The organism is Psychroserpens jangbogonensis (assembly GCF_000797465.1).
Lineage (GTDB): Bacteria > Bacteroidota > Bacteroidia > Flavobacteriales > Flavobacteriaceae > Psychroserpens > Psychroserpens jangbogonensis.
Genome location: NZ_JSWG01000001.1, coordinates 346,027 through 403,538 on the forward strand (window position 1 = coordinate 346,027; position 57,512 = coordinate 403,538).

Annotated in this window: 56 protein-coding genes and 2 tRNA genes (1 of these 58 running past the window's edge); 32 read left to right on the forward strand and 26 right to left on the reverse strand. The window is 32.3% G+C overall.

Annotation, left to right across the window (positions count from 1 at the left end; genetic code table 11):
* The 4 genes from RH81_RS01650 to RH81_RS01660 all read right to left on the reverse strand — a co-directional run.
* Positions 1-689 carry the 5' portion of an AIR synthase related protein gene (locus RH81_RS01650; protein WP_033956644.1) on the reverse strand. The gene continues 490 nt to the left of window position 1, outside the view, so only the first 689 of its 1,179 coding nucleotides appear in the window; its start codon is at positions 687-689; its stop codon lies beyond the left edge, outside the window.
* Positions 690-725: 36 nt separating this feature from the next.
* Entirely contained in the window at positions 726-1,439 is a 714-nt protein-coding gene (locus tag RH81_RS01655; protein ID WP_241478945.1) for a porin family protein, read from the reverse strand.
* A gap of 230 nt (positions 1,440-1,669) precedes the next feature.
* Complete coding sequence (locus RH81_RS16970) at positions 1,670-1,810, reverse strand: hypothetical protein (protein ID WP_161791964.1); 141 nt, start codon at positions 1,808-1,810, stop codon at positions 1,670-1,672.
* A 298-nt stretch (positions 1,811-2,108) separates the two neighbouring features.
* A complete protein-coding gene (locus tag RH81_RS01660; protein ID WP_033956647.1) occupies positions 2,109-4,295 on the reverse strand; it encodes a glutamine synthetase III family protein in 2,187 nt (728 codons plus the stop codon).
* A 183-nt stretch (positions 4,296-4,478) separates the two neighbouring features.
* Here RH81_RS01660 and RH81_RS01665 point away from each other — a divergent pair, with 183 nt between their 5' ends.
* Positions 4,479-5,492: a glutamine synthetase beta-grasp domain-containing protein gene (locus RH81_RS01665; protein WP_033956654.1), complete on the forward strand. Its 1,014-nt coding sequence runs from the start codon at positions 4,479-4,481 to the stop codon at positions 5,490-5,492.
* 63 nt (positions 5,493-5,555) lie between these two features.
* Here the strand turns inward: RH81_RS01665 and RH81_RS01670 are convergent, their stop codons facing one another.
* Positions 5,556-6,497 carry a calcium/sodium antiporter gene (locus RH81_RS01670; RefSeq protein WP_033956655.1) on the reverse strand — a complete coding sequence of 314 codons (942 nt, stop codon included), beginning with the start codon at positions 6,495-6,497 and terminating at the stop codon, positions 5,556-5,558.
* 153 nt (positions 6,498-6,650) lie between these two features.
* Between RH81_RS01670 and RH81_RS01675 the strand changes: the two genes are divergently transcribed.
* Both RH81_RS01675 and RH81_RS01680 read left to right on the forward strand, forming a co-directional pair.
* Positions 6,651-7,010, forward strand: a complete 360-nt coding sequence (locus tag RH81_RS01675) for a BlaI/MecI/CopY family transcriptional regulator (protein WP_033956656.1) — start codon at positions 6,651-6,653, stop codon at positions 7,008-7,010.
* 2 nt (positions 7,011-7,012) lie between these two features.
* A complete protein-coding gene (locus RH81_RS01680; RefSeq protein ID WP_081988160.1) occupies positions 7,013-9,529 on the forward strand; it encodes a M56 family metallopeptidase in 2,517 nt (838 codons plus the stop codon).
* A 40-nt stretch (positions 9,530-9,569) separates the two neighbouring features.
* On the opposite strand, the gene RH81_RS01685 is transcribed toward RH81_RS01680, so the two are convergent.
* Complete coding sequence (locus RH81_RS01685) at positions 9,570-11,549, reverse strand: endonuclease (protein ID WP_033956661.1); 1,980 nt, start codon at positions 11,547-11,549, stop codon at positions 9,570-9,572.
* 644 nt (positions 11,550-12,193) lie between these two features.
* Between RH81_RS01685 and RH81_RS01690 the strand changes: the two genes are divergently transcribed.
* The 10 genes from RH81_RS01690 to RH81_RS01740 all read left to right on the forward strand — a co-directional run bounded on the left by RH81_RS01690 (position 12,194) and on the right by RH81_RS01740 (position 19,542).
* Entirely contained in the window at positions 12,194-12,346 is a 153-nt protein-coding gene (locus RH81_RS01690) for a hypothetical protein (RefSeq protein ID WP_033956662.1), read from the forward strand.
* A gap of 274 nt (positions 12,347-12,620) precedes the next feature.
* Positions 12,621-13,466, forward strand: coding sequence for a helix-turn-helix domain-containing protein (locus RH81_RS01695; protein WP_033956663.1), 846 nt, complete (start codon positions 12,621-12,623; stop codon positions 13,464-13,466).
* Between the two features lie 102 nt (positions 13,467-13,568).
* Entirely contained in the window at positions 13,569-14,381 is an 813-nt protein-coding gene (locus RH81_RS16270) for a helix-turn-helix domain-containing protein (protein ID WP_052172367.1), read from the forward strand.
* Between the two features lie 69 nt (positions 14,382-14,450).
* Positions 14,451-14,834, forward strand: a complete 384-nt coding sequence (locus RH81_RS01705; RefSeq protein WP_033956664.1) for a hypothetical protein — start codon at positions 14,451-14,453, stop codon at positions 14,832-14,834.
* Between the two features lie 15 nt (positions 14,835-14,849).
* Positions 14,850-15,968: a cytochrome P460 family protein gene (locus tag RH81_RS16975; RefSeq protein ID WP_081988161.1), complete on the forward strand. Its 1,119-nt coding sequence runs from the start codon at positions 14,850-14,852 to the stop codon at positions 15,966-15,968.
* Between the two features lie 27 nt (positions 15,969-15,995).
* A complete protein-coding gene (locus tag RH81_RS01715) occupies positions 15,996-16,607 on the forward strand; it encodes a cytochrome P460 family protein (RefSeq protein ID WP_033956665.1) in 612 nt (203 codons plus the stop codon).
* A gap of 97 nt (positions 16,608-16,704) precedes the next feature.
* The gene (locus tag RH81_RS01720) at positions 16,705-17,172 is read left to right on the forward strand and encodes a hypothetical protein (RefSeq protein WP_033956666.1); all 468 of its coding nucleotides are present in this window, start codon (positions 16,705-16,707) and stop codon (positions 17,170-17,172) included.
* A gap of 86 nt (positions 17,173-17,258) precedes the next feature.
* Positions 17,259-18,665: an FAD-dependent oxidoreductase gene (locus RH81_RS16275; RefSeq protein WP_052172368.1), complete on the forward strand. Its 1,407-nt coding sequence runs from the start codon at positions 17,259-17,261 to the stop codon at positions 18,663-18,665.
* 6 nt (positions 18,666-18,671) lie between these two features.
* Positions 18,672-19,121 (forward strand): heme-binding domain-containing protein, encoded by a 450-nt coding sequence (locus tag RH81_RS01735; protein ID WP_033956667.1) that lies wholly within the window; start codon positions 18,672-18,674, stop codon positions 19,119-19,121.
* A 28-nt stretch (positions 19,122-19,149) separates the two neighbouring features.
* Positions 19,150-19,542 carry a hypothetical protein gene (locus RH81_RS01740; protein ID WP_033956668.1) on the forward strand — a complete coding sequence of 131 codons (393 nt, stop codon included), beginning with the start codon at positions 19,150-19,152 and terminating at the stop codon, positions 19,540-19,542.
* A 117-nt stretch (positions 19,543-19,659) separates the two neighbouring features.
* On the opposite strand, the gene RH81_RS01745 is transcribed toward RH81_RS01740, so the two are convergent.
* Positions 19,660-19,733 (reverse strand) — tRNA-Arg (locus tag RH81_RS01745).
* Between the two features lie 154 nt (positions 19,734-19,887).
* Between RH81_RS01745 and RH81_RS01750 the strand changes: the two genes are divergently transcribed.
* The 9 genes from RH81_RS01750 (at position 19,888) to RH81_RS01790 (ending at position 28,397) form a co-directional block, all read left to right on the forward strand.
* Entirely contained in the window at positions 19,888-20,448 is a 561-nt protein-coding gene (locus RH81_RS01750) for a YeeE/YedE family protein (RefSeq protein ID WP_033956669.1), read from the forward strand.
* A 1-nt stretch (position 20,449) separates the two neighbouring features.
* The gene (locus RH81_RS01755) at positions 20,450-20,863 is read left to right on the forward strand and encodes a DUF6691 family protein (protein ID WP_033956670.1); all 414 of its coding nucleotides are present in this window, start codon (positions 20,450-20,452) and stop codon (positions 20,861-20,863) included.
* Between the two features lie 79 nt (positions 20,864-20,942).
* A complete protein-coding gene (locus RH81_RS01760) occupies positions 20,943-22,349 on the forward strand; it encodes an MBL fold metallo-hydrolase (protein ID WP_033956672.1) in 1,407 nt (468 codons plus the stop codon).
* 2 nt (positions 22,350-22,351) lie between these two features.
* On the forward strand, positions 22,352-22,621 hold the full coding sequence (locus RH81_RS01765) for a heavy-metal-associated domain-containing protein (RefSeq protein WP_033956675.1): 270 nt from the start codon (positions 22,352-22,354) through the stop codon (positions 22,619-22,621).
* 121 nt (positions 22,622-22,742) lie between these two features.
* Positions 22,743-23,339 carry a TetR/AcrR family transcriptional regulator gene (locus tag RH81_RS16280; protein ID WP_052172369.1) on the forward strand — a complete coding sequence of 199 codons (597 nt, stop codon included), beginning with the start codon at positions 22,743-22,745 and terminating at the stop codon, positions 23,337-23,339.
* A gap of 145 nt (positions 23,340-23,484) precedes the next feature.
* A complete protein-coding gene (locus tag RH81_RS01775) occupies positions 23,485-25,863 on the forward strand; it encodes an efflux RND transporter permease subunit (RefSeq protein WP_033956677.1) in 2,379 nt (792 codons plus the stop codon).
* A gap of 20 nt (positions 25,864-25,883) precedes the next feature.
* Positions 25,884-26,654 (forward strand): outer membrane lipoprotein-sorting protein, encoded by a 771-nt coding sequence (locus tag RH81_RS01780; RefSeq protein ID WP_033956679.1) that lies wholly within the window; start codon positions 25,884-25,886, stop codon positions 26,652-26,654.
* Between the two features lie 11 nt (positions 26,655-26,665).
* The gene (locus tag RH81_RS01785; RefSeq protein ID WP_033956681.1) at positions 26,666-27,085 is read left to right on the forward strand and encodes a hypothetical protein; all 420 of its coding nucleotides are present in this window, start codon (positions 26,666-26,668) and stop codon (positions 27,083-27,085) included.
* Positions 27,086-27,191: 106 nt separating this feature from the next.
* Positions 27,192-28,397 (forward strand): hypothetical protein, encoded by a 1,206-nt coding sequence (locus tag RH81_RS01790; protein WP_052172370.1) that lies wholly within the window; start codon positions 27,192-27,194, stop codon positions 28,395-28,397.
* Here RH81_RS01790 and RH81_RS01795 read toward each other — a convergent pair.
* The 12 genes from RH81_RS01795 to RH81_RS01850 form a co-directional block, all read right to left on the reverse strand.
* On the reverse strand, positions 28,394-28,669 hold the full coding sequence (locus tag RH81_RS01795) for an ATP-dependent Clp protease adaptor ClpS (RefSeq protein ID WP_033956684.1): 276 nt from the start codon (positions 28,667-28,669) through the stop codon (positions 28,394-28,396). The two genes, RH81_RS01790 and RH81_RS01795, sit on opposite strands and share 4 nt — an antisense overlap.
* Positions 28,670-28,732: 63 nt before the next feature.
* A complete protein-coding gene (gene prmA / locus RH81_RS01800; protein ID WP_033956685.1) occupies positions 28,733-29,569 on the reverse strand; it encodes a 50S ribosomal protein L11 methyltransferase in 837 nt (278 codons plus the stop codon).
* A 37-nt stretch (positions 29,570-29,606) separates the two neighbouring features.
* Positions 29,607-30,245, reverse strand: a complete 639-nt coding sequence (locus RH81_RS01805; protein WP_033956686.1) for a response regulator — start codon at positions 30,243-30,245, stop codon at positions 29,607-29,609.
* Positions 30,232-32,181 carry a tetratricopeptide repeat protein gene (locus RH81_RS01810; protein WP_033956687.1) on the reverse strand — a complete coding sequence of 650 codons (1,950 nt, stop codon included), beginning with the start codon at positions 32,179-32,181 and terminating at the stop codon, positions 30,232-30,234. The genes RH81_RS01805 and RH81_RS01810 overlap by 14 nt, the downstream gene beginning before the upstream one ends.
* A gap of 37 nt (positions 32,182-32,218) precedes the next feature.
* Positions 32,219-35,356 carry a tail fiber domain-containing protein gene (locus RH81_RS01815; RefSeq protein ID WP_033956694.1) on the reverse strand — a complete coding sequence of 1,046 codons (3,138 nt, stop codon included), beginning with the start codon at positions 35,354-35,356 and terminating at the stop codon, positions 32,219-32,221.
* Positions 35,356-36,387 (reverse strand): LamG-like jellyroll fold domain-containing protein, encoded by a 1,032-nt coding sequence (locus RH81_RS01820; RefSeq protein ID WP_033956696.1) that lies wholly within the window; start codon positions 36,385-36,387, stop codon positions 35,356-35,358. The genes RH81_RS01815 and RH81_RS01820 overlap by 1 nt, the downstream gene beginning before the upstream one ends.
* A gap of 122 nt (positions 36,388-36,509) precedes the next feature.
* Complete coding sequence (locus RH81_RS01825; RefSeq protein WP_033956697.1) at positions 36,510-37,118, reverse strand: outer membrane beta-barrel protein; 609 nt, start codon at positions 37,116-37,118, stop codon at positions 36,510-36,512.
* Between the two features lie 126 nt (positions 37,119-37,244).
* Positions 37,245-37,994, reverse strand: coding sequence for a triose-phosphate isomerase (gene tpiA / locus RH81_RS01830; protein WP_033956698.1), 750 nt, complete (start codon positions 37,992-37,994; stop codon positions 37,245-37,247).
* A gap of 38 nt (positions 37,995-38,032) precedes the next feature.
* Positions 38,033-38,521: a TlpA family protein disulfide reductase gene (locus RH81_RS01835; protein WP_033956699.1), complete on the reverse strand. Its 489-nt coding sequence runs from the start codon at positions 38,519-38,521 to the stop codon at positions 38,033-38,035.
* 5 nt (positions 38,522-38,526) lie between these two features.
* Positions 38,527-39,603 (reverse strand): ABC transporter permease, encoded by a 1,077-nt coding sequence (locus tag RH81_RS01840; RefSeq protein ID WP_033956702.1) that lies wholly within the window; start codon positions 39,601-39,603, stop codon positions 38,527-38,529.
* Between the two features lie 17 nt (positions 39,604-39,620).
* Positions 39,621-40,715 (reverse strand): BT_3928 family protein, encoded by a 1,095-nt coding sequence (locus tag RH81_RS01845; RefSeq protein ID WP_033956704.1) that lies wholly within the window; start codon positions 40,713-40,715, stop codon positions 39,621-39,623.
* A gap of 17 nt (positions 40,716-40,732) precedes the next feature.
* The gene (locus RH81_RS01850; protein WP_033956705.1) at positions 40,733-41,269 is read right to left on the reverse strand and encodes a DUF1599 domain-containing protein; all 537 of its coding nucleotides are present in this window, start codon (positions 41,267-41,269) and stop codon (positions 40,733-40,735) included.
* Between the two features lie 130 nt (positions 41,270-41,399).
* Here RH81_RS01850 and folP point away from each other — a divergent pair, with 130 nt between their 5' ends.
* From folP to RH81_RS01875, 5 genes are read left to right on the forward strand one after another with little or no spacing between them, the layout of a single operon-like run.
* Positions 41,400-42,170: a dihydropteroate synthase gene (folP, locus tag RH81_RS01855; RefSeq protein WP_052172371.1), complete on the forward strand. Its 771-nt coding sequence runs from the start codon at positions 41,400-41,402 to the stop codon at positions 42,168-42,170.
* A complete protein-coding gene (locus tag RH81_RS16285) occupies positions 42,170-42,859 on the forward strand; it encodes a hypothetical protein (protein ID WP_152604762.1) in 690 nt (229 codons plus the stop codon). The genes folP and RH81_RS16285 overlap by 1 nt, the downstream gene beginning before the upstream one ends.
* Before the next feature lie 35 nt (positions 42,860-42,894).
* A complete protein-coding gene (gene cdaA / locus RH81_RS01865; RefSeq protein ID WP_033956707.1) occupies positions 42,895-43,677 on the forward strand; it encodes a diadenylate cyclase CdaA in 783 nt (260 codons plus the stop codon).
* Between the two features lies 1 nt (position 43,678).
* Positions 43,679-44,467: a DUF3667 domain-containing protein gene (locus tag RH81_RS01870; protein ID WP_033956710.1), complete on the forward strand. Its 789-nt coding sequence runs from the start codon at positions 43,679-43,681 to the stop codon at positions 44,465-44,467.
* A 20-nt stretch (positions 44,468-44,487) separates the two neighbouring features.
* A complete protein-coding gene (locus RH81_RS01875; RefSeq protein ID WP_033956713.1) occupies positions 44,488-45,288 on the forward strand; it encodes a DUF3667 domain-containing protein in 801 nt (266 codons plus the stop codon).
* Position 45,289: 1 nt separating this feature from the next.
* Here RH81_RS01875 and RH81_RS01880 read toward each other — a convergent pair whose 3' ends face one another.
* Together RH81_RS01880 and truA are read right to left on the reverse strand one after the other, a co-directional pair.
* On the reverse strand, positions 45,290-47,056 hold the full coding sequence (locus RH81_RS01880) for an ABC transporter ATP-binding protein (protein ID WP_033956715.1): 1,767 nt from the start codon (positions 47,054-47,056) through the stop codon (positions 45,290-45,292).
* Positions 47,057-47,797 carry a tRNA pseudouridine(38-40) synthase TruA gene (truA, locus tag RH81_RS01885; protein WP_033956718.1) on the reverse strand — a complete coding sequence of 247 codons (741 nt, stop codon included), beginning with the start codon at positions 47,795-47,797 and terminating at the stop codon, positions 47,057-47,059. It abuts the gene before it with no gap.
* Positions 47,798-47,900: 103 nt separating this feature from the next.
* Between truA and RH81_RS01890 the strand changes: the two genes are divergently transcribed.
* Positions 47,901-48,398, forward strand: a complete 498-nt coding sequence (locus RH81_RS01890; RefSeq protein ID WP_033956723.1) for a metallophosphoesterase family protein — start codon at positions 47,901-47,903, stop codon at positions 48,396-48,398.
* Between the two features lie 66 nt (positions 48,399-48,464).
* Here the strand turns inward: RH81_RS01890 and RH81_RS01895 are convergent, their stop codons facing one another.
* Positions 48,465-48,875 carry a DUF4293 domain-containing protein gene (locus RH81_RS01895; protein ID WP_033956725.1) on the reverse strand — a complete coding sequence of 137 codons (411 nt, stop codon included), beginning with the start codon at positions 48,873-48,875 and terminating at the stop codon, positions 48,465-48,467.
* Positions 48,876-49,093: 218 nt separating this feature from the next.
* Between RH81_RS01895 and rho the strand changes: the two genes are divergently transcribed.
* Entirely contained in the window at positions 49,094-50,827 is a 1,734-nt protein-coding gene (gene rho, locus RH81_RS01900) for a transcription termination factor Rho (RefSeq protein ID WP_033956727.1), read from the forward strand.
* Positions 50,828-50,964: 137 nt separating this feature from the next.
* On the opposite strand, the gene rpsT is transcribed toward rho, so the two are convergent.
* The 3 genes from rpsT to proS all read right to left on the reverse strand — a co-directional run bounded on the left by rpsT (position 50,965) and on the right by proS (position 52,940).
* A complete protein-coding gene (gene rpsT / locus RH81_RS01905) occupies positions 50,965-51,219 on the reverse strand; it encodes a 30S ribosomal protein S20 (RefSeq protein ID WP_033956729.1) in 255 nt (84 codons plus the stop codon).
* A gap of 25 nt (positions 51,220-51,244) precedes the next feature.
* Positions 51,245-51,316: transfer RNA gene (locus RH81_RS01910), tRNA-Glu, on the reverse strand.
* A 145-nt stretch (positions 51,317-51,461) separates the two neighbouring features.
* Entirely contained in the window at positions 51,462-52,940 is a 1,479-nt protein-coding gene (gene proS, locus RH81_RS01915; protein ID WP_033956731.1) for a proline--tRNA ligase, read from the reverse strand.
* A gap of 100 nt (positions 52,941-53,040) precedes the next feature.
* Between proS and RH81_RS01920 the strand changes: the two genes are divergently transcribed.
* From RH81_RS01920 to RH81_RS01930, 3 genes are all read left to right on the forward strand, one after another.
* The gene (locus RH81_RS01920; RefSeq protein ID WP_152604763.1) at positions 53,041-53,976 is read left to right on the forward strand and encodes a hypothetical protein; all 936 of its coding nucleotides are present in this window, start codon (positions 53,041-53,043) and stop codon (positions 53,974-53,976) included.
* A 269-nt stretch (positions 53,977-54,245) separates the two neighbouring features.
* A complete protein-coding gene (locus RH81_RS16880) occupies positions 54,246-55,307 on the forward strand; it encodes a hypothetical protein (protein WP_033956735.1) in 1,062 nt (353 codons plus the stop codon).
* 35 nt (positions 55,308-55,342) lie between these two features.
* Positions 55,343-56,860, forward strand: a complete 1,518-nt coding sequence (locus RH81_RS01930; RefSeq protein WP_033956737.1) for an OmpP1/FadL family transporter — start codon at positions 55,343-55,345, stop codon at positions 56,858-56,860.
* 189 nt (positions 56,861-57,049) lie between these two features.
* Here RH81_RS01930 and RH81_RS01935 read toward each other — a convergent pair.
* Positions 57,050-57,512, reverse strand: a 463-nt coding sequence (locus RH81_RS01935; RefSeq protein WP_033956740.1) for a T9SS type B sorting domain-containing protein, incomplete at its 5' end; no start/stop codon positions are given.

Genomic DNA, 57,512 nt, shown 5'->3' on the forward strand with positions numbered 1-57,512 from the left:
CTTTCAGGATACTTTTCAGCTAAATATTTATGAAACACGTCATGACGAGCAGATGTTAAGCCGTTACTTCCCATTCCTCCATTATATTCAGTTTCGTAAGTTGCTTGTCCGAAACTTTCTAATCCTACTATAACATCACCAGGTTTAATATTAGCATTATCAATTACATCACTTCGTTTCATTCGAGCAGTAACTGTAGAATCTACGATTATAGTTCTTACTAAATCTCCAACATCTGCAGTTTCGCCTCCTGTAGAATGAATAGTAACACCAAAGGATTTTAAATCTTGGATAAGTTCTTCAGTTCCATTAATAATAGCAGAAAGTACATCACCTGTAATTAGGTTTTTATTACGACCAATAGTAGAAGACAGCATGATATTATCTGTTGCACCAACACATAACAAATCGTCAATATTCATAATGAGTGCATCTTGCGCAATACCTTTCCAAACTGAAATATCTCCAGTTTCTTTCCAATACATGTATGCCAAAGACGATTTTGTTCCAGCACCATCAGCGTGCATGATAAGACAGTAGTCTTCATCATTAGTTAAATAATCTGGTACAATTTTACAGAATGCCTTAGGAAATAATCCTTTATCGATATTTTTAATGGCATTGTGAACATCTTCTTTTGATGCAGAAACACCACGTTGTGCGTAGCGTTTACTTATGTCTTGACTCATAACCTAAAATTAGACCACAAAAGTAACAATTGTTATCTATTTTTTAATGTAATATTCATCATTTAAAAGATTAGAATCAATTACAGTAGCTTGTTCTTTTAGTTTTTTAGATCTCATTTTTGAACCACCAAAATAGAAATTAACACCTAAAGCCATTCTGAAATAAGTATCATCAGAATCTCCAGCTTCAAGACCATCTAACTCATCACTTAAAACATAGTTATAGTCTGTGTAAAGTTTAATACCGATTGTATCAGATGCGATATACTCAACTCCACCTCCACCTTGAAACTTATTCGCCGTTTCTCTAAAGTGGTTAGACGCATTTAAACCAGCTCCTGCAAAAACAAAAGGCGAAAATCTATTATGAGGTAGAACGGTCAATTCAAGATTGATGTCGAATGACATAAAACCTTCATTATAAACATCGATATACGCCAAATTAAATTTATGATATCCAATATCGATTCCAAAATGCGGAGTGATATGTCTTTTGTAACCCAAATGAGTATAAATCTCAAACATAGGATCTACAAAATCTCCATTAATAACTGAAGTCCCAATGGCCACGTCAAATACGTTTGCGCCTCTTAAGTCATAAAATTCGGTTCTGAAATTGTCCTTAATCTTAGTTTCACTAGTCTCTTCTGAAGATGTTTCTGAAGTTGTCTCTTGAGCTAACGCCTTTAAGGGCATAAGAATTAAACATAGCAATGCTATTGTTTTAATATAAAATGGTTGTGCTATCATCAATTTTAATATTAATTAAACATATTAATCAATAACAAAATAGAATTTAAGTTCACGATTTAGGGGAAAATCGGATTGTAATATAAAAAATTAATTATCAATAGGTTAGCTTTTTTCAAATTTCACCTATGCGCATAAAAAAAAGACAAACGAAATATTTATATTCCGCTTGTCTTTCAAGTCGATAAATTAAATTTATCTGACTGTTTCTTTTGTAACTGATAAAGTGTTTACGATTCTGCCTGCAAACTTAATTCAGTCTTAACGACCTCATCTTGTGTAAGACTCTCATTGACATCCGAAGAATCATCTTGAGAGAATAGCAGCGTAGCAAACATTAAAGCAGCTACACTAAGTAGTAACTTCTTCATTTTTACAAAAATTGATTAATAGCATGACAAACTTAATGAATTATGTAGCTAGGTTTGAGTTGTTAACAATTTTTTCGATTAGTTGTGAAAATAAGTCGTTGAACTACCACTTTTTTCCTACAATTAGGGTAGAAATACGTACATAATCCAATAATTTTAACATGAAAAAACCTTCAAAACAATGGTTATGCATTGTCTTAAAGGTTATTTTTAACAGTTGTTTATTCTAATTAATCAATTGATTTCCATTGAATTTGAATCAATAATACTTGCATTATTTTCGCACCAAAGCTGATTTTTATTTTGTAAAAAGAAGTTCTCTATACTTCGTTAATGGCCAAAGTTCGTCATCGACTAACAGCTCTAATTTATCACAATGATACCTGATATCTTCAAATAGTGGTTTTACTATTTCGCAATAAGCACTGGCTTTATTTTCTATATTATCAATGGCATTTGCTTTTTTTCGTTCTTCAGTCATTTTAGTAACTTTAGAATTGATACCTTCAATATGACTAGAAATTTCCTCAATAAGCTTGAGTTGCTCTTTAGCTAATTTTTTAAATGACGCTCCGTAAATCTCTTTAAGTCCTTTTACATTATCAATTAAAACATTCTGATAACGGACTGCTGTTGGCACTACATGGTTTCTAGCAATATCGCCTAAGACGCGTCCTTCTATTTGAATTCTCAATACGTATTCTTCAACCTCAATTTCATAACGAGCTTCAGATTCAATTTTGTTCATAACGTTCATCTCTTCAAACAGACGAATTGCTTTCTTAGATACTTTAGCTTTTAATGCTTCAGGTGTTGTTTTATTATTACTTAAACCTCTCTTTTTAGCTTCTTTTTCCCAAGCTTCAGAATACCCGTTTCCTTCAAAAAGAATGTGCTTCGATTTTTTAATATATTCTCTAAGCACATTAAATATCGCATCATCTTTCTTCATGTCTTTTTTAGAGATTAAGCCTTCAACTTCTTCTTTAAAATCAACTAATTGTTTTGCAACAATTGTATTTAGAACTGTCATTGGATATGCACAATTTGCAGTCGAACCTACAGCTCTAAATTCAAATTTATTTCCTGTAAATGCAAAAGGAGAAGTTCGATTTCTGTCAGTATTATCTAATAACACATCTGGTATTTTACCAACAACATTTAGTTTTAAATCTGTTTTTTCTTGAGGCGACAGTTTACCAGTCGTAACATTTTCTAACTCATTTAAGGTATGAGTTAGTTGGGCTCCTATAAACACAGAAATAATTGCTGGAGGCGCTTCATTTGCACCTAATCGATGATCATTACTTGCTGAAGCAATCGCAGCTCTTAATAATTCCTCGTTATCATAAACCGCTTTTATTGTGTTTATGAAAAAGGTTAAAAACTGAAGATTACTCATTGGTGTTTTTCCTGGACTCAACAAATTAACTCCAGTATCTGTACTCAAACTCCAGTTATTATGTTTCCCAGAACCGTTTACACCTGCAAATGGCTTTTCGTGAAATAAGACTTTAAAGCTATGACGCTCGGCAACTTTATCCATCACATCCATCAAAAGTGAATTATGATCCACGGCCAAATTGGCTTCCTCATAAATTGGAGCTAATTCAAATTGATTTGGAGCAACTTCATTATGTCTTGTTTTTACGGGAATTCCTAATAACATACATTCGGTTTCCAAATCACGCATGTAAGCCATTGCTCTATTCGGAATGGTTCCAAAATAATGATCGTCTAATTGCTGTCCTTTAGCTGGAGAATGTCCGAGAAGAGTTCTACCTGTTAATGTAATATCTGGTCTTGACATTGCCAATCCACTATCTATTAAAAAATATTCTTGTTCCCAACCTAATGAAGCATTTACTTTTTTTACATTCTTATCAAAATATTTACAAACAGATACAGCAGCATTATCTACCGCATGAAGCGCTCTCAACAAAGGTGTTTTATAATCTAAGGCCTCACCAGTATAAGACACAAATACTGTTGGAATACATAAAGTCGTTCCATATACAAAAGCTGGAGATGTAGGATCCCAAGCTGTATATCCTCTCGCTTCAAATGTATTTCTTATTCCACCATTTGGGAAACTTGAAGCATCAGGTTCTTGCTGAACTAATTGTCCGCCTTCAAATTTTTCGATAGCCAAACCATTTCCAATAGTTTCAAAAAAGGCATCATGTTTTTCAGCAGTTGCTCCTGTTAATGGCTGAAACCAATGCGTATAATGAGTAGCTCCTTTAGAAATTGCCCATTCTTTCATACCACTAGATATATGGTCTGCAACAGTTCTATCAATTTTAGAACCTTTACTAACGGCATTCATAACGCTTTCGAAAGCCTCATTTGTCAAATACTGACGCATTGTTGATTCATTAAAAACATTAGCTCCAAAAATTTCTGAACGTCTAACATTCTCTTCAATCTTAACTGGCTTATGGTTAAACACCTCTTTTAAAGCATGGAATCTTAAAGTGGACATATCAAGTATATTATAAATTATAGGGCAAAAATAGCTAATATTTAAAATAATAAAGAACAAACCCCTAAAAAAATAGGGGTTAATCAGTTGTTAATAACATTTTACCTAAAAATACCCCTATTTTTTTTGACCTAAGTATAAAATATTTACATTTGTCCTTTAAATTTTTAAAATAAATTAAGCATGAGCAAATCTAAGTTAGAGTACATTTGGTTAGATGGACATAAGCCAACTCAAAATATGAGAAGCAAAACTAAAGTAGAACAAGACTTTAGTGGTAAATTAGAAGATTGTCCTATTTGGTCTTTTGATGGATCATCAACTGAACAAGCATCTGGAGGAGCTTCTGACTGTTTATTAAAACCAGTAGCAATTTATCCAGATCCTGTAAGAAAGGATGGGTTTTTAATAATGGCAGAAGTTTTAAGCGCAGACGGAACTCCACATTCATCAAACGCTAGAGCAGCTATTGATGATGATGATAACGATTTTTGGTTTGGCTTTGAACAAGAATACTTCTTAATGGATGCTAAAACAGATTTACCTCTAGGGTTTCCAAGAGGTGGGTTTCCTGGACCACAAGGAAAATACTATTGCTCAGTTGGTGGACGCTATACTTGGGGAAGAGATTTTGTTGAGGAACATGCCGATTTGTGCATTGCTGCTGGATTGAACTTTGAAGGTATTAACCAAGAGGTTGCTCCTGGACAATGGGAATATCAATTATTCGCTCAAGGCGCAAAAATAGCAGGAGACGAAATTTGGATCTCTCGCTATTTATTAGATCGTTTGACTGAGAAATATGGCTACTATATTGAATATCACCCAAAACCTGTAAAAGGAGATTGGAACGGTTCAGGTATGCATGCAAATTTTTCAAATACAACTTTAAGAACTTGTGGTTCTCAAGAAACTTATGAGAAAATATGTGAAGCCTTCAGACCTGTAGTAGAAGAACACATGGATATATATGGTGAGTTTAATGATGAACGCTTAACAGGTTTACACGAAACTGCCCATGTATCAGATTTCTCTTATGGTATTTCAGATAGAGGCGCTTCTATTAGAATTCCTATTATTACTGTAGAGAAAGGCTGGAAAGGTTGGTTAGAAGACCGTCGTCCAGCTTCAAATGCTGATCCATATAAAATTGCTGGTCGAATTATTAAGACAGTGAAATCAGCTAATATTAGCTAAATCATACAATACATTTTATTCAAAAACGTCTTCTTAATTTACAAGAAGGCGTTTTTTTTTAGTTTAAGATTTAAAAGCAAAAAAGATAAACAATCCATAAGCAATGATTAATAGCAAGCCTTTATACCTTGATATATTAAATCGCTTTGGTATAATTATTAATGGAATTAATACTGCAGAAAAAGCTAACATCCAAAAAATATCACGAGATAAGATAGAGGAATCCGTTACTTCGATAGTTTTTATAATTGAAGTTAAACCCAATACAGAGCCGATATTAAAAATATTGGATCCAATTAAATTCCCAAGAGACAAGGCTTTTTCTTTTTTTACAGCTGCAATAATGGAAGCTGCTAATTCTGGTACACTAGTACCAATAGCAATAACCGTCGCAGCAATTACAGCGTCGCTAACTCCGAGAGCAGTAGCCAATTCTTTTGCACCATCAACCAACCATACTGAACCAAAGTACAATGCAACACCACCAATAAGCAACCAAATAAAAATTTTAAAATTTGAAACTATTGCCAGACTATCATCAACTTGTTCTAATATTTTTTCTTTTTTGGCAACCTTTATTAATACTATCAAAAACAAGATTAACGAGCCAAACAAAATGCCTCCTTCAATTTTCGAGAGCTTATTGTCGTTACTCAAAAAGTAATATAATGCAATTGAAAACAGCATCATTACTGGCCAATTGAGTTTATAGAAACTTTTATCTACAGCTATAGAACTTACAAAAGCTGTAATACCTAAAACTAGTCCTATATTGGCAATGTTTGAACCTATTACATTATTTAAAGCAATAGCTGGAGAACCAGTTAATGCAGCATTTAAGCTTACTAAAAGTTCTGGAGCAGACGTTGCAAAACTCACAACTGTCATACCTATAACCATTTTAGAAATGTTTAACTTAAAAGATAAAGCGACTGAAGACCGAACTAAAAACTCACCTCCTACAACCAAAAGCATCAATCCTAAGATGATCCAAAGTAAACTCATGTAATCACATTTTTTGCGAAGATACTACTTCATCTGAATAATAATAAAATTAGTTTTTAAAACTTAAAATTTAGTTAAATAACTACATTAATAGTTGTATAACTATAAAAATAGTTATAGATTTGTTTCACTACTAATTAAAATACTTTTAACGTGCAACAACTCACTAACAAAGAAGAAGAAATTATGCATATCTTATGGAAGCTTGAAAAGGCTTTTGTAAAAGATGTTCTTGCAGAAATAAATGAAGATAAGCCACATTATAACACGCTATCTACTATAATAAGGAATTTAGAAGAGAAAGGCTATGTGAGTTATAATGCCTACGGAAAAACACATCAGTACTTTCCTGTGGTTAGCAAAGAAGCATACAAAGAACGCTTCATGAATACTGCCATTGAAAGTTATTTTAATAATTCATATAAAAATGTCGTTTCCTTTTTTGCCAAAGAGGAAAAGATTAGCGTCGATGAACTAAAAGAAATCATTGCTTTAATTGAAAAAAAGAAATAATTATGGAGTATCTTTTAAAATCATCAACTGTAATCATTTTATTCTATTTGTGTTTCCATTTGTTTTTAAGGAAGGAAACATTTTTCCAACACAACAGAGGGTTTCTATTAATAGGAATGGTGATTGCACTCGTCTTTCCGTTAATTGTTATTCCTGTATATATTCCTTTGGAAACAGTAATCGTACCTGAATTTCAATATTTGAGTACTGCTGCTTCTCAGGCGGAATTGCCTTCAGCAACTTCAACTTTTCAATGGACTGATCTTATACCAATTGTTTATGGTATTGGGCTTATAATATTTCTAATTCAATTCTTGTTTCAATTTGGCTCCTTGCTCCTATTGGTGCTAAAGAACCCCAAAAACAGAGAAGGTATTTATACATATGTTACGGTAAAATATGATATTTCTCCATTCTCTTTCTTTAAATGGATTGTTTTTAATCCGAATGCTTTTAAGGATGATGAATTAGAATTAATCCTCACTCATGAAAAAGTTCATGCAAGTCAATTACATTCTATTGATATTCTATTAACACAATTAGCTTGTTCTGTCTTTTGGTTCAACCCATTAATGTGGCTATATCGTAAAGATGTAAGACAAAATTTAGAATACATAGCTGACTTTAAAACACAAACAACATCTAATAAGGATAGAACATACCAACATTTATTATTAAAAACCAGTGTTACGAATCATCAAATTCCATTATCAAATAATTTTTATAATTCATTAATCAAAGAACGAATCGTTATGTTAAAAAAATCAAGATCAAACAAAAGAAAACAATGGCGCTATTTACTAATACTTCCTTTACTATCAGGCTTATTAATGAGCGTGAGTACAAAAGAAGTTTATGTTGAGGCGAATTCAACTTTTGAAAAACCTGACAACACGTTTGAGTTTGTTGTTACTAAAAAAACGACTGACTCAGACCTCAAATCTATGTCTAAATCTATAGAACAAAAAGAAGGCAGTTTAGTCTTTAGTGACATAAAAAGAAATGAAAATGATGAACTAACTAGTGTTTTTGTAAAACTATATAATCACAGTTATGGTGGTGGAAATTCAATTAAACCTATAGAGGATTTTATAATTTACAAAGAGCTCTCAGGACTTAAAGGTGGCTATGTAGGTCGTTTAGGAAATGGCACAACACATTTTGGAAGCAGTGATCTTAATGCTATTTATTCCAAAGAAAATGAAGGTCAGCGAAAAGCATTCGAAAAAAGAGTACAGTCTGCTGTTATTAAAAATGGTCTTTTTAGTGAAGAGGACAAAAAGAGAGCTGACAACAGCGAAATAATTGAAATTATCATAACCAAGATCACAAGTGACTCTGACCTTAATAACATAAAAAAAGAACTACAAAGTAAAGGCATCACCTTTAATTATAGCAATTTAAAACGAAATGCTAAAGGAGAAATTACTGCCATAAAAACAAAGTTTAAAAATGATAAAAATTCTACTAATTACAATGTTTCTGGTGACGAAGGCATAAAATCATTCCAATTCAAAAGTAGTGATGACACGTTTAGTGTAGGGACCGTTGACAGTAACACATTCATTTACAAATCTGATAACAATAGTAATGTAAACGTACAATCTTCTGGAAACAACAGAAAAGTAATAGTTATAGATGAAGAAGAGGAGAGCGGTACTACTTCAGTAAACATGAAGACTTTAAAGAATAAAGACACTGTTTATTTTGTTCAGAGGAATAACAAATTTACGTTATCAACAGGTGATGAAGACTCTAATATTTTTATCAACGAATCTGACGAACCAATATTCATTATAAATGGTAAAAAAGTTGAAAAATCATTTTTTGAAGATGTAGATTCTGATGACATACAATCTGTATTTATATTAAAGGGAGAAAAAGCGTTGGAGAAATATGGTGATGAAGGCAAGAATGGTGTTATCTTAATGACAAAGAAAGGCTCTAATAATCTATTTATAGAATCAAAGAAGGATGTTAATGGCAATGTTTTTATTGAATCAAAAAATGAGTTCATAATTGAAACTGATGGTGATGAACCACTTTACATATTGGATGGAAACGTTATCAATAAAAACAAAATGAAGGACATAAATCCTAATGAAATTGAAAATGTCGAAATACTCAAAGACAAATCTGCAGTGACATTATATGGAGAAAAAGGAGAACATGGTGTAATAGTAATTAATACCAAAAAGAATATAGGGAAATCAGTTTCTAATGTTGTTACAACCTTTTATGTAGAAGATCATGAAGAACGCGTTGATGTACTGACTAAAAATGCAACAAAAGCAGATTTAGACAAAATCAAAAAAGATCTTAAAGCACAAGGTATTGATGCTAAATTCTCAAAAGTAAAACGCAATAAAGCTGGTGAGATTACTACGATTAAAATTTCTTTAAATGATAATAATGGCAGACAATCAAGCGCTAGTTTTAAAGAAAAGAATCAAGCTATCCCAAAAATTGTAATGGGTAAAAAGGGGAATAAACTTTTTATAAATTCGATAGAAAACTAAAATCAAAAAAGCCCAAATTTAAATTTGGGCTTTTTTGATTCTAATTAATAATTATCTTTTTGACAACCTGTTTATTATTTGAATACAGATTAAGCAAGTAAATACCACTTGACAATTCTAAATCTATATAATCATCGTTTCGTAAACTGAAAGTTTTGATCTTTCGTCCTTCTATTGAAAGGATTTCAATTTTGGCTTCGTTTTGTAATCCTCTAATGAAGATACGATTTGATGTAGGATTAGGAAACACTTGAATTTGAGTTGTATTAAATTCAGAAATACTTAATTCTTGATCCCAAACATCACCTACATTATCTCCCCAAATATATTCGACTAAATCAGGCTGATCAATAAAAGGATTCCTATTGATTTGCCACGTAAATACTACATTATTACGATTCATCTCATAATCATCAGGAGGATCATTTCTATGCCAATCTAATAAGGTTGCTAAATCTCCTAATTCTCCTGTTGTACCTTCTGGAAATCCATTAACTACTTGAAGTCCGTTAAATCTTATTTCCATATATAAAACACTTCTAGCTACATCACCATAAAAACTAGCTTGATTAGCACTTGGCCCTGTATATTCACCATAATGCTGATTTCCTCTAGAACTATTTTCTGGTCCATCAACAGCTCTTAAAGCATGTGCATCTGAGTTTCCATGGCGCAATGAATCTGCAGTAGTATTCCAAAACACATTTCTACCATCTGCAATATCATCTTCGTCTATATCAAAATATCCACCACGAGAACGAGGATACGTATGTTCTCTATTCCATTTTCCAGTACTCACAGAACCTGTTTGAAAATCTAATTTAGGACGACCTTGTTCAGTATACACTAACCACATTTGATTACTATTCTCTGGATTTTGATCAGCTTCTTTTAATATGTCAATAACATCAGCATAGGTTTGCGCTCTTACAACACCTTCTTCAGCGATTATATCTTGTAAGGCTTGACGCAATTGAGCATCAGCTAAACCATCTAAGCTATCATAATAATCATTTGGTTGTGTACCTGCCACTGTTTCAAACGTTGGATTTAAAGGCGTCCCAAATGATGCCGTCGTAAAGTCGTTATCTACAATTCGTATTTCAATATTATCATTAAGTTGGATGTATGGTAATGCCAAACTTACAAATCGAATTCTAGTCACTTCATCGCCTTCATCATCACTGTCATCCACAAGAGTAATTGTTGTCGATGCTGTATTTTGTCCCATCGGAATAGTGATAGAAGTATTACCAGTAAAATCAGAAGTATTAAAACCTTGATTATTTAGTAGAATATCAAAATCTAAGTTATCTGTTACATTAGATTCCGAAGTAAATGTAATATCAAAACTGTCGTCTTCATTATATTGTGTTTGAGCTACACTAATACTAATACCATTAAATATAATTCCGCTTCCATCATTAAGTTGTCTAGGTGTAGGCACTGTTGACATATAAGAAACGTTTCCATCCATATCTTCAAAACGCTGAATGGAATTAGTATTGTTACTAGAACCTTCATTAATTTGCTCGATATCCACAAAATTTGGATCGTCATTAAAAATATCGATTAAGTCTAAATCGTCACTATCTGAAGTATCATAGATTAAGACATCTATTAAATCTGTTATAGTTGCAACGGTGCCTTCCAGAAAATCAAAATTATTAGCTTGATAAATTGCTACAGCATCTGCTCCATTTTGAATTACATTTTCAGAAATTAGAAATTGAGGCACTGGTGATACTGAATTACTACCAATTAGTAAAAGTCCGTTAACATCTGTAACCAAACCATCCAAATCAACAGTAAAGTAGCTTGAATTCATACCAGAGGTAGAACCGTTAAAAAACACCAACACATAACCATCTAACGCAAAGTTAGGTGTTTCTGAAAGTAGCTCCACAAATTCCATGTTATCGATTCCTGGAGTATCACAATCTAACTCATTGATTACAACCTGAGAGAATAGTGGATTCGCTATTAAAGCTAAAAAAATAAAGAGTAATAAAGATTTCATTTATAGTCTGTTTTGCACAAATGTAATCATCAATTTGAGTATAATCGATTTATAGGTTTATTAAATGAATAATTTTAACATTAAAACGGCTAAAACTAACTGATTTAAAAACGAGTATCAAGTGACATTTTTAATTTTTAAAAAGATGAAATTGCCGAAATACGTAGTTTTAAAGACAAATTCCCCCTTGGTTTTAAAAAAAACATCAAAAAACCTCCTTGAATTATTACAATACCAAACAATTTACTTACAATAAGATTACAATTTGAAACTTCTTTCAAGACGGTCACATTAATACCGAAACATAAATCATCTTTTTAGTTATAATATTATATTCAATTTCACGAATTTTGCTAAAAACGTTTGGTTATAGGATTTCCAAGGTTATATATTGAAAACTCAAACGAAAAAATAATAAATAATTAACCTTTAAAACACTAAGAATTATGATGACACTTGCAAAACTAGTAATTGATTTAATTTTCTCAATATAAAAAAACTAAAAATCAGTTAATCAATCAAAAAACAATCAACCAACACAATGTAAAACTTATAAAAGCATAAGTTTTACATTTTCTTTTAAGGCCCCATTTGGCAACCATATTCAAAAACTGTACTTTTAAATATCATATGACAACCTCTTAATGAAGAAAGGAATATTTAAAGCACTAGCCAAAATCAACAAAGCAGTCTTACCAAGTTATACAAAACGTAACTTAGACCTTAGCAAAGCCACTAATATTCAATTAGGAATTATTGGATGGCGAGTCTATGTGACCAAGCGTGCTTTGGAGTAAAAAAACAAAATTTCAACTTCAGTAACCGAGGCAACAATTACCACGTAATTCCAAAAATTTTAATCTTCCCTACTCTTCTCGTACCATTTAAATAATCTTAATTTCCAACCGTTTAGTCCTTTAATTAGCAATTTTAGCTGCATTTAAATTGTGACATCAAGCTTATGCCAACATACTAGAACAATACCATAATCCTAAATCGTATAAATCGTTTTATTATAAATTGCATAGTTTTGCAAAGCCACAAAAGTTTCAATTTAAAATTAGATTTATAATGAATTTAAGGTATGCTAAACATCCAGAACAAGGAAACCTTGTTCTAACAGATTTTAATTGTGCTTCTTTTGAAAAAAGATTGGGTGTTGGCGATTATTACAAAGTAATTTGGGCAAAAGAGAATCCTATTACAATTGGCATCGATGGATACTTGGTGAATTTGGAAAAGGATCAAGTTTTGTTTTGTACGCCATTTAATATGATCCAAATAGAACCTTTTTTAAAAGGAGCTAGTTCAATAATTTTTGATCGCGAGTTTTACTGTATTAGAGATCATGATCATGAAGTATCGTGTAATGGTTTTTTATTTCTTGGGTCTTCAGCACCAACAATTGTAGATTTAACAAAAAAAGAAAGAAAGAGTTTTGAATTACATTTTATGTTTTTTGAAGAAGAGTTTGAAACCCAAGACCACATTCAAGGTGAAATGTTAAGAGTGCTACTTAAGAGATTACTTATAAAATCGGTAAGACTTTTAAAGAAAACTATTATTGACCCAACAATGGAGCAATCAAAAATTGATATTATTAGACAATTTAATTTGTTGGTAGAAGCAAATTTTAGAGAAAAACATAAAGTATCCGATTATGCAGAACTCTTAAATAAATCACCAAAAACTATTTCCAACCTATTTACTAAGTATAATAACAAGACACCTTTACAAGTTATTAATGATCGTATTATACTTGAAGCGAAAAAATTATTATTGCTTTCAGAAAAATCTTCAAAAGAAATCGCCTTTGATTTAGGGTTTAACGAAGCTTCTCACTTTTCTAAATTTTTCAAAAACTACGCAGATATATCACCAATTCATTTTAAAAAGAATACTTTAAACATCTATTAATCTTTTTTTTAATTCTAGGAAAATAGACATCTAATCAGGTCAAATGTTTATCAACTAAAGCTACAACCACTTCTAACTTTGTGTATCTAAAAAAAAAGATACATGCAACCTGAAATTGGATCGTTATATAATTATCCTTACATAAATTACAAAAATTGCAAAACGAAAGCTTTTCATATTGAAAGCGTTTCTTCGGCTAGCTTAATTTGGATTGCTAAGGGTAGTTTAAAATGCAGTATAAATAACCAAGTTACGGTTATACCATCTAACACTATTATCTTATTAGATAAAGGAAATGTATTTAGCTATAAAAGTAATAGTAGGTCTCAAATAAAGATACTTGAGTTTAATACTGAAATTTTCCTAAACTCTGTAACATTTATATGTGGCTTCATTAACAACAACACTAAAAAAGATTTAAAAAATCACATTATGCTCTTTTTTAAAAATGAGCAATCACCTTTACTAACAGATACTTTTTCAATTGTTGAAGAATTAATCACGGGCAACCATTTAGTAGATATCGAAAAATTGAGTTTTACAATTTGTAACCTATTGCAGAACGCTCTTATAGAGAAATCTGTTCAAGACTCCAAATACATTAATCGTTTTGGAGAACTTTTAAACTCACAGTATAACATATTTCATAATGTTTCTGATTACGCATCCCAACTCATTATGAAACCAAAAAATTTATTGCGTTTGTTTCAAAAAAACGAACTTAAAAACCCAAGTGAGATTATTAAAGAAAAATTGTTGCTTGAAAGCAAAAAAAGGCTTGTCTATACGGATGAAAGTATTAGAGAAATCTGTTTTGAAATTGGATTTTCTGATCCTGCTTACTTTTCTAGATTTTTTAAAAAGCACACAAGTCTAACTCCTCAACATTTCAGAAAGGAGTACGCACAAAACTGATGTATAGCAGAATAAGGAAAAAAGTGCAAGTTAATAGGATTCTAATAAACTAATTTTAACATAATTTTTATGGAAATAATAGAAACCATCAATAAAAAACATAAAAGTATTAATCAAGATATTTTTTTCATGCTTCTCAAAAATCAAAAAATTGAAGAAGCCATTGAGAAGTTTATGGATGAGGATATTGAAATAGAATATAATAGTAAACAACGTTTCATTTCAAAAAAGATCTGGATCAAATATCTAAAGAAAACCATTTTAAATACATCTACAGAAGTTGTTCAATTTAAGGTAGAAGAAACTATAAATCCAGAAGAAAAATTCAAATTTAGAATTTTTATGATTTGTAAAAAATTAAAAGGCACCTTCGATTTAACAGAAATAAGAGTATGCAATATTTGGAAGAATAACCAGATCAATAAAATGGAATACAAACTAATAAATCACTAACCTAAAACAAATAAAATGAAGCTTAAAAAAATCTATAAAGTAATTGTACTTGTCTCAATCGTGACATGTTTCATTACTTCATGTAAAAACGAAGGAGAAGGATATCAAGACATTTCCTATTTCAAAATGAATACTGAAGGTGATTTAGAACGTCCACAGGATTATAGATCTTGGGTATATGTTGGAACACCTGTTACTCCAAATGACATGAATGATGGAAAAGCTGCATTTCCAGAACTCCATAATGTTTATATGGATCCAATGAGCTATGATCACTGGAAAAAAACAGGGACTTGGCGAGATGGCACTATTCTAGTTAAAGAACTCGTTAGTGTTGGCACTAAAGCTGCTGTAAGTGGTAATGGTTATTTTATGGGAGAATTCATTGGATTAGAGGCAACAATTAAAAGTTCAAAACATTTCCCAGACGAACCAGGAAATTGGGCATATTTCAGTTTTACCAACCCAAAAGGTGGTGATTTAGCAGATACAGGTAAAGCCTTTGAAACGCAAATGTGTAATTCTTGTCATAATGCTAGCGCAGCAGATGATTTTGTGTTTACCCAATATTATCCTGTATTATCAGCAGCAAAAGGCGTTGGAGAAAACATTACTCCAGAAAATGCAGCGAGAAGAACAGCTGCTCAAGCAAAGGCCTTTAGTGACGCTGGAGTATGGGATGCAATGGCACCAACACCAGAAGGTTTAACGCTTGAAATTCCACTAGGAAAAGAACAGTTGTTTGCCTATCTAAAATCCGGAAAATATAAAAGCTATTCCAATAAAGAAGCAACTGCTCACCCATCTTTAGGACCACATCAAAAATTAGGACTTCCAGTACGTGTATTTATGAATGATATTATTGCGAAATCATTAGAAGAAGGAAATAATGAACATCCTTTGGGATCAGTAATAGTAAAAGAAATGTTTACAGCAGATAACCAGCCTAATGGTTGGGCTATAATGGCTAAAACCCATGATAAATCAGATGGTGGAAATGGTTGGTTTTGGTACGAAGTAACCGATGATAATGATGCAGACAAAATTGCTGCTATTGGAAATGGTGTTGAAGGCTGTGTAAGTTGCCATACCATTGGAAGAGACATGGTTAGAACTTCCTTCCCTTTAAAATAAAAAATAACTAAAAACAAAATATAAAAAATGAATAAATTAAAATACATACTCGTAATGATGATAACTATGGTAATAGTGACATCATGTAATGAAAATAGCAATTATATTGAAGCTACATATTTTACCATGGATTCAAATGGAGAGTTAATTCGTCCTGTAGATTATAGAACATGGATTTATGTTGGAACACCTTTAACGCCTAACGACATGAATAACGGAAAAGCTGCTTTTCCGGAATTTCACAATGTATATATTGACCCAATAAGTTATAAACAATATAAAAAAACTGGCACTTGGAGAGAAGGCACAATTCTTATAAAAGAATTAGTAAATGTAGGAAGTAAAGCTGCCGTTAGTGGCAATGGTTACTTTATGGGTGAATTTATTGGATTAGAAGCTACAATAAAAAGTAAAGAGCACTTTCCAGATGAGCCAGGAAATTGGGCATATTTTAGTTTTACTAACCCAACAGGAGGAACTTTAGCAGCAACTGGCAAGGCTTTTGAAACTGCTCAATGTAATTCGTGTCATAATTCAAGTGCAGGTGATGATTTTGTATTTACACAACATTATCCAGTACTTAGAGCAGCCAAAGGTGTTGGCGAAGAAGTAACACCAGAAAACACTGCAAAACGATAAACACAAATTGGTTTTAAACTATTCTCGTAATAGTTTTAGTGTGGCCCAAAAGGATTTTTTATTTATACTTTTGGGCTTTTTTTTTTAAAATTAAAAAATGATAAAAACAATTGTTTTATTATTATTTGTTGTCCAAATAAGTCAAACAACAATAGCTCAAGAGCATATTGATAAAGAACCAGGCTTTGAGTTAGTTTTTTCAGGATTATCTATCTATAATACAGAAACTGAAATAAGTGATTTTGCTACTGAAATCCACCTCACTTACTGGACGACACATAAATGGGCTTTTGGTGTAGGTTACACCCTTGTGTTTGAGGAAGACAATAAAATTGGCCATGAGGTCGCAGCATTGGTAAGCCATAAACCTTGGTCATTTTTAACTGTAAATACTGGACCAAGTATTTCATTACCAAATTCTCATAAAGACACTGAAATATCCACTTATTTAGAATCTGAATTTGCATTTAAAATAGGAAACATTCATACAGGACCAACTGCTGGAATTTTAGTCGGTGAAGATTTTAGATATTTTGGTGGCTTGCACATTAGTTATGAATTTTAAGGAAAAAAGTACAATTCATTAGGAGAAATAGATATTCCTAATGGTCATGTTGTGCCCTAACTTTGTGATACTAAAAAATAGAACCAATGAATGAAATTAAACTTTATGGTGCAGACTGGTGTCCAGACTGCCGAAGAGCAAAAGCATATTTAAAGGAAAACAACATAGATTACACCTTTGTTGACGTCGATTTAGATAAAGAGGCTACTGCTAAAGTAGAAGCAATAAATAACGGAAAACGTATCATCCCAACTATTATTATTAATGGGAAATCCTACACTAATCCAGAAAACGGTGAGTTAGCTTCTGTTCTAGGAATTAATGAAGAAGGTGATGTGCAACTTTTTGGCGCAGATTGGTGTCCAGATTGCAGGCGTGCAAAGAGTTTCTTAAGAGATAATGGCGTCAATTTTCAGTTTATAGATGTAGATGAATATGATTGGGCAACGCACAGAGTTGAAGAAATTAATAACGGAAAACGTATAATTCCAACATTATTAATTGACGGTAAACCATATACCAACCCAGATAATGTTGAGCTTACAGAGTTGCTTTCAATAAATGTAGAAAAAGAGCATAAAATTTTTGACTCGATAATAATTGGAGGAGGTGCAGCTGGGTTGACAACTTCAATTTATGCACAGCGTGACCGTTTTGATACATTAATATTAGAGAAATCTACAATTGGAGGCAATGCTTTTCTAACTGAAAAGATTGAGAATTACCCTGGCTTTCAGTCGATCTCTGGTCCAAAATTAATGGAGAAAATGGAAGAGCAAGCTAAAACGTATGGCGCTGTTATTAAAACAGGTGAAGAAGTTATTGCCATTACAAAACAAGGTGAACTATTTTCAATTCAAACAAAGAGTGCCACTTATTTAGGAAAAACAGTTGTCTTATCTACAGGTTCTACTTATAGAAAGTTGGGAATACCAAATGAAGAAGAGCTCATAGGTTCTGGAATTCATTTTTGCGCAACTTGTGATGGCGCATTTTATAGAGATAGAGATATTATTGTTGTAGGTGGTGGAAATTCAGCATTAGAAGAAGGAATCTTTTTAGCCGGTTTTTGCAAAAGTGTTAAAATCATACATCGATCTGAGCACTTTAGTGCATCAGAAACTTATATCGAAAAATTGAAATCAATTGATAACATTTCAACCTATATGAATAAAACATCACTTGAGTTTGTTTCAAATGAAAATGATTTATTTAAAGGACTTAAAGTTAAAGATAATGTGACTAATGAAGAATCAATTATTGAAGCAGATGGAGTATTTATTTTTATTGGTTTAATCCCAAATACGCAATCATTTAGGGATGTGGTATCACTTGACGAACGTGAATTTATTCAAACTACAGGATTAGCAGAGACTTCAGTAAAAGGAATTTTTGCTGCTGGAGATTGCAGAGAAGGTGCGATTGCCCAAGTCGCAGCAGCAACTGGAGAAGGTGTTTTGGCGAGCTACGGAATTAGAAATTATTTGAAATAAAAACTAATGGAATTACCAATCAAAAAGAAAGTTTTAGTAGTTTTTGCGTTAGTTTTTATTGGAATACAGTTCTATAGACCAAATAAAAATGAACAATTGCCAGAAACTTTAGATGACTTTTTAATTGCAGAAAAAGCTCCAAAAAACATTAAATCATTAATTAAAAATTCCTGCTATAATTGCCATTCGAATAACACCAATTATTTTTGGTATGATCATATTGCTCCTGCAAGTTGGTTTGTAGATAACCATATTAAAGAAGCAAGAGAACATCTTAATTTTTCAAATTGGGCAACATTAGATAGCAGAGATAGAGCTGGAATGGTTTCTGAAATAGCAGTAAATATTTTAGAAGAAAAAATGCCATTACCTTCGTATGTTACAATTCACTCAGATGCTAAATTATCCGAAAGTAATAAACAAAAAATTTTAGAATGGCTTTATACTATTGATTAATTCATTTTCATAAATAACAAAAATTAATATGATGAACTGGTATTTACCAATTACTATTATTCCTGGTTTAGGAATGTTAATTCTATCTACTACCTCACAAATGATGACGTTAAGTTCAGAAATTGGAAGTTTGTTGGCAAATAAGTGTACTTTAAATCAACATAAAATTTCTGAACGAAAAATCAAACAATTAGGTTTACTAACTAGAGCTAGTGCATTGCTATATTTAGCAACAGGATGTTACGTGTTATCTGGAATTTTAGGTGTTGTTTTTGAAACAGAAGCAATTTTAAGTTTACCAAGTATTACGCTTTACTTAGGTACCGTTTTAATATTTATAGCCATTAGTTTGTTAATTCTCTATGCTTTTCGAGCTGTAAAAATAAGGAAAGACCAATTTATAAATAATCAAAATATATAAGGTTATGATTTAAAGAAACAATGAGCAGCTATTGGTTGCTAGTCTATGTGACTAAACGAGCTTTGGAATAAAACAAAAAAAGCAAGCTATTTTATTAGCTTGCTTTTTATTTATTCGTGACCTCGACTGGATTCAAACCAGTAACCTCTTGAGCCGTAATCAAGTGCGCTATTCAGTTGCGCCACGAGGCCTTTTTTAGTGGATGCAAATATACTACATTTATTAAGTCACTACCAAACTATTTATTTCAAAATTTAAACTAAAGGTTATTCCATGTAACTATTTATAACAAAAATCACAATACATATCAATAGCTCTATATATATTTGCACTAATTAAACACGTATGGAACACATATTACAGCCTTGGCCTTGGTACGTTTCAGGCCCTCTTATTGCATTAATTATGTTTACCCTAATCTATCTAGGTAAAACATTTGGTATGTCATCAAATCTTAGAACACTCTGTGCTATTGGAGGTGCAGGAAAAAAAGTTAAATTCTTCCATTTTGATTGGAGATCCCAACTATGGAATCTGATAGTGGTTTTGGGTGCTTTGATTGGTGGTTTTATTGCACATCAGTTTCTATCTGTTCCAACTCATATAGATTTAAACCCTAAAACGATTGAAGATTTATCTCAATTGGGTTTTGAAAATGCTGGCCAATCATTACTTCCAGCTGAACTCTATAGTTGGGATGCTGTATTTAGCTTGAAAGGTATTTTAATTCTAGTAATCGGAGGACTTTTAGTGGGCTTCGGCACACGTTATGCAGGAGGTTGTACTTCTGGTCATGCTATAACTGGCCTAAGTAGTTTACAACGACCTTCTTTAATTGCTGTCATTGGTTTTTTTATTGGCGGACTTATTATGACTCATTTACTATTCCCTTTAATTTTTGGTTAATATGAAGTTTTTGAAATTTTTATTCGTTGGCATTATTTTCGGAATTGTATTGGTCAAATCTGAAGCCGTATCATGGTATCGTATTTATGAAATGTTCAAATTTGAATCCTTTCATATGTATGGAATAATTGGAACTGCTATAGGCACTGGAGTCATTTTACTTCTTATAGCAAAACAATTAAAACTAAATAATTTAGAAGGAAATCAAATGAAAGTTCCTTTAAAAGATAAAGGTGTTTTTCGTTATATTATTGGCGGCACACTTTTCGGATTAGGCTGGGCTTTAGCTGGAGCTTGTCCTGGGCCAATGTACATATTAGTAGGAACTGGAGCATTTTCAGTACTTATCGTAATCGCTGCTGCTTTAGTAGGCACTTATGTTTACGGAATTATCAAAGACAAACTTCCACATTAGTTAAACCTGATAAATGTCAGATAATAAAAAAGAATACTTCTTATATTTGCATCATTGTTAAAACTAAATTGACATCGTTATGAAAATCGAACAAATTTATACAGGCTGTTTAGCACAAGGTGCTTATTATATTGAGTCTGAAGGCGAAGTTGCCATTATTGATCCTTTACGAGAAACACAAGCATATATTGATAAAGCGAATACTAATAATGCAAAAATCAAATATGTTTTCGAAACACATTTTCATGCCGATTTTGTTTCTGGTCATGTAGATTTGGCTAAAAAAACAGGAGCAACTATTGTTTATGGTCCTGGAGCTGAAACTACTTATGAGATTCATTCAGCAAAAGATGATGAAACGTTCAAGTTAGGAAACATCATAATAAAAGCATTACATACACCTGGTCATACTCTAGAATCAACATCTTTCTTGCTCATTGATGAAAATGGTAAAAATCACGCTATATTTTCTGGTGACACTTTATTTTTAGGTGATGTTGGACGACCAGATTTAGCAATAAAATCTGATTTAACAAAAGAAGACTTAGCAGGTATGTTATTCGATTCACTTCGTAGTAAAATCATGCCTCTTGCTGATGACGTTATCGTATATCCAGCCCATGGCGCTGGTTCTGCATGTGGAAAAAATTTAAGCAAAGAAACTGTAGGCTTTATAGGTGATCAAAAGAAAACGAATTACGCTTTAAGAGCAAATATGACTAAAGCAGAATTTGTAGAAGAAGTATTAGATGGTATTGCTCCTCCTCCACAATATTTTGCTAAGAATGCAATGATGAATAAAACGGGTTATGATAGTTTTGAAACGGTTTTAAAATCTGGAAATTCACCTTTAAATCCACAAGATTTTGAAGCAATGGCCAATCATGAAGAAGCTCTAGTACTTGATGTAAGACCTGAAAGCGAATTCATTAAAGGGCATATTCCAAACTCTATCTTTATTGGATTAAACGGACAATTTGCACCTTGGGTTGGCGCATTAATAATTGATTTAAAACAACCTATTTTATTAGTTGTTCCTGAAGGAAAAGGAAAAGAAGCTGTAACTCGATTATCCCGTGTTGGTTATGACAATACCTTAGGTTATTTAGAAGGTGGTTTGGATGCTTGGATCGCTTCAGGTAAAGAAACAGACAATTTAGAATCTATTTCTGCTGAAACATTTGCTAAACGTATAAATAGTGAAGACATAAATATTCTCGATGTTAGAAAAGATGGTGAATATAAAAGTAGCCATTTAGAAAATGCTCAGCATTTTGCATTAGACTTTATCAATACAAAAATGAATGAGGTTTCTAAAGACAAAACCTATCACATCCATTGTGCTGGTGGTTATAGAAGTGTCATTGCAGCTTCAATATTAAAAGCCAGAGGATATCATAACTTAGTTGATATCGCAGGTGGTTTTGAAGCTATCAAAAAAACGGATTTACCAACTACGGATTTTGTTTGTCCATCTACACTTTAAATATGGAAAATACATTTCAAATTCAAAACTTAAAATGTGGAGGTTGTGCACATACTATAATAACACGTTTAGAAGAATTTCAAGGAATTTCAAATGTTATAGTTGATAATGATGCTCATTCAGTAGGTTTTAGTTACACCGAAACGAAAGAATTGGAGTTGGTAAAAACATTGTTATCTACACTCGGATATCCAGTTGAAGGTGAATCAAATCCGTTAACAAAAAAAGCAAAATCTTTTGTTAGTTGCGCTGTTGGACGACTAAATAATTAATCATAAATCACTATACAAGAGGTGATTAATGATTTTTATTTTTTGTTTACAATAAATTTAACATATAATATTTTGAATCACTAGACGAGTGGTCATATATTTGCATTATTAATTTTACAACATGTCAAAAACCTTAAAACACGATCTTAAAGCTGATGCTCTTTTAGAAAAAGGGATGGAGTTGCTTTGGTCTAAAGGTTATAATGCAACAAGTGTTAACGACATTGTAAAGGTTGCTGGAATACCAAAAGGTTCTTTTTATTTTTATTTTGAAAGCAAAGAAGACTTTGTAGTAAAAGCCATAGACAAATATTATTGTATGATGTTTACGCCTGCAAAAGCAATTTTGGAGAATAAATCATTATCTCCAAAACAAAGGCTTCTCGATTTTCATGAATACAGGATTGATATTTTGAAAAATGAATTGGACTGTACAATGGGATGTATGGCTTGCAATATTGGAAATGAAATGGCTGAGCATAGTGAAAAAATTAGAACAGCAATTTTGATTCATGACCAAATGATTTTATCTACAATTACTGATGTAATTCAAGAAGCAAAAGACCTAGGAGAGATCAAAAATACAATGAGTGCTCAGGATATTGCTGCTTTTATAGAAGATGCTGGAAAAGGAGCTATGGTAAGTATGAAAGAATTAAATAGTTCTTATCCCATTGATAATGCAATGAATATGATCAGAAACGTTTTATTAAAATAATTATTTTTTTTGCATCAATAATAGACGACTGGTCAATTATTAATACAAATTACAACAGAAATTTATAATATTAGAAAAAGAATCTGAAATCAATAACCAAATGACCTTTTATAATCGACTGGTCAACTAATCAAATCAAAAAACAATGAATGCATTAAAAAAAGTAAGCAACGCTTCTAACAAATTTGCTAGTCAATGGGCAACATTTGTTATTAAAAATAAATGGCTAGTATTAATTGGAACTTTCCTCTTAGCAATAGGACTAGGTTCACAAGGTAAAATGGAATTTGATGGAGATTACCATGTATTCTTTAGTGAGTCGAATCCTGAATTAGAAGCTTTTGACGCATTACAAGAGAAATACACTAAAGATGATAACGTCATAATAGTCCTATCTCCTTCTAATGGAAACATATTTACAAAAGAAAATCTAAATGCCATTGAAGAATTAACTACAGAATCCTGGAATACGCCATACTCTTCTCGAGTAGATGCTTTGACAAATTTCCAGCACACAAGCGCTGAAGGTGATGATTTGTACGTTGATGATTTATCATATGAGTCGTCTTTGAAAAGTAATACAGAAATTGCTGAAATTAAAGAAAAAGCATTGAAAGAACCGTTATTGGTCAATCGAATTTTAAATGAAAAAGGTAGTGTTACAGCAATCAATATTACCGTTAGACTTCCTGGTGTAGATAGTGCAAAAGAGATTCCTGAAGTTACTGTTTTTACAAGGAACATGGTTTCTAGTTTTAAAGAGAAGCACCCAAACTTTGAAGTACATACTTCAGGTTTAGTACCATTAAACACAGCATTTTTCGAGTCCTCAATGGCAGATATGGCATTGACAATGCTTATGCTACTTATTGTCATAATAACAACGTTTATATTAACTCGAAACATTTATAGTACAATAGCTACATTGGTTGTCGTTCTATTTTCAATTATAAGTGCTGTTGGTTTTATTGGTATAATGGGTATAAAACTAACACCTCCTTCAGCAACATTTATGACCATGATTTTAACGCTAGCTGTAGCGGACAGTATACACATACTTATCACTATGCTGCAAAAAATGCGACAAGACGGTCTTAATAAAGTTGATGCTTTAGTCGAATCGATACGATTAAACTTTATGCCTGTTTTCATTACTAGTCTGACTACCGTAATTGGATTCTTGACTATGAATTTTGGAGATGTGCCTCCATTTTGGGATTTAGGAAACATTACTGCTTTTGGAATGACAATGGCATTTATTTTCTCGACAACAGTTCTGCCTGCATTAATGGCAATATTCCCTGTAAAAACCAAAGTGAGAAAAGAAACCGAAAAAACTAAGAAAAACTGGTATGCATCTCTCGGTAACCTAGTTGCTAATCAACCTTTAAGACTTACTTTTATTTCAATAGTTATTATTGGAGGATTAACCTTTTTAGCTACTAAAAACGAATTCAATGATGAGTTTATCAATTATTTTGATGAGAGCGTCACCTTCAGAACAGATACCGATTATATCAGTGAAAACTTAACTGGTATTTATAATATAGAATTTTCAATTGGTAGCGGTGAAAGTGGAGGAATTAATAACCCAGAATACCTTAAAAAACTTAATGGTTTTGAAGACTGGTTAAATGAACAACCAGAAGTAGTACATGTAAATGCATTTAGTGAAGTTGCAAGACGTGTAAACAGATCAATGCATGGTGATGACGAAAGCTTTTATCGCGTTCCTGACAATCGTGAAGAAGCAGCACAATACTTACTACTGTATGAACTGTCCTTACCTTTTGGATTAGACCTCAACAACCAAATAAATGTAGATAAATCAGAATCTCGTGTTACTGTAACCTTAAAAAATCTTGACAGTCCAGAGATGATTGCATTTGCCGAAAAAAGTGAGCGATGGTTAGTCGCTAATACTCCAAAGGAAATGCATGCAATTGCTGTAAGTCCAATGCTAATGTTTTCTAAGTTAGGATTTAGGCAAGCAGAAAGCATGTTTAATGGAAACATTATAGCGCTTATTTTAATTTCATTAGTACTTATGCTCGCTTTAAGAAACTTCAAGCTTGGGTTATTAAGTATCATCCCAAATGTAACTCCAGTTCTCGTTGGTTTTGGGATTTGGGCACTTTATAAAGGTCAAATCAATACTGGAATGGTAATCGTTTTTGGTATGACTTTAGGCATAATAGTAGATGATACTGTTCACTTTATGAGTAAATTTTTAAGAGCAAGAAGAGAGTTAGGATATGATGCAAAACAAGCTGTAGTATACGCTTTTGAAACTGTTGGAAAAGCACTTGTAACTACCACAATTGTACTATTAGCAGGATTTGCAGTGCTTTCAACTTCATCATTTGCATTAAATAGTTACATGGCAAGAATTACGGTAATCATTATAACAAGTGCTTTAATAATTGACTTTGTTTTATTGCCTTCATTATTAATTCTGACGAGTAAAAAGAAAGAAAAAATCATTCAAAAAAAGGAATACACACAAGTTATCCTTGATAAATAATCAATTAAAATACAAACAACATGAAAACAATAATTTTAACATTAACACTTTTAAGTACAATCGGACTATTTGCACAATCTGCTGAAGATCGTGGATTAGAAATCGCAAAAGCAGCGGAAAACGCCGATTTAGGATTCAAAAGTTCTACAGTAGAATTAAAAATGACCTTGAAAAATAAAAATGGTCAAACTAGTGAGCGTCTTTTAACAACAAAGACATTAGAATTAACAGAAGATGGTGATAAATCATTAATCGTTTTTAATAGTCCGAAAGATGTTAAAGGCACATCTACTTTAACGTTCACGCACAAAATTGGTGCTGATGATCAATGGTTATTTTTACCATCTATAAAGCGTGTGAAACGAATTTCATCTAATAACAAATCAGGTCCATTTGTAGGAAGTGAATTTGCATATGAGGATTTGTCATCTCAAGAAGTAGAGAAATATGCTTATAAATTCTTAAATGAAAATGGAAACCTTCTAAATGTTGAACAAGATCCTGTAGACCCAAAATCTGGATATACACGACGCATAGTAACCTACAATAAAGATAAAGGGTACCGAATTGAAAAAGTAGAATTTTATGATCGTAAAAATTCACTTTTAAAAACACTCACATACTCTGGATATAAACTCTATAAAAACAAGTTTTGGAGAGCAGCTTCATTTAATATGGTAAATCACCAAAGTAATAAAGAAACCTTATTACAGTTCAGTGATTATAATTTTGGAGTTGATCTAGCAGAAGAAGATTTCACTCAAGTTGCTTTAAAAAGAGCTGGAAACTAAAGCATTTAAAAATGATTAAAATTTTCTTACGCCTTGCAATTGCAACTGGATTTCTGTCTGCAGTTGCCGATCGGTTTGGATTTTGGAATAAAGACGTTTCAGCTTGGGGAAATTGGGACAACTTTTTAGAATACACAGCAGTGTTAAATCCATTAATTCCTGTTGATTTCATTCCAATAGTTGGAGCAACAGCTACAATAGCTGAAATTGTTTTTGCTTTGTGTTTAATAATTGGATACAAAACTGAATTATTTGCTAAGTTTAGTGGATATCTTATCTTATTATTTGCATTAGCAATGACATTCACTTCTGGAATAAAAGGCGCTTTCGATTACTCTGTTTTTACAGCAGTAGCAGCAGCATTTGCCTTAAGCACAATGAAAGCAAAGTCTTTTGAATTTGACATCGTATTGATGAAAAACAAACTTTAAAATATAAGCAATACCGTTGACTACTTAATCTACAATTCATAGTGATGGTTGGTTAGTTGGTTAATAGCAGTAGTTATTCGGTATTGCTTTTTTAATACTAAACAAAATGTTTAAGAATAGTAATTTATACATCCTTTTTCTCTTTTTCAGTTATACATTTTTAAATGCACAAACTGATGAAAGAAAAGTAACGCATGATTTTGAACTTGAAATAGAAGCTGAATATCGTTATTTTATTGATGACGCAAAGTTTCAAGGTCAGCAAGATCACTTTCCATCTATTGCAATTCTTCCAGAGTATAGTTTGCAATGGAACAAAGGATATGAAAGTCTAAATTTTACTGGTTTTCTTAGAATAGATAAAGATAATGAACGAACGCATTGGGATATTAGAGAATTGTATTACCAAAAAGCACAAAGTAAATGGGAGCTAAGTATCGGCCTTAAAAAAGTATATTGGGGAGTTACAGAGAGCAATCATTTGGTAGATATCATCAATCAAACAGATGCCGTTGAATCCTTTGATGGTGAAGATAAACTTGGACAACCAATGGTTCAATTTACGTACACCACAGACAACTTTGGTAGTTTCGATTTTTACTATTTACCATATCATAGAAAACGAACATTTGCAGGAGAAAAAGGACGCTTACGTTTTCCTGTTATTATAGATAAAGATGATATAAATTATGAGAGTAGCGCAGAGGAATGGAGACAGGATGCTGCCTTTAGGTGGTCCCATTATTTTGGTGCTTTCGATATAGGAATATCTCATTTTTATGGAAACGGTCGTGAACCATTATTCACTTTTGATAATCAAGGGAATATTAACGCCTTCTACCCTGTTATTAATCAAACAGGATTAGATTTACAAGTCACTCAAAACGCGTTTCTTTGGAAATTTGAATCTATATATCGTTCTTCTAAAGCACAAGATTTTTTTGCTTTAGTAGTTGGTCTAGAATACACGTTTAGCAATATCGATAGTAATGGTTTAGACATTGGGTTGCTGGCTGAATATCTATATGATGAGCGTGATGAATTGGCATTAAATGCGTTACAAAATGATGTGTTTTTTGGAACTAGGATTGCTTTTAATGATACGCAAGACACTTCTATTTTAATTGGAGGAATTTCCGATTTAGAATCTAGCAGTAAAATTTTCAGCATTGAAGCTTCTAGGCGAATTGGTAATAGCTGGAAGGCTGAATTAGAAGCACGTATTTTTAGTAATATTGATCCAAATGAATTTATTCTATCCAATTTTCAGGAAGATAGTTTCCTGAGGTTTTCTATTTCAAAATTTTTTTAAATAATCTCAGCGCTTAAACCTGCTTCTAATAACATAGAACAACGAGGTTCTAATTCTTTATATTCACCTGTCTTAACGGTACATTGCCCTTTGTAATGGACAATAATAGAACATTGTTCTGCTTGTTCTGGTGTATGATCACAGGCGTAGATTAATGTGTCAATAACGTGGTCAAATGTATTTACATCGTCATTATACACAATGATCTCATTAAGAGGCTGTTCTAGTGTGTCGACTTGAACTTCTTCTTTCGTTTTTTCTTTAGTACTCATTATTTGGTGCATAGCTGTTAACTTAAATGAGGTTGGCTGTAATCGGTTAGATAAATTTAAAGATTATTTTTCAAACTTTAAAGCTACCCAGTTATTTCTTTCTAATGTTTCAACGTGTTTTAAACCATATTTATTACACTCAGCTTCTATAATTGGGATATCTTCATTATAAAAACCACTTAAGAACATAATTCCATTGGCATTCAATGTGTCTGTGTAGGTTTTCAAATCGTTAAGCAGAATATTTCTATTAATATTCGCAATTACAATATCATAATGCCTTCCAGGCAATAAATTAGCATCACCTTCTACAACGGTAATATGTTTAGCGTTGTTTCGTTCAACATTTTCAAGACTGTTTAGATAACACCAATTATCATAATCGATAGCATCAATAGGCTTTGCTCCTTTCATTTCAGCTAGAATTGCTAGAACACCTGTTCCGCAACCCATATCTAAAACCGATTTATCAACAAACTCATTCTTTAAAATGTGCTGAATCATCATATGTGTGGTTTCATGGTGACCAGTACCAAAACTCATTTTTGGCTCAATGATAATATCGAAATCGGTATTGGGTTTATCATGAAAAGGTGCGCGAACTGAGCATTTATCATCGACTATAATCGGATTGAAATTTTTCTCCCATTCTTCATTCCAATTGGTTTGCTCAATCTCATCAGAAGTATACGTGATTTCAAACTCTTCAGATTTCAGAATTTGAATGTCTTCAAGAATGGTTTCATTGTATTCTTCTTTTTGAATGTAAGCTGTTACTCCTTCTTCAGTCTCTACAAAACTTTCAAAACCTGCGTAACCCAATTCTGCAATTAGAATTTCTACACCTGGTTGAAGTGGTTTCACTTTGAAATAATATCCTAAATATATAGTATTTGACATAGAACCTGTTTAGGTTGCAAAGATACATGTCTAAATATTAAAGCAATTGTTTTTCGATGGCAATCTTAATAATACCAACGCTATTTTTCGCACCTAGTTTACTCATAATATTCATACGATGCGTTTCTACTGTTTTAGGACTAATGAATAGTTTTTCTGAGATTTCTAGCGTAGTTAACTCTTCCGAAATTGCTAGCAACACATCGTGCTCTCTTCTTGTAAGTTTAGGGAGTAAGCCATTATTTGTTGCCTTTTTTGAAGTTTGATTGTATAGTCTTTTTTGAATATCTTTTTGTAAATAAACATCTCCAGAAAGGACTGTTTTTAAGGCTTCGACAAGTTCTAATTTATCTGTATTTTTTAACAAATATCCATGCACGCCATTTTTAAGCATTCGTTTTACAAAAGTGATATCTTCATAATTTGTAAGTGCAATAATCTTTAATTCAGGATGTGTTTTAAGTAATTGTTTACTCAAATCGATACCATTAATGTCCGGCAAATTAATATCTAAAAACAACACATCTGGAAGGTTTAAATCTAAACCTTTGATTGTTTCTTCACCATTCTCATATTCTCCAATAATTTTGATTTCAGGAGTGTTTTCTAATAAAGAAACAATGCCTTTAAGCACCATAACATGATCGTCTGTAATGGCAATTTTAGTTGTGGTCATTTAATTTATTTATATCCATTTCAATTGTATACGATGTTCCATCTTCATTTGATAACACATCCATAGTTGCTTGTAAATAATCGACTCTAGATTGTATGTTTTTTAATCCAATTCCATTCGACTTAACAGTCTTTGGGTCGAATCCTATTCCGTTATCTTCTACCGATAAAGATAAATGATTCTCACGACAACTTATCTGAACATTAATTTCATCTGCTTCTGCATGTTTAATACTATTTGAAACCAATTCTTGAATGATTCTAAAAACATTAATTTCTGGACTTTTAGAAATACTAAAAGAATCTCCCAAATGTTGAAACACAATTTCTTGGGTATGCATTTCATTTAAATTAAAACAATACTCTTCTGATGCTTCAATCAAGTTAAAATTTTCTAACGAAGGCGGCACCAAGTTATGTGAAATTGCTCTTACTTGTTCACAAGAGCTATCAATCATGGTAATAGCTTCCTTGATGACTTTATTATTCATTTCTAATAACGTAGACAACTTATATTTTATGGCAGATAAATCACCATTAACGCCATCGTGCAATTCTTTTGCAATACGCAAACGTTCTTTCTCCTCGCCTTCTATTAACGATTCTAACGATTTGATTTGATACTCTCGTTTTAAGGTTAAAAGTTCTTGGCTTTTACGTTTTTGTTTTTGTTGAAATACTAACCACGTTAATAAAGAAGCAACTAATAAAAATAGTGCAATTCCTGACATGTAAATTAATTGATTGTTTTTTTGTTGAATTTCATCATCTTGTTGTTTCAACTCTAATTGTTGTTCTACAATTTCTTTATTTTTCTTTTCGGTTTCAAACTGTTTTTGAAGCAAGTTTATGGACTTGATATTTTCTTCATTTAAAATCGAATCTTTAGCAGTAATAAATTTAGACTGAAAATCGAATGCTTTCCTATAATTCTGGTTTTTAAAATATGAATTAGACAATCCTGAATAAATGTTTTTAGCGTGATGCAGATCATTCGAGTTTTCAACTAAGTCTAATCCTTTGTTATAATAGATTAGAGCCTCAGTTGTTTTATTATTTTCTTCATAAAAATTTCCAAGATCATGGTAAAAAGCTGTTAGCGAGTAACTATAGCCTACTTTCTCTAATAAAGGTTTTGCTTTTAAGTAATAATTTAAAGCCAGTTTAGGATCTGAAGACAAATAGGTTCTTCCTAGCATATAATATGAATTTCCAATTTCAGAATCCTCATTAACCTCCTGAGCTATAGCTAAAGATTTAATAGCATACTCACGAGATTTTAAGGTGTCTTTTTTTCTGAGCGTTATTTCAGCAATATTTCTTAGAGACATTGATTGATTGCGTTTTTTGTGTTTAAGGATAAAAATGGAATTTGCCATTTGGTAATTTAATATGGCTTCATCATGACGATCCATTTCTCCATAAATATTTGCAATACTATTGTAGGTAGATGCCATTGCAAACGAATCTTTTTTATGCTCAAAAATATCTAATATCTCAAAGTAGGTTTTTAAGCTATTTTCATAATCTCCAAGTTTACTATGTATTATTCCAACCTGAAATAAAGCATAGGCTTTACTAGTTGAATCCTTTTCAAAATATTTAATATTCTTAGCTAAATGATCCAATGCTTTGTCATAGTTTCCACTTACACGTTCTAACAAACCATACATGAAATGACAATTGGCTTCTTTATCTTTAAATCCAGAAATCTTTGAATAATGCATCGAACTATCCACAAACTGTTTACTCAGTTCTAAATCATTTAACCTTTGAAGCGCATAAAGAGATTCTTTATAAAAACGCTGAGCTCTTAAACTATCAGAACTGGACTTTTTTATTTCTACTGAAATACTGTCCTTATAAGTTTCATGTGTTTGAGCTTTTACAGAAAAAAAAGTAAAAACAAATGCAAAAAATAGAATAAATAGTTTCAAAATATAATTGATTTATGCCCTAATTTAATTAATAATCTTAGTCTTGCCTTAAAAGCGCCTTAATTTCTTCAATTTCTAGCCTAATAGTCTTTAACTCTTCTTTTTGAGCTTCTATAATGTCTTGTTGCTCTTGCATTGCCTTTACAAGTGGCACAACAAACTCTGAATAGCGTAAAGCATAAGTGCCATCACTATTGTAAGGCTTAACAATTCCATGAAAATCGAAACCAACTTCATTGGCTGCAGCTTCTACTTCTTGAGCAATAAAACCAGTTTGTACTTCTAGTGCTTTCAACTTTTCAGCATCTTTTAGACGTAAACTATCTGGTGTTTTCTCAAAACGAGCAATGGCATTCATATCTAAGTTATAACTTACAGGACGTAGTTTTTTTATAAAATCTAAACCTGCAATATCTTCTTTAATGTTGGTTTTTAATCGTCCATCTGAAAAATTAGACCAATTAGCAGAGCCACCAATTACAGAAACACTTGCATTACCTAATCTTACTTGATTAGGCGAGTTCGGTTCTGCATCATAACCCAATGCTGTAATGTTGTCGAATACTGCATTTGATGAAGCCGCTGAAACACCTATAGCTGTATTAGTATCTACAGCTGTACAATTTGATAAAGCACTTGAACCAATTGCTACGTTATAATCTCCAGTAATATTATTTTGTAATGCTTTAAAACCTATAGCAACATTAGTATTACCAGAGTTATTATAAAACATAGATTGATAACCAATGGATACATTATTACTACCACTAGTGTTAGTTACTAAGGTACGATTCCCGACAGCAGTATTGCCAGTACCAGATGCATTATTAAAGAGTGAAACATAGCCAACTGCTGTATTTGAGCTACTTGTATTTAGTTCCAACGCTTTATATCCTACTGCTGTATTTTCACTTCCTATGGAAACTGTAGTAAGTGAATTATATCCTACCGCAGTATTCTTGTTATCTGAACTATTATCATTTGCTCCTGCTGCAATACCTAAAAAAATAGAGGACCCATTATTTGTGCCATCATCATCCGATTTACCATCGCTTAAATCATTGATCTTTTGAACACTACTTACTGAAACCCAACTTGTAGTACTGTTTTTCCAATAATAAAAAGTATTGTCTGTAGTTAAAAACAAAAGCATTCCATTTTGATCTGCTGTTGGATTAATCGCAGGAAAAGCATCCACTCTAGGAATTAAAATTCCATCTGTATTTGAAGGTATTGCACTATTGGTTGCTTCAATATCCAACAAAGCAGTCGGAGAAATATCATTAATACCTACTCTTCCATCTTTTAACCAAGTCATACGAATACCTTCATTTCCCGCAAATGTTCTAGACCATAAATACAGCTTATCAGGACTCCCATCATACTCAAACTCAAAACCATAATCACCACTTCCTCCACTTTCAAATAATTTTAAAGAAGATTTATTTCCGAAGGGAGTTTTTACAGTAATACTTGCATCTGCAGATTTTTCTACTTCAAGATCTCCGTTTACTCTCAATAAATCATTATCAAATTCTCCGTAGATTAAAGGAGTCGTCGTGAGAGAGCTTTCAATATGTAATCTATTGCTATTGGCTTCCCAATAACCTGCATAAGCTCCTAAAAACACATTATTACTTGCGTTATTAAGAGCACCTGCAGCATGTCCAACAGCAACATTATAATGGGAATCAATATTATTACTTAACGCATTAAATCCAACTGCCGTATTACCTCTCCCACTTAAATTACCTTGCATAGATGAAGCTCCAATAGCTGTATTAAAATATCCTGTGGTATTATTTTTCATTGAAAAATAACCAATACCAACATTTTTATTATTAGTCTGGTCATCATTTAAACCTGCATCTACTCCTAAGAATATAGAGGAACCATCATCTGTACCATCGTCATCAGATTTTCCATCTGTTAAATCATTAATTGATTGAGAACCACTTGTATTTATTGAAATCCAACTTGTGGTACTGTTTCTCCAAAAATAAAAGGTGTTATCTGTGGTTAAAAAGGCAAGCATCCCGTTTTGGTCTGCTGTTGGGTTTGAGGCAGGAAAAGTATCAATTCTAGGAATTAAAATTCCATCTGTATTTGTAGGTGTTGCACTATTAGTTGCTTCAATATCTAACAAAGCCATTGGAAAAATATCATTAATACCTACTTTTCCATTCTTTAACCATGTCATACGTATGCCTTCATTTCCAGCAAAAGTTCTTGACCATAGGTGAAACTTATCTGAATCCCCATCATACTGAAACTCAAAACCATAATCTCCACTACCACCACTTTCAAATAATTTTAAAGAAGATGTCTCTCCAAAAGGCGTTTTTACTGTGATATTAGCATCTGTAGTTTTTTCAACTTCAAAATCACCGTTAACTCGTAATAAATCATTATCAAACTCTCCATAGATTAAGGGAGTCGCTGAACTAGAATTTTCTATATACAATCGATTACTATTACCTTCGGAATAACCAGCTTGATAACCAACAAAAACACTACCTTCTTTACTGTCATAATTTAATGCTCCAGTTTCAGAACCTAAAAACACGTTATTACTCCCGTTTGTGTATTTTCCGGCATTATATCCAACTGCTGTATTATTATTAGCATCATAATTATCAATCAAACTATTTCCACCTATTGCAACATTATTACTTCCAGATTCATTAAAATACATGGAATATAAACCAAAAGATGAATTATTGGAACCAGATATATTCTCTTTCATTGTTTCAAATCCTATTCCAACATTTCCGTTATTTGTTCCATCATCATTTAGACCTGCATCTTTTCCTAAAAATATTGAGGAGCCGTTATCTGTTCCATCGTTATCAGATTTTCCATCTATTAAATCATCAATCTTCTCAATCGTAGTTCCTGAAAACGGTTTCCATGACGTGGTTATATTATCCCAATAATAAAAACCTTTTGTTACGCTTCCAGTTCCTGTAGCAAACACCAAAATACCATCTTGAGCTGCTGTTGGGTTAACCGAAGGATATTCATCAATTTTAGGGATCAAAATACCATCTGTATTTGCTGGTGTTGCCTGATTAGACGATTGTATATCTAATGATGCATTAGGCGAAGTGGTATTAATACCTACTTGACTAAAACATATTAATGGCAAAAAAAACAATAGGATTAAAGCTCTCATTACTTCTTAAGTATTTGACCAGATTTTAAAATTGAATTATGACTGCTAATTGTGTACAAATACATTCCGTGAAACAACATAGAAACATCTAAATTGGTTTCTATAAGCAATTCTAAATTGCTAACAACAACTCTTCCTGTTAAGTCAATTACTGAAAGCCTTAAATCTTGATGATTATTGAGTAATTGCTCATCAATTTTAAATGTAACACTGTTCATTGCGGGATTAGGAAATGGAGTAATCTTTTCTACAAGACTGAAATCATTTATACTCAAACCATCAGAACATTTTCCTAAAGCACCTGCATTATAAATACCTTGTATTTCGGCTTCAGATAAAGCACGATTATAAACGCCTACCTCATCAACTTCACCTGCAAAAAAATAACTATAATCATTTGCCGAAGTTGTAGGATTATGGTATTGAGCTCCAATGGTTAAAGGTAATCCTACTGAGATTTCAGGAGAATCCGTGAAACTTTCCCAACCAAACTCAAAACCATCAGCATAAAGAATATGCATGTTTCCTTGTCGTACATAGGCATAATGATGCCATTGCCAATCTTCAAAAGTTGGTCCTAGTTTTTCTATATATACACCTGAAGAATCTTTAAATAAAAATTTTGCAGTAGCATTTTCAAAACGCATCAAAAATACTGCAGGTTCATTATTTGGAACATCACCTGCACCTTTACAAATTACAGTTTGTATTTCGTTATCAAACCCAGTTTGTCTCACCCATAACTCTACTGTAACATCTCCAGACAAATCTAAATCAGCACTATGAGGTACAACGACTACATCGTCTATACCATCAAATTGAAAAGCAATATTTACTACGCCAGAAACATAACTAACACCATTCTGTTCCATGCCGTTATTATTACTATAAAGATCATTTGCATTATTTTCGGCTTGCCACCAGCTTACCATATCAGCAGGAGGTGCTGTACATTGTCCTAATACATTTACGCTATAAAGCAACAGACTGTACATTAATATTACTACCGAAAAAAAGTTTTGCGTTTTCATTTTTAAATACTTTTAAATTAACTAGTTGCAAGTTAAGTTGAGCATCTAAAAAAAAAGTAAGGGCATTCCTTGATATATTAAAAATCAGGGAATACCCTTAGATATTCATTCTATGTGATTATTTACTTTCCGAAATTATAAGCAACACCAAACTGAATATTATTGATTTTTATGTAGTTATCGCTATCTCCATCTTCAAGTAAATTGGTTAGTCCCCAATCATATCGTCCTTCCAAAGAAAACTTATCTGAAATATTATAGGACAAGCCAAAATCTATTGCAAGATTGAACGCCTTAGTGTTTTGAGAAGGGTCTAATAAAAAGCCGAAATTTGGTCCAGCAACAGCACTAAGATTATCAACTATATTATACTTTAATAGTACTGGCATTTGTATTTGGTTAAAGTCTTTTACGACTACAAACCTTACCTCTGGCAATAACTCTAATGACTCTGACAATGAAATATCACTAAGCGCTAAGCCCAAATAAAAACCAGTTTCATTACTTGTGCTTTCAATTGTTTTCGATGACGATGACAGCGCTTCATCACTAAAAGCGTTTCTAGTAACAACTGGGTCTGTTGGATCACCATCTGTTGGTGGATCAATTTCACCATCTACTTTAAATTTAACTTGCATTAAATTCACTCCTCCCGTTATTTTAATTGTTTGACTATAAGCAATTGTTGACATTAAAACTATTGCTAATACTGTGTTTACTACATTTTTCATTTTTAAATCCTTTTAAATTAACTAGTTGCAAGTTAAATTGAGCATCTAAAAAAAAAGTAAGGGCATTCCTTGATTTATTAAAAATCAAGGAATACCCTTAGATATTCGATAAGAAATCTTGTCTAACTAAAATGCATTCACAATCGCATAGAAATCTTCAGCTTTTAAAGCTGCACCACCAATTAATCCACCATCTACATCTGGCTTAGAGAAAATCTCTTTTGCGTTTCCTGGTTTTACACTTCCTCCATAAAGAATCGTCATGTCATCAGCAATTGTATGACCATATTTGCTTTCTAAAGTTTTTCTAATAAAAGCATGCATGTCTTGTGCTTGCTCTGGACTTGCTGTTTCACCTGTACCAATTGCCCAAACAGGCTCATAAGCTAAAACAATATTTTTATAAGCTGAAGCGTCTAAATGAAATAGCGCTTTCTTTATTTGGCTTTCAACGACAGCTTCTTCGTTTCCAGATTTACGATCTGAAAGTTCCTCTCCAAAACAGAAAACAATACGCATATCATGTTCTAAAGCTGCATCTACTTTTTGTGCTAAAGATTCATCTGTTTCATTGAAATATGCACGACGCTCACTATGTCCTAAAATAACGGTTTGTATTCCGATACTTTTTAGCATCGATGCACTCACCTCTCCTGTATAAGCTCCGTTTTCTGCAAAGTGCATATTTTGAGCAACCACTTCAATATCATCTTGTCTTGTTGATTGAAAGGCATGCCACAAGTTTGTAAATGTTGGCGCAATCATGACCTCAGCATTTGAAGTTTTAGTTTGCTGTTTTAATTCTGAAATTAGAGTTTCTGTTTGAATTAAACCATTATTCATTTTCCAGTTTCCTGCTACGATATTTTTTCTCATGTCGTTGCCTGCTTAAGCAGGTATATTTTAAGTTATACTTATTTTAATGTTTGTCTGATTAAAGGATCATCAGCTTCAATTGCATCAAATAATTCGATATGTCCATCTGAATCGACTATCATATATCGTGGAATCCAATCTATATCCACAAATTCTCCTAAAAGACCTTTTGTTCCTTTAGTCATGAAGTAATGCTCGCCTTCAATATTATACTTTTTGATTGTACGTTTCCATGTATCTAAATCCCTGTCAGCAGATAAAAACAGATATACAGCATTCGGTTTTTCGGCTTGTAAAGCCTCTAATTCAGGTAAGCCAACTATACAATCTCTACACCAACTTGCCCAAACATCAATAACAATTTGTTTTCCTTTATGTGCAGATAAGATATCTTTAAATGCCACTGAATCACCTTTTAAACTGACATATTGTTCGTTTAAAACATCTTCTGAAAACTGAGTTCGAATCTCTTTTGAACAGCTTACAAATAAAAGACTACATATAAGAAAATAGGTTATTGATTTCATAGTGTTTATTCTAATTTCACTTTTGGATCAAGCCATCCATAAATGATATCTACAAAGATATTGATAATGATAAACAAAAGAGCAATAACTAGAACAGAACCCATAATAACAGGTAAATCTAAGGTGTTCAATGCATTTACGATTTCTTTTCCCAAACCATTCCAGCCAAAGATATATTCTACAAATACGGCTCCTGCCAACATTGAAGCAAACCATCCTGATATCGCAGTAACTACTGGATTTAAAGCGTTTTTTACGGCATGTCGTGTTATAATCTGAAACTCAGTTAAACCCTTTGCTCTTGCCGTTCTAATATAATCTTGATTAAAAACTTCTAATAATGAGTTTCGCATTAACTGAATAACCACTGCCAAAGGACGAATACCTAAAACAATTGCTGGCAAAATTAAATTCTTCCATTTGATATTCATTTTTTCGCCAAAATCATCAAGTTCATACAAACTCCCAGTCATTTCCAGGTTAGTATATTCATGTAAGATGTATCCAAAAAACCAAGCAAATAAAATCGCACTAAAAAACGATGGTATACTCATACCAAGCGTACTAAATATTTGTATGGTTTTATCTAACCATCTGTCTTTATATAAAGCAGAAATAATACCAAGAAAAATTCCTAAAATAATTGCGATAAATATTGCAGACACTGCAAGAACCGCAGTATTGGGTAACGTTTCTCCAATCACCTGAGATACTTTTTTTCCCTGTTTAGTAAAGGATTCTCTTAAATATGGAAATTTAAAAACGGTAGTTGTATTACCAATAGTAAACAATTGACTTGCGCTATATTTTCCGTCTCTTAAATAGGTGTAGTTTTCAGAATTGGTAGAATGAAATGACAAAGGTGACACATCATTGAGGTAATACATATATTGCGTTGAAATTGACTTATCAAAGCCATACTTAGCTCTTACAGCAGCAATTTGATCGCTATCTTCATTCTGACCTAGCATCATTTGTGCAGGATCTCCAGGTAACACATTAAATAAAAAGAAAATAACCGTTACCACTCCAAATAATGTGAGTATCGCGTAAAAGGTTTTATTTAGGATGTATCTAATCAGATGGTATATGTTAGTTGTTAAAACTCTAAATCATCAATATCGTTCCAATGTGCTTTTTGAGTTACTTTTCCTTTTTCAAAAACTACAACTCCAGGATTTGCACGAACAATAGTTTTTAAAACTTTCTCATCACAGAGATAGAATTCAGCATCTAAGTCATAAGCGTCTTGAATTTCTTTTTTCTTATCTGTACCAGAAGCCGTTAAACCTATTACAGTATATCCTTTTTTCTTAGCTTCGTCAGCCATAGCTTTCATTTTCGCTAAGCCATCAGCTTCAGCTTTATCTAAATTGTAGGATACAATCATGACTAATTTTTCAGTCTCTAAAAACTGCTGTGTTAAATCTTCATCTTCAGATTCTATAGAGAAATCTTGGATTTTAGGAACATCACCTTCTTGAACCGTTATCGTTTCTACACCAATAATCTTATCGTAAGTTTTTGGACCACGACCCCGATCTGTAATTACATTTTCTTTGCCATCTAATGTATAAGTCCAATTATAATCTATAATAGCATCCTTAGCATCAGCCGGCAATTTCATGTTTTCCTGAAGGTTATCACCAATCTTATATGCTCTAAAATCAAACAATGGTAAATGCATCAATACATGGTATCCAAACCAAAGGCAAACGATAAAACTCAATAAAGCACTAACGGTTAGACCGAATTTACTTAACATGGGCTTTATATGTTTCTGACCAACAAATAGAATCAGAATAAAAAACAATAAAATCAAATCTTTACCAAAGGATTGCCATGGTGTCAATTTTAAGAAATCGCCAAAACATCCACAATCTTTCACCTTATCAAAATAGGCTGCATAGAAGGTTAAAAATGTGAAGAATACAATCATTCCCAATAAACTCCAAACTGTAAATTTTGGTTTATAACCTATCAATAAAAACACACCCAAAATCACTTCAAAAACAACAACAAATATTGAAAGTCCTAAAGCATATGGTATAAATACCGGAAGATCTAGAACGTCGTAACTAAAATATTCTTGAAGCTTATATGAAAATCCTAATGGATCATTCAGTTTAATAAATCCTGAAAAAATAAAAAGTGCTCCGACAAAAATTCGGCTAATATTTACGATAAACTTCATAAACTTCGTTTTGATTATTATTCACTTAAATGAATCATTGCAAACACCGAGTAATTAATCATATCTTGGTAATTGGCATCGATACCTTCACTTACTATTGTTTGTCCTGCATTGTCTTCAATTTGCTTTACACGCAGTAATTTTTGTATAATTAAATCGGTTAAACTACTCACTCTCATATCTCTCCAAGCCTCACCATAATCATGATTTTTATCCATCATTAACTGTTTGGTAATTGCAATTTTATCATCATAAAGCACTGTTGCTTCATCTACAGATAAATCTGGTTGTTCAACCACACCTTTGTCTAATTGAACTAAAGCCATAGTGCAATAATTGATAATCCCGATAAATTCACTTACTTCACCTTCGTCAACCTTACGAACGCTATTTTGTTGTAATCCTCTTATGCGTTGCGCTTTGATAAAAATCTGATCTGTTAACGATGGTAATCTTAAAATGCGCCATGCACTTCCGTAATCTTTCATTTTGTTAATGAAAAGACTTCTGCATTGCGTGATGACATCATCATATTGTTTTGAAGTATCTTGCATTTAAAACATTTAATTTTCCGTAAATTTCGCATAAATTAATCAGATTTAAAAACTTTAACGATACTATATAGTTTTGAGCAAAACCATCAATTGTAAAGGACAGTTAATTGACCTGAGCCAGCCAAAAGTTATGGGCATTTTAAATGTGACACCAGATTCGTTTTACGATGGTGGTCGCTTTAGAAATTCGTCTGCAGTTATGCGCCAAGTAGATCAGATGCTAGAAGAAGGAGCTACTTTTATTGATGTTGGTGCTTACAGCTCTAAACCAAACGCAGATGACGTAAGTGAGGCTGAAGAATTACAGCGTATTTTACCAGTAGTCGATCTTGTTATTAAAAATTTCCCTGAAGTAGTGCTATCTATCGATACCTTTAGAAGTAATGTTGCAAAACAATGTATTGAAGCTGGAGCGAGTTTGATTAATGATATTTCAGCAGGACATTTGGATGATACTATGATTGAAACGGTTGCTAAACTGAAAGTTCCTTATATCATGATGCACATGAGAGGAAATCCGAAAACCATGCAGCAGCAAACTAATTATGACAATTTAGTTAAGGAAATGCTTTCTTATTTTTCTGAACGAATAGCCAAAGCAAGAGCCTTAGGAATAGTTGATATGATAATCGATCCTGGTTTTGGGTTTGCCAAAACTGTAGAACAAAATTACGAACTACTGAATAAATTAGAGCTTTTAAAAATGACCGACTTACCTATTTTAGTCGGTGTTTCCAGAAAGTCGATGATTTACAAAACATTGGACACTTCAGCTGAAGAAGCCTTAAACGGAACCACAGTGCTCAATACGATAGCATTACAAAAAGGAGCAAAAATCTTGAGAGTTCACGATGTTAAGGAAGCGATGGAATGTATAAAACTAACACAACAATTGCATTAATGAGATATTTATTTGTTTTAGCTCTAGCCCTTTTGATGTTTTCCTGCGGAAATGAAAAATCGGTATTATTACCAGAAATAGAAAACGCAAAAGTCACCGAAATACTTGACGTTTCTCCTGCTTATCTTTTTTATGATGAAACACAACCAGATAGTTTAGAGCTCAACCGAAAAAATTTAATTGGCACTACAAATTGGTTATTTAATGTGGACAAACGACTGACATTAGAACAAGCGATTCCTAAAATTAAATTCTTGCAAAATAAAAAGCGTAATGCTGAAGTACATAAAAATGAAAATGCGAAAAACTATTATACCTGCAATGATACGAGCATTCAAAATTTAGGATTTATTGAGTTTACAGATGTTGTTTATCAAAATATTTCTCTTCAAGACTATTTTAAAAACAAAAAACGCCATGAAACATTGAGTTTAGCTTTGAACGTAATTTCAATCAATAACTATAGTTTAGAGTCCTTTTCTAACGAGAATTCAAACACTGAGGTTTTTTCTAAAATAGAAGATGTAATTAATAAAATAAAAACACACTTTAAAACGGAACAGGATCTAAAGCTTTATTCACTATTTCATTCTAAATTAAGTTTTCAGGAATACATAACTATCAAATCTAAAATCCAAGACATTGAATACGAAGGAATTCCAATAGATAAAAACGAATTCATTTATTAAGCATATTTTGTTAAATTTACAGAAACACCTTTGCATTGGATAAATTCAAATTTTGGGATTTTGGTATTATAGATTTTATCGACGTATTTCTCGTCGCTATCTTACTCTACTACATCTATAAGCTTGTAAAAGGAACCGTTGCCATCAATATTTTTATAGGAATCATCATCATCTATGCCGTTTGGAAAGTCACAAACCTTTTGGAGATGCAAATGCTTCATAATATTTTTGATGGATTCATGAAGGTTGGAATTATTGCTTTAATTGTCGTGTTTCAGCCAGAAATTAGGAAATTCCTATTGATGGTTGGATCTACAAATTTAAGCGGAAGAGGAAAATTGTTCAGTAAAATGAAATTCCTTAAAAACGATATTGAGACTGAAACTAATGTAGATGCCATTGTAGATGCTTGTCATAAAATGGGAAGTACAAAAACTGGAGCGCTTATCGTTTTAGAACGTAATAACAATTTAGATTTTCTGGTGAGTACTGGTGACGCAATGAATATTAAAGTTACCCAACCGATCATAGAAAGTATCTTCTTTAAAAATAGTCCGTTGCATGATGGTGCTGTTATAATTGAAAATAATACGGTTAAAGCAACACGAGTTATTCTTCCGGTAAATAATGAGAAAAACATTCCTCAACGATTTGGTTTGAGACATAGAGCAGCAGTTGGTATTACTGAAAAAACTGATGCCATTGCGCTAGTTGTTAGTGAAGAAACTGGACAAATATCTTATATAATTAATGGCGAGTTTGTTATGTTTGAAAACATAGATGAGCTACTTAACCTTTTAAAGAAAGATTTGATGTAATATGGAATGTAAAAACTGTAATACATCTTTAAGTAAGCTTATTAATTATTGTCCGCTCTGTGGTGCTAAAATTGTAAAAAAGCGATTGACGTTTAAAAACCTTTCTGTCGATATTACCGAACAATTTTTAAATATTGACAACAAGTTTCTAAAAACCTTTCTTCATTTATTTACCAAACCTGAGTTGGTGATAAATGGATTTATTGATGGAACTCGAAAAAAATACATTAATGTAATTCAATATTTTGCTGTAGCACTAACGTTAGTAGGTATACAAGTGTTTTTGATGAATACCTTCTTTCAAGAAGCCTTACAATTAGACAACGAGTTTTTAAAAGGCTTAGAAGGAAGTTCTAATTCTAAGAACAACCCATTTGCTTCTTTTGATTTTGAAGAGTATAATAATTATCAAAGTATTGTTTATATACTAAGTGTACCAATAGCTACAATCGCAACATGGATTGCTTACTATGTAATTGGATTACGACGACTTAATTTCACAGAACACCTAGTTCTCAATTTGTATTATTCTGCTCAAATAATCATTGTTACAGCAGTTTTGAGTATTCTATTTTTATGCTTTGGATTTGATTATTTAATGATTTCCGGATTCATTTCTGTACTTACTTTTGGTTACTTATTTTTTGTGCTAAAAAGAGTATTTAATACTCCTTTTGGGGAAACTGTATTGCACTTTTTGTTAATCATGGTAGCTTACTTTATTTTGTTTATGATAATCATGTTGATTGCGGTTGCCATAGGAATTATATATGTTTTACTTAACAAATAACAATTTATAAATACGATCAAATGAATTGTAAAAATTGTCATACCGAACTTACTGAAGGCAGCGACTTTTGTAATAGCTGTGGTGGAAAAGTCATTAGAAACCGCTTAAGTTTTAAAAATCTTTTTGAGCACATAAGTGAAACATTTTTCAATTATGACAATAAACTTTTAAGAACATTTATTCACTTATTTAAAAAACCGGAAGTTGTAATTGATAGTTACGTTCAAGGTATTAGAAAGCGATATGTAAATCCAGTTAGTTTTTTCGGTATCATATTAACTATAAATGGGTTAAACGTATTTATAATTAGCAAATTCTATAAAAAATATCTTGACGCGACTAACTTATTAGGAGACATAAATTCAGCAAATAATGAGGCAACAAAAAAAATAATGGAGATGTCTTCGGATATTTCATTAGAATATGCTTCTATATTTTTTTCTATGTTAATTCCGCTTTCTGCATTAATAAGTTGGATTGTATTTTTTAACAAAAAATATAATTACACAGAACATATCATTTTATATTTATACAGTATGTCTGTATATTCAATTATCACAGTCGTATTGGGTCAATTAATATTAGCAATTATACCTGAAAAATATTTGCTTTTTGGTACAGCAATGTATCTGTTCCTTTTTCTCTATCATTGCTATATTCTAACAAGATTATTTAAGTTAAGTTTTCGGCAACTCTTCCTTAAAATACTTCTGTTTACCACCTTGTTTTTCATAAGTTATATAGGTTTTTCCATCTTGTCAGTTATAGCGCTTTTATTAACTGGCACAGTTGAATTACAAGATTTCCAACCTATACAGTAACTTAAACTGCTTCAATCTTTAGAAACTGAACTTCATATAGATTTCTGTAGTACCCATCTTCTTTTTTAAGGAGTTCTTCGTGTGTGCCTTTTTCAACAATATAGCCTTCATCCATAACAATAATTTGATCAGCTTTTTGGACTGTCGCTAAACGATGTGCAATAACAATTGAGGTTCTATCCTTAGTGATTTTGTCAGTTGCATCTTGGATCAATTGCTCAGAATAAGAATCGACAGAAGACGTGGCTTCATCTAAAACCAAAATACTTGGATTAGTTACATAAGCACGTAAAAATGAAATTAATTGACGCTGGCCAGAAGATAGCATCACACCTCTTTCCTTTACATTATACTGATAACCATTAGGCAAGCTCATAATAAAATCGTGAATACCAATATCTTTTGCAGCTTGTTGAACTTGAGCTTCGGTGATGTTCGGATTTTTAAGTGTAATATTATTTAAGATGGTATCTGCAAAAAGGAATACATCCTGCAAAACAACAGCAATTTGAGCACGAAGCGATTTTAGAGTTAAACTTTTAATATCAACACCATCAATACAAATCGTTCCATGTTGAATGTCGTAGAAACGGTTTAATAGATTAATAATTGTAGATTTCCCAGCACCTGTTGCTCCAACAATTGCAACAGTATCTCCTGCTTTGACCTCTAAAGAAATACCTTTTAGCACTTCTTCATCTTCTATATAAGAAAAATGCACCTCTTTAAATGTAAGGTCTCCTTTAAATTCGGAAGCCACTGTTGTTCCTTTATCAACTATTTGAGATGAAGTATCCAAGACTTTAAACACACGATCTGCTGCGACCATTCCCATTTGAAGCGTATTGAATTTATTAGCTATTTGATTTAATGGTCTGAATAACATAGGAACAAACATGATGAAAGCAAACAGATCGCCTTCACTAGCTGTACCATTCATAACAACTCCAATACCTCCAACCCAAATAATGGTTCCCAAGGTAATTGAAGATAAGAAATCTGCTATTGGAAAAAACACAGAGTTGTACCAAACTGTTTTTAACCAACCTTTTTTATGGCGTTCGTTAATTGCTTTAAACTTTTTATATTCGGTATCTTCACGTGTAAACAACTGAAGGATTTTCATTCCAGTTACACGTTCTTGAACAAATGAATTAAGGTTAGACACTTCTGTTCGTACTTCTTCAAAAGCACGTTTCATATATCTTTGAAAAATCTTCGTCGCAAATAACACGATTGGCATGGTGACAAAAGCAATAAGACTCAATTTCCAATTCATATAAAACATCATTCCACCAACAACCAACATTTTTAATACATCACTAAAAATCATAAAAAGTCCTTGTCCGAAAATATCAGCAATTCGTTCCATGTCTGTTACAGTTCTTGTAATAAGTACGCCTACTGAAGATTTATCGTAATACTTCATTTTAAATCTAAGCACATGCTCATAAAGTTTTACTCTAATATCTTTGACTACAGACTGTCCCAACCAACTCGCATAATAAATAAATAACAATTGGCTTATTACTTCAAGTATAAGTAAAACAAGCATTGCAATGATGTAAAACAAAAAGCCATCGTATTCTTTTAAAACGACATGCTTATCAATGGCTTGTTGCAAAACATAAGGTCTCGAAGCTCCAAACACAGCGAGTCCAACAACACAAACCAATGATACAAAAAACACAAATTTGTATGGTTTTATATGCTGTAACAATCGCTTGAAAAGTGAAACATCAAAAACTTTTTTCTTTTCGTCTGCCATTTAAATATTTATAGTATTAGGGTATTCAATTTTTGTTAAATATAATCCATGAGCAGGAACTGAAAAACCAGCCTCTCCTCTATTCTTTGATTTAATAATATTATGTAAATCCTCAACATTCATCTTTCCGATACCAATATTTATCATGGTTCCTACAATTGCTCGAACCATATTTCTTAAAAATCGGTCTGCCTTTATTGTAAAAAATAGTTGATCATCTTTACATTCCCATTGTGAGAACATTATGTTACAATTATACGTTTTTACATCTGTATGAACTTTAGAAAAGCATTGAAAATCGTTATACTTCAATAGAATTTCGCAAGCTTCGTTCATAGCCTTCAAATCTAAATGCTTATGATGTGAAAAAGCAAAATCAGAATTAAATACATTTTTTTGTTGAGAAACCTTATAGATATAAGTTCTGCTCGATGCATCAAAACGTGCATGCGCTTCATCTTTAACTTGAAAGATATTATGAATCGCAATATCGTTTGGTAAAAATGAATTCAGTTTAAAAAGTAACTTATCTTCGACTAAACTATCCGTATCAAAATGTGCAAACATTTGTGAAGCATGCACTCCAGCATCTGTTCTTCCAGCTCCCATAACAGAAATTTTAGATCGCAACAATTTTGAAAGTGCATTATCTAAGACTTCCTGAACCGAAATAGCATTAGGTTGAATTTGCCAACCATGATATGCTTTTCCATTATATGATAATTCAATAAAATATCTCAAGTAATCCTGTATTTTTGTAAAAGCACAAAGATAATTAGTTTTAACAGTATTTATCTTAGATTAACATAATTAAAAGATTTCTACTTTTTAGTAGACAACATTTATGACAAAAATCCTTTTACTTTCTGATACACATAGTTATATCGACAAGGATATATTGAAATATGTCAAACAAGCCGATGAAGTATGGCATGCTGGTGATATTGGTGATTTAAAGGTAACAGATGCCATTCAAAAACTAAAACCTTTGCGTGCTGTTTATGGAAATATCGACGATGCTAAAGCCAGAGTTGAATTCCCTGAAAACAATCGGTTTATGTGTGAAGACGTTGATGTTTGGATGACACATATTGGTGGCTATCCTCCAAAATACAATATGAGAACACGGGGTTTTATTAAAGCTAATCCGCCTCGCATTTTTATTTGTGGACATTCACATATTCTGAAAGTCATGCCAGACAAACGGTATAATTTACTTCATATGAATCCAGGAGCCGTTGGCAAACATGGTTTTCATAAAGTACGAACAATGCTCCGATTTACAATTGATGGAAAGACTATTGATAATTTGGAAGTCATTGAATTCCCAAAACGACATTAGGACTAATAAAAAAACCCAAGGTCTTCACCTTGGGTTTACGCACTAAAATAATTAAGATAATAGGGTTTATCGCAATCTATCAACAGATTTGACAAGATCTTCATCCTTTTTTATGGCTTTATTGGCCAAGACCAATAACACGATAGATAAAATAGGTATGAATATCCCAACACCCTTCTCAGAGATGTTACTCTCTCCAGGTGGTATTAGTAATTGATACACAAAAAATCCTAATAAAATAAAGTTTAATATTATATTGAGTCGTCCCATAACAAATTGAAACTTCCTGTTTTTAAAACTAAAAATCGAAATTAAAGATAATAAAGCAGATCCTAAAAACAAACCTAAATACAAGTATTCGTCTTTTGCAAATACAAGAACATCCTCACTGTTTGTCCACAAGTGCAGTACAAATATTAAGCCAGCAGACACAGCAGCCGATAATATAAGGTATATGGATTGTATACGTTGAATCATTTATTATTATGAATAATGAGGCACAAAATTAATAGTTTCTTTTAAAAGATGTATTAAATTTTAAAAATAAAATTGTATTATTGCATATATAATTTGTTACCAACAGTGTAACAGCTTATTAATCTTCCGATTTTTTTCAAATTTTTCCCCTAAACACATTTTCAGAAAAGTAAGGATTAAATCAAATTCAGTTTATAAAACTTAATTACTAAACATACATGTTCGAAATTTCCGAATTAAAAGCAAAAAAGCTTCCTGAACTTCAGGAAATAGCTCAAAAATTAAATGTTCCAAAATACCGCAGTTTAAAAAAATTAGATTTAGTTTATCAAATTCTTGATTTTCAGGCAGCTAATCCAGATGCTGTAAAAAAAGAAGTTATAAAAGAAACTCCTAAACAGGAACCAAAAAAACCTGTGCAACAGAACAAACCTGCGCAGGAAAGAAAGCCTAGAGAACGAGTTCAGAAAAAACCTGAACAAAATTCTACTCAACAAAAAATGGAATTAGATGATAAAAAGGACACCAAACCGTCTAATACTGATTCTACTGATGAAAAGGACAATAAGAATACTCAAACCAACAATCAGAGTAACGATAATCGTTCTAAAGAGTCAAATGACAACAAGCCGAATCCTCGCCAAAAGGATGACAATAAGCCGAATCCTCGTCAGAAAGAAAGCAATAAGCCGAATCCTCGTCAGAAGGATGACAGCAAACCAAACCCTCGACAAAAGGATAGCAATAGACCAAATCCTCGCCAAAAGGATGGTAACGTTCATAAAAACAACGGAAACAAAGACAATCGTAATCGCTACAGAGAACCAGATTTTGAATTTGATGCAATAATAGAAAGTGAAGGTGTTTTAGACATCATGCAAGATGGTTATGGATTTTTACGTTCATCTGATTATAACTATTTATCATCTCCTGATGATATTTATGTATCGCAATCTCAAATTAGATTATTTGGATTAAAAGTTGGTGATACTGTTTTTGGAAATGTACGCCCACCAAAAGAAGGTGAAAAATATTTTCCATTAATCAAGGTAAGTAAAATTAATGGCCAGAGTCCAAATGTTGTAAGAGATCGTGTTGCTTTTGAGCATTTAACGCCTTTATTTCCACAAGAGAAATTTAATCTAGCTGAAAAGCAAGCAACTATATCTACTCGTATTATGGATTTGTTCGCTCCAATAGGAAAAGGACAACGTGGTATGATTGTATCACAACCTAAAACAGGTAAAACAATGTTACTTAAGGATGTTGCAAATGCAATTGCAGCAAACCACCCTGAAGTTTATCAAATGATTTTATTAATTGATGAACGTCCAGAAGAGGTAACAGATATGCAACGTAATGTTCGTGGTGAAGTAATTGCTTCAACTTTTGATAAAGAAGCACACGAGCATGTTAAGATTGCGAATATCGTATTAGAAAAAGCAAAACGTTTGGTAGAATGTGGCCACGATGTGGTAATTCTTTTAGATTCAATTACACGTTTAGCAAGAGCTTATAACTCAGTACAACCTGCTTCTGGTAAAATCTTAAGTGGTGGTGTTGATGCTAATGCTTTACACAAACCAAAACGTTTCTTTGGTGCTGCTCGTAATATTGAAAATGGAGGTTCATTAACAATTATTGCAACTGCACTTACTGAAACAGGTTCTAAAATGGATGAAGTAATTTTTGAAGAATTCAAAGGGACTGGTAATATGGAATTACAATTAGATCGTAAAATATCTAATCGTAGAATCTTCCCAGCTATTGATTTAACTTCATCAAGTACAAGACGTGATGATATTTTATTAGACCCAACAACAATAAAGAGAATGTGGGTGATGCGTAAATATTTAGCTGATATGAATCCGGTTGAAGCGATGGAATTTATTAATGACCGTTTCAAACAGACAAGAAATAATGAAGAGTTTTTAATTTCTATGAATGGATAGATATTGAATTTATTACATATTAAAAAAGCCTTGAATTAATAATTCAAGGCTTTTTTCTTTTTAGTTACTTTCTCCTTTTAAGGAAACAAAAAAAGCTTCTCTTTAGAGAAGCTTTACAAATGTCTTAAGGCAAAACCTTACTTTAACGTCGCAACGTGCTTAGTTAAGTTAGATTTGATGTTAGCAGCTTTGTTATTATGTATAACATTATGCTTAGCTAACTTATCTACCATTGAAATGACAGAAGGTAAAAATGCCTTAGCATCTTTAGCTTTTTCCATTTCACGTAACTTTTTGATAGCATTACGAGTCGTTTTATGCTGATATCTATTAGTTAAACGTTTTGATTCGTTACTTCTTATTCTCTTTAAAGCAGACTTATGATTTGCCATTGTATTATTTTCTTATTAAAAATTGTAGCCCGTAGGGGAATCGAACCCCTCTTACATGGATGAAAACCATGCGTCCTAGCCGATAGACGAACGGGCCATTTGATTAAAATTCAGTAGTAAGTTTATAATTTTTTTAATGATAAACTCACATTTCAAATGAACATGCAATTATCCATTGCGGATGCAAAAATACAACTATTTTTAAATGTTGCAACACCTTGCTAAAGTTTTTTGAAAAAAAATTAATATGCTTTAGCAAATAAGACTCTTCTACTTGAAGTTTTCCCAGTGTAAACGCACTTTCCTTCTTCATATTTTACATCAGAAGGAATACATCTAATAGTCGCTTTTGTTATTTCTTTAATCTTAAGTTCAGTTTCTTCAGTTCCATCCCAATGTGCTGAAATAAATCCTGTTTTAGTTTTTAAAACTTCTTTAAATGTTTCAAAATCATCTACTTCAGTAGTATGAGAATCTCTAAAATTTAAAGCTTTAGTAAATAATTCTTCTTGAATTGTTTTTAATAAACCATCTACTTTAGCAACCAAATCAGACATCTCAACAATTTCTTTTGTCAAAGTATCACGTCTAGCTAGCTCGATTGTTCCATTTTCTAGATCTTTAGGTCCAATAGCAATTCTCAAAGGTACACCTTGCAATTCATGTTGAGCAAACTTTGCTCCTGGTCTATGCGTAGTTCTGCCATCAAATTTACATGAAACGCCTTTCGCTTTTAATTCTTGAATAATACCATTAGCTTTTTCCGTAATAATATCTAATTGCTCATCAGTTTTATAAATTGGTACAATAACTACTTGTGATGGCGCTAAATTTGGAGGTAACACTAAACCTTTATCATCACTGTGGGTCATTATTAAAGCTCCCACCAATCGTGTAGAAACTCCCCAAGAAGTCGCCCAAACATAATCAAGTTTGCCTTCATTGTTTGTAAACTTAACATCAAAGGCTTTCGCAAAATTCTGTCCTAAAAAATGGGATGTACCAGCTTGAAGTGCTTTTCCATCTTGCATTAAAGCTTCAATACAATAAGTTTCTAATGCTCCTGCAAAACGTTCACTTTCAGTTTTAACACCTTTTACAACAGGAATTGCCATAAAATTTTCTGCAAAATCTGCGTATACGTTGTTCATTAATTCTGCCTCTACTAAAGCTTCCTTTTTTGTGGCATGTGCTGTGTGACCTTCTTGCCATAAAAATTCAGCAGTTCGAAGAAATAAACGTGTTCTCATTTCCCATCTCACAACATTTGCCCATTGGTTAATTAGAATTGGCAAATCTCTATAACTTTGAATCCATCCTTTATAAGTGCTCCATATAATTGCTTCACTCGTTGGCCTTACAATTAACTCTTCTTCCAGTTTTGCATCAGGATCCACACGTAATTTCCCTTCATTATCAGGATCGTTTTGCAATCTATAATGTGTAACAACCGCACACTCTTTGGCAAAACCTTCAGCGTTTTTCTCTTCTGCCTCAAATAGGCTTTTAGGAACAAAAAGAGGGAAATAAGCATTTTGATGACCTGTTTCTTTAAACATTCGGTCAAGCTCTGCTTGCATTTTTTCCCATATTGCGTAGCCATAAGGTTTGATAACCATACAACCACGAACTGCGGAATTTTCTGCTAAATCAGCCTTGACAACCAATTCGTTATACCATTTTGAATAGTCTTCTGCTCTACTTGTAAGATTTTTACTCATTTTTATTTTTTTGGCACAAAAGTTGTGATTTCTAAATCAGAAATTAGTTTAGCAAAATTAACCATTTTTTATAATGTTTAACAATAAAAAAACAAAGGATATGGAATTAAAAAACTACTCAAAAACAAAATCTCAATTTCTAATTCTGTTAGGTCTTAGTTTTATTTTAGCCTCATGCAGTTCCACTAGAGATTTCAACTCAAAAAATGCCATAACAGATATTGGACAGGAGAGTGACTATCAAAACTATTTTAATGATAAAGTAAATGAATATGAGACGTCAAATTATTATGACAACCTATATTTTACTGATTTAATTACCAACAGAGCAAATTACTTTAGCGGAAGATCTCTTTTTGGACAATATCAATATACAGGCCGTGGAAATAGATTTAACAATGTTACAATTAATAACATTGGTATAAATATCTATTCAGATTTTGCAATAAATAATCTTGGAAGAACTAATTGGGCTTGGACTTCTAATCACCTAGAATCTTGGGGTTGGATTAATAAAGGTTGGAATACGCCTTGGAACCAAAACAATTGGAGATCTGTTAGTAATTCTTGGAATGGACCAATTTGGAATTATTGGGGCTGGGATGGAGATCCTGAAAACAGTCTATGTGGCGGTGATAATTCTTGGTCTAGAGGATTAAGGTTTCCTGAATTTATTAAGAAAAGACATTCAGTATACCAACAATTTGCTAGTAATAGCAAAATTGTTTCCAATCAATACAGCGCATTAATGAGAGCGACAGTTATTAAAACTAAAAAAACTAGTATTAGATATGCTTCACTCACAAAACGCACGAATAGTGATTCGCCAAGATCTAGACCAAAATCTAAAACTGTAAGAACGAGTAATACTTCTTTATCATCAAACCAACATATAAGCAGCAATAGTTCTTCTACTCGATCTAAATCAAGAAGTAATTCAAAATCTACAGTAAGAAAATCTAGTAACAATAGTTCTATCACTAGAAGCTCTAGTTCTAGCTCTAATACATTAAGCCGTAAAAGCACAAAAAATTAAAAACTGTAAATTATCTTAACATTTAAATACAATAAAGCCTAGATATAAGAAATGTAGCTAGGCTTTATTATTTTATAGTCTGTTAAAAGTAGCCTAAAATTCAAAATCGTAGAAGCATTCAGATCTTACATCCTGTTAAATCAATTACATTTATAAGATTTCCAGTCAAATAGACTGGTTTGGCATAAAAATTGTGACTATGTTAAATAATGAAATAGTTCAGGAAAACTAACTATTTTTGTAATGTTCAACAATAAAAATTTATAAATATGCAATTCAATAACTACATTAAAACGAAATTGCCATTTTTTGTTGCACTTAGCTTAACCTTTGTTTTAGCTTCTTGTGGATCATACCAATATGTTGGGTATGAAAGTGATGGTATATATAGCGAAAGACAAGTCGCATATGAAGAACCTTCTGCCGTTACCGAAAACGAAACTACCACTAGCAGTGATGATAATAGTTATTATAAAAACTATTTTAATGAAAAAGCTAATCAATATAGTGACATACCAGATGATGAACGTGTAATCTTTACAGACATTGACTCGTATGAAGGTGATTATTCAGATGAATACCAAGAAGAAGACTCACAAAATGGATATGCAGGTTGGGGACAAGCTAGCAATAATATTACCATAAACTATATAGACAATGGTTGGAATAACTATTATGGATGGAATGGATATTATGGATGGAATAACTATTACGGATGGAATGGATATTACGGTTGGAATGGATACTACGGATGGAATGGATATTACGGTTGGAATGCTGGCTGGGGATATAACAATTATTGGTGTCCTCCAGGATACAATGGTTATTACTACAACAATCATAACCTAGCCTATAATTCAGGTCGAAGAGGTTCTAATTCGGCTTATGCAAATAGAAACTCTGTTACTAGGCGAAACACGTCTAATACAACACGCCGTAATTCTTCAACGGTCACAAGACGAAGTACAGCAAATACAAGAAATAATTTAGCGACTAGGTCTACAACTAGAAGAAATAATAGTTCTACAATTAGAAGAAATAATACAAGCACCAGATCTAGCAGCACTGTTAGACCAAGAAGCAACACTAGAAGCAACACTAGAAGCAACACTAGAAGCAACACTAGAAGCAACACTAGAAGCAACACTAGAAGCAACACTAGAAGCAATAGTAATGTTACTAGACCACGTTCAAGTGGCACGAGATCTAACACAAGGTCAACAACTCCTAGAAGGAGTAGTTCTTCTTCAACTAGAAGCTCTAGTAGTAGTTCAAGATCTTCAGGAACTTCTAGCTCATCAAGCAGAAGTAGTTCTAGTCGTCGCAGATAATAGAAATGTAATTTTCAACAATTAAAAAATTTAACATGAAAAAGTTAACTATACTAATGATAGGTGTCCTATCTATGTCTAATCTTGTTGCACAAGACATTTCTGATGCACTTAGATTTTCACAAGACAACATACAAGGTAGCGCTCGTTTTAGAGCTTTAAGCGGTGCTTTTGGCGCTCTTGGTGGTGATATGTCAGCGGTTAGTTTAAACCCTGCAGGATCTGCTATATTTAATAGAAGTCATGCTTCAATATCACTTTCTGGTTTGCATATTGATAATGACATATCTTATTTTAACGGTAGAAATTCTACATCAGAATCTAAAATAGATTTACATCAAGCTGGAGGTGTATTCGTGTTCGCCAATAATAATGATAATTCATCGTGGAAAAAATTTGTAATTAGCGTTGCCTACGACAAGACTGCTAATCATGATGACCAATGGTTTGCAAATGGTAGAAATACAAATTCTATAGACAATTACTTTTTAGATTATGCACAAGGTTTGAGACTTGATGAAATTAGCGCATTTCCAGGTGAAACAATATCACAAGCATATGCAGAAATAGGTTCTTTCTATGGGTATGACAATCAACAAGCTTTCTTAGGTTACGAATCGTACATACTAGAACCAGGAAATGATACTGATGCAAATTCTGTATACACATCAAATATAGGGTCTGGAACATTTAACCAACAATACGACTACATTTCTCGTGGATATAATGGTAAAGTTAGTTTTAATGCTGCTGCCCAATACGAAGACAAATTATATTTGGGAGTTAACTTAAATTCTCATTTTATTAATTATGATAGATTTACTTTCTTACGAGAAAGAAATTCTAATCCTGGCTCTTTAATTACTAATGTTGGTTTTGAAAACAATTTATTAACTACTGGTTATGGATTCTCTTTTCAATTAGGAGCAATACTTAAAGTAACAAAAGAATTAAGAGCTGGATTTACATATAATTCACCAACATGGTTTAATATATATGAAGAGACTACTCAAAGTATTTCTACTTTTGTTGATGATGTAGACGGGAGCTTTACAGCAAATGTAAACCCTAATATCATTAATGTATTTCCAGAATATAAATTGCGATCTCCTGGGAAAATTTCCGGAAGTCTTGCTTATGTTTTTGGAGATAAAGGTTTATTAAGTTTTGATTACTCAAGAAGAGATTATTCAAATATGGAGTTTAGACCTGAAAACGAATCTTTTTTTAGTTCTCAAAATAGAATTATTAGTGATGTATTCAAAGCAGCAAATACGTTTAGATTTGGTGGCGAATACAAATACAAACAAATTAGTTTTAGAGGTGGATATCGTTTTGAAGAAAGTCCATACAAAGATGATTCGTTTGTTGGAGATTTGACTGGTTATTCACTTGGCTTAGGTTATAACTTTGGTAACACAAGATTAGACTTAACATTTGATCAATCAGAAAGAACAGTTAACAATCCTTTGTATTCTGTTGGGCTAACTGATGCAGCTACAGTGGATGCTATTAATTCAAACGTTACACTTTCTTTAGCATTTAATCTCTAATAAAAACAACTTTATAATCGAAAATGCTAGATATGAATCTAGCATTTTTTTATTGTCCCAAACTGTTCAAAATTATAAATTAAATGCGCTTATAAGCTATTGTGAATTCCTAAATTGAATGATAATTAAATAAAAAAGGCTTTATGATTTCATAAAGCCTTTTCTTATAGTTTATAGTTTAAAACCTATCTACCTTTTCAGGGTGAAATGGGCTTTAAATTCTTTACGTTCTCCGGTATTTGGTTCATTGTACTCTACTACAAACCAGTAGTCACTCGTTGGCATTGGGTTTCCATTATAGGTACCATTCCAACCTTCACTTGAGGGACTTATCTGTTTTATTAGTTTTCCGTACCTGTCAAATATATAAATTTTTGCGCTTGGTTGGTCCGCAATACCTTTAATGTTCCATGTGTCATTATAACTATCTCCATTTGGTGTGAAAAACTTCGGGTAATCCATTACCGTTACCTTATCACTCGCAAATCCACAGCCTATCTTATCTCGTACATCTATATCATGCTCGCCGGCTGATACATCTGTAAAGGTATTACTATCCTGCCATGCTCCATCATCTAATCGATACTCATAATCGCCAGGTCCTGTAACTGTAACAACTATAATATGCAACTCTGAAAAGGCATCTGTTGTT

What these genes read in the sequence shown, in the direction of transcription:
- prmA (WP_033956685.1), bottom strand. Translation starts at nt 29,569, where the DNA reads ATGTCAAATACTATATATTTAGGATATTATTTCAAAGTGAAACCACTT.
- RH81_RS01890 (WP_033956723.1), top strand. Translation starts at nt 47,901, where the DNA reads ATGACAAAAATCCTTTTACTTTCTGATACACATAGTTATATCGACAAG.
- RH81_RS16285 (WP_152604762.1), top strand. Translation starts at nt 42,170, where the DNA reads ATGAGATATTTATTTGTTTTAGCTCTAGCCCTTTTGATGTTTTCCTGC.
- RH81_RS01875 (WP_033956713.1), top strand. Translation starts at nt 44,488, where the DNA reads ATGAATTGTAAAAATTGTCATACCGAACTTACTGAAGGCAGCGACTTT.
- RH81_RS01790 (WP_052172370.1), top strand. Translation starts at nt 27,192, where the DNA reads ATGTTTAAGAATAGTAATTTATACATCCTTTTTCTCTTTTTCAGTTAT.
- RH81_RS01785 (WP_033956681.1), top strand. Translation starts at nt 26,666, where the DNA reads ATGATTAAAATTTTCTTACGCCTTGCAATTGCAACTGGATTTCTGTCT.
- RH81_RS01660 (WP_033956647.1), bottom strand. Translation starts at nt 4,295, where the DNA reads ATGTCCACTTTAAGATTCCATGCTTTAAAAGAGGTGTTTAACCATAAG.
- RH81_RS01930 (WP_033956737.1), top strand. Translation starts at nt 55,343, where the DNA reads ATGAAAAAGTTAACTATACTAATGATAGGTGTCCTATCTATGTCTAAT.
- RH81_RS01880 (WP_033956715.1), bottom strand. Translation starts at nt 47,056, where the DNA reads ATGGCAGACGAAAAGAAAAAAGTTTTTGATGTTTCACTTTTCAAGCGA.
- rho (WP_033956727.1), top strand. Translation starts at nt 49,094, where the DNA reads ATGTTCGAAATTTCCGAATTAAAAGCAAAAAAGCTTCCTGAACTTCAG.
- RH81_RS01680 (WP_081988160.1), top strand. Translation starts at nt 7,013, where the DNA reads ATGGAGTATCTTTTAAAATCATCAACTGTAATCATTTTATTCTATTTG.
- folP (WP_052172371.1), top strand. Translation starts at nt 41,400, where the DNA reads ATGGGCATTTTAAATGTGACACCAGATTCGTTTTACGATGGTGGTCGC.
- RH81_RS01765 (WP_033956675.1), top strand. Translation starts at nt 22,352, where the DNA reads ATGGAAAATACATTTCAAATTCAAAACTTAAAATGTGGAGGTTGTGCA.
- RH81_RS01655 (WP_241478945.1), bottom strand. Translation starts at nt 1,439, where the DNA reads ATGATAGCACAACCATTTTATATTAAAACAATAGCATTGCTATGTTTA.
- RH81_RS01780 (WP_033956679.1), top strand. Translation starts at nt 25,884, where the DNA reads ATGAAAACAATAATTTTAACATTAACACTTTTAAGTACAATCGGACTA.
- RH81_RS01845 (WP_033956704.1), bottom strand. Translation starts at nt 40,715, where the DNA reads ATGAAGTTTATCGTAAATATTAGCCGAATTTTTGTCGGAGCACTTTTT.
- RH81_RS16275 (WP_052172368.1), top strand. Translation starts at nt 17,259, where the DNA reads ATGAATGAAATTAAACTTTATGGTGCAGACTGGTGTCCAGACTGCCGA.
- RH81_RS01775 (WP_033956677.1), top strand. Translation starts at nt 23,485, where the DNA reads ATGAATGCATTAAAAAAAGTAAGCAACGCTTCTAACAAATTTGCTAGT.
- RH81_RS01685 (WP_033956661.1), bottom strand. Translation starts at nt 11,549, where the DNA reads ATGAAATCTTTATTACTCTTTATTTTTTTAGCTTTAATAGCGAATCCA.
- RH81_RS01695 (WP_033956663.1), top strand. Translation starts at nt 12,621, where the DNA reads ATGAATTTAAGGTATGCTAAACATCCAGAACAAGGAAACCTTGTTCTA.
- RH81_RS01665 (WP_033956654.1), top strand. Translation starts at nt 4,479, where the DNA reads ATGAGCAAATCTAAGTTAGAGTACATTTGGTTAGATGGACATAAGCCA.
- tpiA (WP_033956698.1), bottom strand. Translation starts at nt 37,994, where the DNA reads ATGAGAAAAAATATCGTAGCAGGAAACTGGAAAATGAATAATGGTTTA.
- RH81_RS16280 (WP_052172369.1), top strand. Translation starts at nt 22,743, where the DNA reads ATGTCAAAAACCTTAAAACACGATCTTAAAGCTGATGCTCTTTTAGAA.
- RH81_RS01740 (WP_033956668.1), top strand. Translation starts at nt 19,150, where the DNA reads ATGATGAACTGGTATTTACCAATTACTATTATTCCTGGTTTAGGAATG.
- RH81_RS01825 (WP_033956697.1), bottom strand. Translation starts at nt 37,118, where the DNA reads ATGAAAAATGTAGTAAACACAGTATTAGCAATAGTTTTAATGTCAACA.
- RH81_RS01820 (WP_033956696.1), bottom strand. Translation starts at nt 36,387, where the DNA reads ATGAAAACGCAAAACTTTTTTTCGGTAGTAATATTAATGTACAGTCTG.
- RH81_RS01795 (WP_033956684.1), bottom strand. Translation starts at nt 28,669, where the DNA reads ATGAGTACTAAAGAAAAAACGAAAGAAGAAGTTCAAGTCGACACACTA.
- RH81_RS16970 (WP_161791964.1), bottom strand. Translation starts at nt 1,810, where the DNA reads ATGAAGAAGTTACTACTTAGTGTAGCTGCTTTAATGTTTGCTACGCTG.
- RH81_RS01850 (WP_033956705.1), bottom strand. Translation starts at nt 41,269, where the DNA reads ATGCAAGATACTTCAAAACAATATGATGATGTCATCACGCAATGCAGA.
- RH81_RS16270 (WP_052172367.1), top strand. Translation starts at nt 13,569, where the DNA reads ATGCAACCTGAAATTGGATCGTTATATAATTATCCTTACATAAATTAC.
- RH81_RS01895 (WP_033956725.1), bottom strand. Translation starts at nt 48,875, where the DNA reads ATGATTCAACGTATACAATCCATATACCTTATATTATCGGCTGCTGTG.
- RH81_RS01720 (WP_033956666.1), top strand. Translation starts at nt 16,705, where the DNA reads ATGATAAAAACAATTGTTTTATTATTATTTGTTGTCCAAATAAGTCAA.
- RH81_RS01815 (WP_033956694.1), bottom strand. Translation starts at nt 35,356, where the DNA reads ATGAGAGCTTTAATCCTATTGTTTTTTTTGCCATTAATATGTTTTAGT.
- RH81_RS01670 (WP_033956655.1), bottom strand. Translation starts at nt 6,497, where the DNA reads ATGAGTTTACTTTGGATCATCTTAGGATTGATGCTTTTGGTTGTAGGA.
- RH81_RS16880 (WP_033956735.1), top strand. Translation starts at nt 54,246, where the DNA reads ATGCAATTCAATAACTACATTAAAACGAAATTGCCATTTTTTGTTGCA.
- RH81_RS16975 (WP_081988161.1), top strand. Translation starts at nt 14,850, where the DNA reads ATGAAGCTTAAAAAAATCTATAAAGTAATTGTACTTGTCTCAATCGTG.
- RH81_RS01920 (WP_152604763.1), top strand. Translation starts at nt 53,041, where the DNA reads ATGGAATTAAAAAACTACTCAAAAACAAAATCTCAATTTCTAATTCTG.
- rpsT (WP_033956729.1), bottom strand. Translation starts at nt 51,219, where the DNA reads ATGGCAAATCATAAGTCTGCTTTAAAGAGAATAAGAAGTAACGAATCA.
- RH81_RS01705 (WP_033956664.1), top strand. Translation starts at nt 14,451, where the DNA reads ATGGAAATAATAGAAACCATCAATAAAAAACATAAAAGTATTAATCAA.
- RH81_RS01870 (WP_033956710.1), top strand. Translation starts at nt 43,679, where the DNA reads ATGGAATGTAAAAACTGTAATACATCTTTAAGTAAGCTTATTAATTAT.
- proS (WP_033956731.1), bottom strand. Translation starts at nt 52,940, where the DNA reads ATGAGTAAAAATCTTACAAGTAGAGCAGAAGACTATTCAAAATGGTAT.
- RH81_RS01690 (WP_033956662.1), top strand. Translation starts at nt 12,194, where the DNA reads ATGAAGAAAGGAATATTTAAAGCACTAGCCAAAATCAACAAAGCAGTC.
- RH81_RS01735 (WP_033956667.1), top strand. Translation starts at nt 18,672, where the DNA reads ATGGAATTACCAATCAAAAAGAAAGTTTTAGTAGTTTTTGCGTTAGTT.
- RH81_RS01750 (WP_033956669.1), top strand. Translation starts at nt 19,888, where the DNA reads ATGGAACACATATTACAGCCTTGGCCTTGGTACGTTTCAGGCCCTCTT.
- RH81_RS01715 (WP_033956665.1), top strand. Translation starts at nt 15,996, where the DNA reads ATGAATAAATTAAAATACATACTCGTAATGATGATAACTATGGTAATA.
- RH81_RS01760 (WP_033956672.1), top strand. Translation starts at nt 20,943, where the DNA reads ATGAAAATCGAACAAATTTATACAGGCTGTTTAGCACAAGGTGCTTAT.
- RH81_RS01805 (WP_033956686.1), bottom strand. Translation starts at nt 30,245, where the DNA reads ATGACCACAACTAAAATTGCCATTACAGACGATCATGTTATGGTGCTT.
- RH81_RS01755 (WP_033956670.1), top strand. Translation starts at nt 20,450, where the DNA reads ATGAAGTTTTTGAAATTTTTATTCGTTGGCATTATTTTCGGAATTGTA.
- RH81_RS01835 (WP_033956699.1), bottom strand. Translation starts at nt 38,521, where the DNA reads ATGAAATCAATAACCTATTTTCTTATATGTAGTCTTTTATTTGTAAGC.